Below are 56667 nucleotides of genomic sequence, written 5' to 3'. Positions count from 1 at the left end.
CTGCGACGCGGCCGGATCGCGGCCAGGCTTTCACGGAACTGCATGACCCGGACGAGGAGCTTCGGCCAGCTGGACGACGGCACTGCGGTGCAGGCATTGCGGCTGGGCGAGGGCGACGGCCTGTCGGCGGAGATCCTCGACCTCGGCGGCATCCTGGCGCGGCTGGAGTTCGATGGCGCGCGGGGGCGCACCGGCGTCGTGCTGGGCCTGGACGATGCGCAGGCCTATCTCGAGGACACCGCCTATCTGGGCATCCTGGTCGGCCGCTTCGGCAACCGCATCGGCGGCGCGGCGTTCGAGCTGGGCGGGCGGCGCCACGAGGTGACCGCCAACGAGGGGCGGCATCACCTGCATGGCGGTGCCCATGGTTTCGGCCGGCGCATGTGGACCGTGGAGGATCACGCCGCCGACCGGCTGGTGCTGCGCTACCGTTCGCCGGCCGGCGAGGAAGGCTATCCGGGCAACCTCGAGGTGCGCGCGACCTACCGGCTGCGCGGGGCGCGGTTGCGTCTGGACTTCGAGGCCACCTGCGACGCCCCCACGCCGTTCAACCCGACCCACCACCCGTACTTCAACCTCGCCGGCGATCGTTCGGTGCCGGCCGCGGCGCAGTGGCTGCAGGTGCCGGCCTCGCGCTACCTGCCGGTGCACGGCCGGCTGATCCCGTTCGGCACGCTGGCCGACGTTGCCGGTTCGCCATTCGATTTCCGCGAGGCGCGCACGCTGGACGTGGCTGCCGATCCAGCCGACCCGCAGCTGCGCATCGCCGGCGGCTACGACCACTGCCTGGTGCTGGATGGCGGTGCGGGTCCGGTGGCGCGCCTGTACTCGCCGCATAGCGGCATCGCGCTGCGCATCGACAGCGACGCACCGGCGTTGCAGCTGTATGGCGGCCATGCGCTCGACCACCAGCACCCGGGGCTGGGGCGTGGCGTCTGCCTGGAGCCGCAGGGCTTCCCGGACGCGCCGAACAAGCCGGCGTTCCCGGAGGCGGTGCTGCGTCCGGGCACGGTGTTCCGGCGGCGCATCGAGTACGGTTTCGCCATGCCGGGGCCGCGACGCAAGTGGGAGGAGGTCGCGGCAGCATTGGACGCCTGCGGCCCCGATCCTTCCGTCTTCGACTGAACCCACAATCGCGCACGGACCGCGTGTCCGTGCCGTCACTGGAGACCGTATCCGTGCCCATCAACCTCGCCATCGTCGGAGTCGGCAAGATCGTGCGCGACCAGCACCTGCCCGCGGTCGCCGGCAACGCCGGGTTCCGCCTGGTCGCGGCAGCGAGTCGCTACGGTCGCGTGGAGGGCATCGACAACTTCGGCTCGATCGAGGAGATGCTGGAGGCGATGCCGTCGATCGAGGCGGTGTCGTTGTGCATGCCGCCGCAGTACCGCCACGCCGCCGCGGTGAAGGCGCTGGCCGCCGGCAAGCACGTGTTCCTGGAGAAGCCGCCGGGCGCGACGCTGTCGGAAGTGGAAGACCTGGTTGCGCGGGCCGCGGCGGCCGGGGTGACGCTGTTCGCCAGCTGGCACTCGCGCCATGCGCCGGCGGTGGAGGCGGCGCGCGAGTTCCTGGCCGGCACCACGATCCGTTCGATGCGGGTGTACTGGAAGGAAGACGTGCGCCACTGGCATCCGGACCAGGAGTGGATCTGGCAGCCCGGTGGGCTGGGGGTGTTCGATCCGGGCATCAACGCGTTGTCGATCGTGACCCGGATCCTGCCGCGGCCGGTGTTCGCCACGGCGGCGACGCTGGAGTTCCCGGAGAACCGGGATGCGCCGATCGCCGCTTCGATCCGCTTCACCGATGCGGAAGGGCTGGACCTGGAAGCGGAGTTCGACTGGCGCCAGACCGGCCCGCAGAGCTGGGACATCGTTGCGCAGACGGATGCGGGCGGGATGCGGTTGTCGGAGGGCGGGGCGCGGCTGTCGGTGGACGGCCAGTTGCTGCACGCCGGGCCGGAGCAGGAATATCCGCAGCTGTACCGCAGGTTTGCCGAGCTGGTGCGCAGCGGCCAGTCGGACGTGGACCTGGCGCCGCTGCGGCACGTGGCGGATGTCTTCATGCTCGGCCGGCGCAAGGTGGTGGAAGCCTTTCACGACTGAGCCGGGTGGGCGCTGTCGGCAACGGCGAAGGCTACAGAACGCAAGAGCAACAGCAACGACAACGGCGTCGGGTTGCGTCGGCTTCGGACGGAGCCGCGGCAGCGCGGGGGTATGGCGCATCGCGCGGTTCGGCGTCCGCGCCGGGAATGCATCAGGGCGCTGGCGCCGTCCGGCGCGTCGCCACGCGCCAGCTTTCCAACCGCATCACCCGGCAAGACGCTTCCAGCTGCCCCCGTGCTACCGCGTCTTCGTGTGCGTTGAGGTCGTGGCTTCGCTCTTTGCTCCCATCTCCCGGCGGGAGAGGGGCCAGCCGTGCTGTTGTAGAGCGGGGCTTGCCCCGCTGCTTTTTCAGGCGGTTTGGATCACCTCACAGGGGCCGCAACGGCCCGCCCAGCCAGCTCGAAGCGCGATGCCTGGGGAACCTGGGCTTCCAGCGAAGCCGCGCCACCGCGCCCTTGGAGTACGACAACGACTGGGCCGCCGCCGCGGCCCTGCACTGTCAAAGCGTCAGGGCTTTCCTCAAACCTCCAGCGAAGCCAGGTCGCCCTTCTGCTCCAGCCACGCCTTGCGGTCGGAGGCGCGCTTCTTGGCCAGCAGCATGTCCATCAGCGCCCGGGTCTGCTCGCCGTCGTCGACGGTCAGCTGGACCAGGCGGCGGGTGTCGGGATGGATGGTGGACTCGCGCAGCTGCTGCGGGTTCATCTCGCCCAGACCCTTGAAGCGGGTGACGTTGACCTGGCCCTTGATCTTCTCGCGGGCGATCTTCTCCAGCAGCAGGCGTTTCTCTTCCTCATCGAGGGCATAGAACACCTGCTTGCCCACGTCGACGCGGAACAGCGGCGGCATCGCCACGAACACGTGGCCGGCGGCGACCAGCGCCGGGAAGTGGCGCAGGAACAGCGCCGACAGCAGGGTGGCGATATGCAGGCCGTCGGAGTCGGCGTCGGCGAGGATCACCACCTTGCCGTAGCGCAGGCCGGTGAGGTCGTCCTTGCCCGGGTCGCAGCCGATCGCCACGGCCAGGTCGTGCACTTCCTGCGAGGCCAGCACGCTGCCGGAGGCCACTTCCCAGGTGTTGAGGATCTTGCCGCGCAGCGGCAGGATCGCCTGGAAATCCTTGTCGCGGGCCTGCTTGGCGCTGCCGCCGGCCGAGTCGCCTTCCACCAGGAACAGCTCGGTGCGCGACAGGTCCTGGCTGATGCAGTCGGCGAGCTTGCCGGGCAGGGCCGGGCCCTGGGTGACCTTCTTGCGGACGACCTGCTTCTCGGTCTTCAGCCGCGCGCTGGCGCGCTCGATGGCGAGCTGGGCGATCTTCTCGCCGAAGTCCACGTGCTGGTTCAGCCACAGGCTGAAGGCGTCGTGCGCCGCGCTCTCGATGAAGCCGGCCGCCTGGCGCGAACTGAGGCGTTCCTTGGTCTGGCCGCTGAACTGCGGGTCGGTCATCTTCAGCGACAGCACGAACGACACGCGGTCCCACACGTCCTCCGGCGCCAGCTTGACGCCGCGCGGCAGCAGGTTGCGGAAATCGCAGAATTCGCGCAGCGCGTCGGTCAGGCCCGAGCGCAGGCCGTTGACGTGGGTGCCGTGCTGCGCGGTCGGGATGAGGTTGACGTAGCTCTCCTGCACCAGCTCGCCTTCCGGGATCCAGGCCACCGCCCAGTCCACCACCTCGGTGTCCTTCTTCAGGTTGCCGGTGAACAGCTCCGGCGGCAGCAGCTCGCGGCCGGCCAGCTCGCCCTTGAGGTAGTCGCGCAGGCCGTCCTCGAAGTACCAGCGGTCGCGTTCGCCGCTGGCCTCGTCGTGCAGGGTGACGGCCAGGCCCGGGCACAGCACGGCCTTGGCGCGCAGCAGGTGGCGCAGGGCCCGCAGGTTGAAGCGCGGGCTGTCGAAGTACTTCGGGTCCGGCCAGAAGCGCACGCGGGTGCCGGTGTTGCGCTTGCCGACGGTGCCGACCACTTCCAGCGGGGTGGCGCGGTCGCCGTCGCGGAAGGTGATGCGGTGTTCCTGGCCTTCGCGCTTGATGTGCACCTCGACCAGGGTCGACAGTGCGTTGACCACGCTCACGCCCACGCCGTGCAGACCGCCGGAGAAGGTGTAGTTCTTGTTGCTGAACTTGCCGCCGGCGTGCAGGCGGGTGAGGATCAGCTCGACGCCGGGGATCTTCTCCTCCGGGTGGATGTCCACCGGCATGCCGCGGCCGTCGTCGGAGACCTCGCAGCTTCCGTCGCGGTACAGGGTGACTTCGATCTCCCGCGCGTGCCCGGCCAGGGCCTCGTCCACCGCGTTGTCGATCACTTCCTGGGCCAGGTGGTTGGGCCGGGAGGTGTCGGTATACATGCCCGGGCGGCGCTTGACCGGGTCCAGGCCGGAGAGGACTTCGATGTCGGCGGCGTTGTAACGGCTGCTCATGGAACCTTGCGATGGCGCGATGCGACGCGGAAGTGTGCGGCCTGGCCCCGCTTTTTGCACCCCCTCGATGCCTGTTCAGGAGTGCGCAGGCCGCCACGGCGTATAAGGGCGCCAGGTTCGCGGGAAGCGGCCGGTACGGGCGCAAGCCTTGTTGCCGGGGCGTCCGCGGCCTGCAACCCGAAGGCGGGCACGAGGGGAGGCCCGCCGCGACAGGAGGTAAAGCATGAACCGACGTCTGTTCTGGAGTGCCGTTGCGGCCGTGGTGGCCGTAGCCGCGAGCGCCCCGCTGTGGGCGCAGGACCGGGGCAGGGCCGGCCAGTCCGGCGAGAAGGCCGCGCTGGCCGAGCACCAGGCCCAGGAGCAGCGCGAACAGGCCGCCGCGGCCGAGCGCGCCAAGCGCCGCGAGGCGGCCCGCAGCGGCAACGACCCGCGCGGCAAGGCCGACGCGCCGCGCAAGGAAGAGGAAGAAGAGGCCAAGCGCCCCCCGCGCTGAGGCCGGTTTGAACCCGCCCGCCGCCTTGCGCGGCGGGCTCCGGCCGGGCGCGGAACGCTGCATCCGCCCGTTCCCGGCTTGGGCCGCGGAAGCCGAGCCGGTAGACTATGGCTTTCCGGAGCCCCGCCAATGACTCCCCTAATTTTCGTTACCGGCGGCGTCGTGTCCTCGCTTGGCAAGGGCATCGCGGCCGCCTCGCTCGCGTCCATCCTCGAGACCCGTGGCCTGAAGGTCACGATGATGAAGCTGGACCCCTACATCAACGTGGACCCGGGCACGATGAGCCCGTTCCAGCACGGTGAGGTCTACGTCACCGACGACGGTGCCGAGACCGACCTGGACCTGGGCCACTACGAGCGCTTCGTCCGCACCCGCCTCAGCCGCAAGAACTCGATCACCACCGGCCGCATCTACGAGGCCGTGATCCGCAAGGAGCGCCGCGGCGACTACCTGGGCGCGACCGTGCAGGTGATCCCGCACATCACCGACGAGATCAAGCGCTGCATCGACGAGGCCACCGAGGGCTACGACGTGGCCCTGGTCGAGATCGGCGGCACGGTCGGCGACATCGAGTCGCTGCCGTTCCTGGAGGCGATCCGCCAGATCCGCGCCGAACGCGGCCCGGACAAGGCGCTGTTCATGCACCTGACCCTGGTGCCGTACATCGCCGCGGCCGGCGAGCTGAAGACCAAGCCGACCCAGCACTCGGTCAAGGAGCTGCGTTCGATCGGCATCCAGCCGGACGTGCTGCTGTGCCGCTCCGAGCAGCCGCTGCCGGACGGCGAGCGCCGCAAGATCGCCCTGTTCACCAACGTCCCCGAACGCGCGGTCATCTCCGTGCAGGACGTCGACGTGCTGTACAAGCTGCCGCTGGAGCTGCACGCCCAGGGTCTGGACGCGCTGGTCGCCGACCGGCTGCGCCTGCAGCCGCCGCGCCCGGCCGACCTGTCGGAGTGGGAAGCGGCGGTCGACGCGACCGTGCATCCGGTCGACGAGGTCACCATTGCCGTGGTCGGCAAGTACGTGGATCACAAGGACGCGTACAAGTCGGTCGGCGAGGCGCTCAAGCACGGCGGCCTGCGCCAGCGCACCCGGGTCAACCTGAAGTGGCTGGAGTCGCAGGACATCGAGTCCGGCACCGCCGGGCTGGAAGGCGTCGACGGCATCCTCGTGCCCGGCGGCTTCGGCGACCGCGGCTTCGAGGGCAAGGTGCTCACCTCCCGGTACGCCCGCGAGCACGGCATCCCGTACTTCGGCATCTGCTACGGCATGCAGGCGGCGGTGGTCGACTACGCGCGCAACGTCGCCGGCCTGGAAGGCGCCAACAGCACCGAGAACGACAAGCAGTGCCCGCATCCGGTGATCGGCCTGATCACCGAGTGGCGCACCAGCACCGGCGAGGTCGAGAAGCGCGACGAGAAATCCGACCTGGGCGGCACCATGCGCCTGGGCCTGCAGGAGCAGCGGCTCAAGCCCGGCACCCTGGCCCGCGAGCTCTACGGCAAGGACATCGTGGCCGAGCGCCATCGCCACCGCTACGAGTTCAACAACCGCTACCGCACCCAGCTGGAGGACGCCGGCCTGGTCATTTCGGCCAAGTCGCTGGACGACACCCTGGTGGAGATGATCGAGCTGCCGCGCAACGTGCACCCGTGGTTCCTGGCCTGCCAGGCGCACCCGGAGTTCCTGTCCACGCCGCGCGAGGGCCATCCGCTGTTCGTCGGCTTCATCCGCGCCGCGCGCGAGAAGAAGGCCGGCGGCAAGCTGCTGAAGGAAGCCCGGGCCTGAGGCCCGGCGACGCCGGGTTGGCGCGCTCTTCGCGCCGCCTGGGGTGCACTGTCACGTCCGGCCGCCGTCGGGCCGCGTCCCGCGTCGACGCCCGCCGCGGCCACCTGGAGGAATGAAGCGATGAAACTGTGCGGATTCGAGGTCGGCCTGGACCAGCCGTTGTTCCTGATCGCCGGTCCCTGCGTGATCGAGTCGATGCAGCTGCAGCTGGACGTGGCCGGGCAGCTGAAGGAAATCACCGGCAAGCTGGGCATCAACTTCATCTTCAAGTCGAGCTTCGACAAGGCCAACCGCACTTCCGGCACCAGCTTCCGCGGTCCGGGCATGGAGGAGGGCCTGAAGGTCCTGGCCGAGGTGAAGAAGCAGGTCGGCGTGCCGGTGCTCACCGACGTCCACGAGTACACGCCGATGAACGAGGTGGCGGCGGTGGTCGACGTGCTGCAGACGCCGGCGTTCCTGGTCCGGCAGACGGATTTCATCAGGAACGTGTGCTCGGCCGGCAAGCCGGTGAACATCAAGAAGGGCCAGTTCCTCTCGCCGTGGGACATGAAGCCGGTGGTGGACAAGGCCAGGTCGACCGGCAACGAACAGATCCTGGTCTGCGAGCGCGGGGCCAGCTTCGGTTACAACAACCTGGTCAGCGACATGCGCTCGCTGGCGGTGATGCGCGAGACCGGCTGCCCGGTGGTGTTCGACGCGACGCATTCGGTGCAGCTGCCGGGCGGGCAGGGCAGCAGTTCCGGCGGCCAGCGCGAGTTCGTGCCGGTGCTGGCCCGGGCGGCGGTGGCGGTGGGCGTGTCCGGCCTGTTCGCCGAGACCCACCCGGATCCGTCCAAGGCCCTGTCCGACGGCCCCAACGCCTGGCCGCTGGGCCGCATGGCCGAGCTTCTGGAAACGCTGCTGGAGCTGGACGCGGTCACCAAGAAACACGGGTTCGCGGAAGCGAGCCTGTAAGGCGATCCTTGCAGTCGCGCTGCGCGGCGCTTGGGCTCCCTCGGGGTCCAGTGTGGTGGCGCAGGGCGACAGCAACAGCAACAGCAACAGCGTGGGGACGGCTGGCTTCGGACGGAGCCGCGGCAATGCGGGGGTATGCCGCATCGCGCGGTTCCGCCGTCCATGGCTCCAACGCGCGAACGCAGGCCATCCATGGCCTGCTTGCGGCATTCCCCCGCATTGCCGCGTATTCCGGCGCTTCCGGGTCGTGGCTTCGTTCGTTGAGGGCGGTGCTGATGCTTCCGTAGAGCGGGGCTTGCCCCGCTGCTTTTCGCCGGCGCTGGGACATCGGGCGTGGGAGTCGGGCAAGCCCGACGCTACCGGGTGCGGCAGCCCGGTCGCTGCTGCGGTCGTCGGGATGGCGCGCTTTCGCGACGTCGTAGACCTCCTGGGGCGGCGGCCCGTCCGAAGCCGGCCACGCCCACGTCGTTGCCCTGGCCTCGCCGTTGCCTGGCCCGGCTTTCGCCCTTTGCCTGTGCCTTGCCCTCTGTCCAGGTCTCGCCGGGCCCCGCTCGGCTGGCAGGAGGGCGGCCGGCTTCGTCCCGTCGCTCGCAGGTCCGGCGGGGGCAATGCTTTCCGCGGCAACCGGCAAGTGCCCGGAAACAGTGGGAAATGGCGCCAGAAGCGGCCGCGCTCGGCTAAACTTCGCCACGACTCCACCCACTGGACGCATGCCCGACCCATGACCAGCATCGCCAAGATCCACGCCCGCGAGATCCTCGACAGCCGCGCCAATCCCACCCTCGAGGCCGAGGTCACCCTGGCCGACGGTTCCTTCGGCCGCGCGGCGGTGCCGTCCGGCGCCTCCACCGGCACCAAGGAGGCCGTGGAGCTGCGCGATGGCGACAAGACCCGCTACCTGGGCAAGGGCGTGAAGAACGCGGTGGCCAACGTCAACGGCGCCATCGCCGAGGCCCTGGCCGGCTTCGACGCCGCCGACCAGCAGGGCCTGGACCGCCGCCTGATCGACCTGGATGGCACCGAGAACAAGGGGCGCCTGGGCGCCAACGCGCTGCTGGGCGTGTCGATGGCTGCGGCGCACGCGGTGGCCGCGTCGAAGAAGCAGCCGCTGTGGCAGTACCTGTCGGGCCTGACCGATTCGGACGTGTCGCTGCCGGTGCCGATGATGAACATCATCAACGGCGGTGCGCACGCGGACAACAACGTCGACTTCCAGGAATTCATGATCCTGCCGGTCGGCGCTTCGTCGTTCTCCGAGGCGCTGCGCGCCGGCGCCGAGATCTTCCACTCGCTGAAGGCGGTGCTGAAGGGCCACGGCCTGAGCACGGCGGTCGGCGACGAGGGTGGCTTCGCCCCGGACTTCCGCAGCAATGTGGAAGCGCTGGACACCATCCTCGAGGCGATCGGCAAGGCCGGCTACAAGGCCGGCGAGGACGTGCTGCTGGGCCTGGACGTGGCCTCGAGCGAGTTCTTCGACAACGGCAAGTACCACCTGGTGGGCGAGAACAAGCGCCTGTCGTCGGAGCAGTTCGTCGACTTCCTGGCGGACTGGGTCGCGCAGTACCCGATCATCACCATCGAGGACGGCCTGGCCGAGGACGACTGGGCCGGCTGGAAGCTGCTGACCGACCGCATCGGCAACAAGGTGCAGCTGGTCGGCGACGACCTGTTCGTGACCAACCCGAAGATCCTCAAGCAGGGCATCGATTCGGGCACCGCCAACGCGATCCTGATCAAGGTCAACCAGATCGGCACCCTGACCGAGACCCTGGAAGCCATCGCCATGGCGCACAAGGCCCGCTACGCGGCGATCGTGTCGCACCGTTCGGGCGAGACCGAGGACACCACGATCTCGGACATCGCCGTGGCGACCACCGCGACCCAGATCAAGACCGGCTCGCTGTGCCGCAGCGACCGCGTGGCGAAGTACAACCAGCTGCTGCGCATCGAGGAGGCGCTGGGCGCCTCGGCCCGCTACGCCGGCCGCGACGCGTTCGTCTCGCTGAAGCGCTGACGGAACGCCGGTGCGCGCGATGCGCTGGGTGTTGCTCGGCCTGGTGCTGCTGCTGGGATGGCTGCAGTACCGGCTGTGGTTCGGGATCGGCAGCGCCGGCGAGGTCGCGGCGCTGCAGGCCCAGGTCGAGCACCAGCGCCGTGAGAACAGCGGCCTGAGGGAACGCAACGCCGCGCTGGCGGCGGAAGTGCGCGACCTGAAGGAAGGCGTGGCTGCTGCCGAGGAACGCGCGCGCAGCGAGCTGGGCATGATCCGCCCGGGCGAGGTGTTCTACCGGGTGGTGGAGGAGCCGGGGCAGCGACCTGCTCCGCCTCCCCGCGGCGAGGAGACCCAGGACTGATGGCCTCGATCTGGGCGGTGGTGCCCGCCGCCGGCCGCGGCACGCGCTTCGGCGGCGGGATTCCCAAGCAGTACCTGGACGTGGCCGGGCGGCCGCTGCTGGCGCACACGCTCGAGGCGCTGCTGTCGCATGCGGCGGTGGCCGGCGTGGTCGTGGCGGTGGGCGAGGGCGACGAATGGTGGCCGGGCTGGAGCGAGTTCGCCGGCAAGCCGGTGCTGACCTGCACCGGCGGCGACAGCCGCGCCGCGTCCGTGCTGGCTGCGCTGGAAACGCTGCCGGAGTCGGTGCGGGCGGATGACTTCGTGCTGGTCCACGATGCGGCGCGTCCGAACCTGGCCCAGGCCGACCTGGACCGCCTGCTCGAAAGCGGCCGTGCCGATCCGGTGGGCGCGATCCTCGCCGCGCCGGTGCGCGATACCCTCAAGCGTGCCGGCGACGACGGCGGCATCGACGGCACCGAGCCGCGCGAGCGCCTGTGGCGCGCGTTGACCCCGCAGCTGTTCCGCCGCCTCCAGCTGACCCGTGCCCTGCAGGTCGCCGCCGCGGCCGGTATCGAGGTCACCGACGAGGCCATGGCGCTGGAGCGCCAGGGCCTGCGCCCGCTGCTGGTGGAAGGGCGCGAGGACAACTTCAAGATCACCACACCGGCCGACCTGGCCCGCTTCGAGTTCGAGCTGGCGCGGCGCTGATTTCCGCTCCCTGCGGGACAAGGGGCAGGGGGCGTAGAGCGGGGCTTGCCCCGCTGCTCCTCACGCGCCCCGGCACATCCGGCGTGGGAGTCGGGCAAGCCCGACTCTACGGGCAGATCCCCGCTCCCTGCGGGGAAAGGTGGCAAGGGGGCTGGGTTTCGTAGAGCGGGGCTTGCCCCGTTGCTGCTCATGCGCCCCGGCACATCCGGCGTCGGAGTCGGGCAAGCCCGACTCTACGGGAAGAGCCTCTCGCTTCGTGGGAGAGGGGGCAGCGGTACGGCATGCGAGGCACAATAGCGGCCGACGTGCCGGGCTGTTCCGGCAACACCGGAAAACCTGCGACATGGCAACCGAACTTCCTCCCTTCCGCATCGGCCAGGGCTACGACGTGCACGTCTTCGGCGACGGCGACCACGTCATGCTTGGCGGCGTCCGCGTGCCGCACGAACGCGGCGTGGTCGCGCACAGCGACGGCGACGTGGCCCTGCACGCGCTGTGCGACGCGATCCTCGGCGCGCTGGCGCTGGGCGACATCGGCGTGCACTTCCCGCCCAGCGACGAGCGCTGGCGCGGGGCCGACAGTCTCGGCCTGTTGTGCCACTGCGTGGCCCTGGTGGCCGAGCGCGGCTGGAAGCTGGGCAACGCCGACATCACCATCGTCTGCGAGCGGCCGAAGGTCGGCCCGCATGCGCCGCTGATGCGCGAGCGCATCGCCGGGGCCTGCGGCGTCGATGTGGATGCGATCAGCGTCAAGGCCACCACCAGCGAGAAGCTGGGCTTCACCGGGCGCGGCGAGGGTATCGCCGCGCAGGCGGTGGCCCTGCTGGTGCGGGCGTGAGCGCCGGCGATCCGGCCGCGGGGGCGTTCGGGCCGGCGGTGCTGGCGGCCCGCATCCGGGTAAGCGCGGAGGATTTCCGGGTCGAGGAGCTGGACGGCTTCGAGGCCAGCGGCGACGGCGAGCACCTGCTGCTGACCATCGAGAAGCGCGGCATGAACACCGGCTACGTGGCCGGCGAGCTCGCGCGCTGGGCTGGCGTGCCCGAGGTGGCGGTCGGCTATGCCGGCCTGAAGGACCGCCACGCAGTCACCGTGCAGCGCTTCAGCGTGCAGCTGCCGGGACGGGAGGCGCCGGACCTGGCCCTGCTGGAGCGCGACGGGCTGCGCGTGCTGGCCCATGTCCGCCACCGCCGCAAGCTGCCGCGCGGGGCGCTGGCAGGTAACCGCTTCGTGCTCGTGTTGCGCGAAGTGGAAGGCGAACACGTGGCGATCGAGGCGCGCCTGCAGGAGATCGCGCGGCGCGGCGTGCCAAACGCCTTTGGTGAGCAGCGCTTCGGCCATGGCGGCGGCAACGTCGGCAAGGCGCTGGCGATGTTCGCGGGCAAGCGGGTCGGGCGCGAGCAGCGGTCGATGCTGCTGTCGGCGGCGCGTTCGGCGCTGTTCAACCAGGTGCTGGCCGCGCGCGTGGCCGACGGCAGCTGGGACAGCGGCATGGAAGGCGAGGTCTGGGCGCTGCAGGGCAGCCGCAGCGTGTTCGGGCCGGAGCCGATGTCGGACGACATCGCGCGGCGCCTGGCGGCGTTCGACGTCCATCCCACCGGCCCGCTGTGGGGCCGCGGCGAACTGCGCACGCAGGGGGCGTGCCGTGCGCTGGAACTGGCGGCACTGGAGGACGTCGGCGCCCTGAAGCTGCGCGAGGGCCTGGAACGCGCCGGGCTGGAGCAGGAGCGGCGCGCGCTGCGCGTGCGCGCGGACGGCTTCGCCTGGGAGTGGCTGGACGACACCAGCCTGCGGCTGTCGTTCTCGCTGCCGCCGGGCAGCTACGCGACGGCGGTGCTGGCGCAGCTGGGCACCATCGAGGACGCCACCCACCCGTAGAGCGGGGCTTGCCCCGCTACCGTTGCGTCATGTCGCCCCGTCGGGCGTGGCTTGCCGCCCTGCGGTTGCGTCATGTCGCCCCCTTCGGGCATGGGTAGCCGCCCTGCCGATGCCTCATGTCGCCCCATCGGGCGTGGGTAGCCGGACAAGCCCGGCTCTACGGGACGTGGGGGCCGGGACTGGCTGTTGTGCTTCCTCTCCCGGAGGGAGGGGCATCGACGGCGTGCGGCGCTTCCGTAGAGCGGGGCTTGCCCCGCTGCTTTCTCACGCGCGCCGGGATATCCGGCGGGGGAGTCGGGCAAGCCCGACTCTACGAGGGCGGAGGTGGAGAGGGAGTTCCGCTCTCGGAAAAAGCGACGGCCCGGTGAGGGGCCGTCGCTGTCTTGCGGATGGACGTGCGCTGCCGCCGGGTCAGAAGCCGCCGCCGAAGGTGAACTGCAGGCGCTCGATCTCGTCGCCTTCCTTCTTGCGTAGCGGGAAGGCGTAGCTGATCGAGATCGGGCCGACCGGCGCGCGCCACAGCAGGGCCACGCCCGCCGAGGCGCGCAGCTCGCCGGCGTCGAAGTCGTCGATGCCGTTGTAGACGTTGCCGAAGTCGACGAACGCCGAGACGCGCGCGGCCTTGCTGTCGAACAGGCGCGGGAAGACCATTTCGACCTGGCCGACGGTCTTCAGCGAGCCGCCCAGCGGCTGGCCGCGGTAGCCGCCGATGACTTCCGAGCGCGGGCCCAGGGTGTTGTCGCGGAAGCCGCGCACCGAACGGGTACCGCCGGCGTAGAAGTTCTCGAAGAACGGCAGGCCGGAGGCGGTGACCGTCTTCTGGAAGTCCGACGAATCCGGCAGGCAGGGTTCGCTCGGCGCCGGGCCGGGCTGCCAGGTGTCCACCTTGCCGTCGCCGTCGGTGTCGATGTACGAGCCGGGCGTGTAGCAGATGTTGCGGGTGGTGTCGTTGCCGTAGCTGTCGCCGTAGCCGATGTCCAGGCCGGTGCGCAGCACGAACGAGGGGCTCAGCGGCCAGTACTTGGAGAACTCGTAGTTGATCTTGTAGTACTCGACCGTCGAGCCCGGCAGGGTCGTTTCCAGGCCCACGCGCTGGTACGTGCCGTTGGTCGGCATGAAGAAGTCGTTGCGGGTGTCGCGCGCCCAGCCCAGCTCGGTGCGCCAGGAGTGGAACGTGCGCTGGCCGATCGCGTCGACGTAGTCGATGATCGCCTGGGGGGTGTAGCCGCCGTAGGTCTGGATCTGGTTGCTGTCGATGCCGAACAGCAGCGAGACCGAGCTGTGCTCGGTGATCGGCAGGCCCAGCATGACCTGCGCGGCGGCGTTGGTGCTGTTGTACTGCGCGGTGTTGAAGTCCGAGTAGTCCAGCTCGCGCCACCACAGGTTGTAGCCGAGCGAGAGGCCTTCGTCGGTGAAGAACGGATTGACGTAGGAGAACGCGTAGCGCTGCAGGTAGTCGCTGCGCTGCGCTTCCACCGACACCCGGTTGCCGCCGCCGAGGAAGTTGCTCTGGCTCAGCTGGATGGAGGTGGTCATGCCGGCCAGCTGCGAGTAGCCCAGACCGAACACGAAGCTGCCGGAGTTGGTCTCCTTGACGTTGAAGACCACGTCGACCTGGTCGTTGCTGCCGGCCACCGCCGGGGTCTCGACCTCGACGGTCTCGAAGTAGCCCAGGCGCTGCAGGCGGATCTTCGAACGGTCGATCGCCGCCTGCGAGAACCAGGCGTTCTCGAACTGGCGCATCTCGCGGCGCAGGACCTCGTCGGAGGTGCGGGTGTTGCCCTTGAACACGATGCGGCGCACGTTGACGCGCGGGCCGGGGACGACCTGCATGTTGATCGCGACGGTGCGGTCTTCGCGATTGGTCGTCGGGATCGGGTTCACCCGGGCGAAGGCGTAGCCGATGTTCGCCAGGGTGGCGGTGATGCGGTCGGCCGAGGCCTCCAGCAGCACGCGCGAGAACACCTGGCCGGCCTGCGGGATCAGCAGGCGCTCGATGTCTTCCTGCGGCAGGATGGTGTCGCCGGTGACCTTGATCTCCGAGATCGTGTAGATCTCGCCCTCGGTCACCGAGGCGGTCAGGTACATGTCGCGCTTGTCGGGGCTGATCGACACCTGGGTGGAGTCGATGCTGAAGTCGATGTAGCCGCGGTCCAGGTACCAGGAGTTGAGCTTCTCCATGTCGCCGGAGAGCTTCTCGCGCGAGTACTGGTCGTCGCGGCGGTACCAGGACAGCCAGTTGCTCTCGCGCGACTCCCAGGTATCGAGGATTTCCTCGTTCTCGAAGGTCTCGGTGCCGATCAGGTTGACGTGGCGGATCTTGGCCGCCTTGCCTTCCTTGACGTCGATGGTGACGTCGACGCGGTTGCGGTCCAGCGGCGACACCGTCGGGGTGATCTGGACGTTGTACTTGCCGCGGTTGTTGTACTGGCGGGTCAGCTCCTGGACCACGCGGTCCAGTGCCAGGCGGTCGAAGGTCTCGCCTTCGGACAGGCCGATGTCCTGCAGGCCGCGCAGCAGGTCTTCGGTCTTGATGTCCTTGTTGCCCTGCAGGGTCAGCTTGTTGATCGCCGGGCGCTCGACCACGGTGACCACCAGGATGTCGCCCTGGCGGTCCACGCGCACGTCCTCGAAGAAGCCGGTGCGGTACAGGGCGCGGATGACCTCGCCGGCGCTCGACTGGGTCATGGTCTCGCCGCGTTCCACCGGGAGGTAGGTGAACACGGTGCCGGCGGCGATACGCTGCAGGCCGTCGATGCGGATGTCGCTCACGGTGAACGGCTCGACCGTCTGCGCCATCGCCGGCAGGGCCAGGGAGGAGGCTAGGGCGAGGGCGAGCAGGCGGCGCACGGGGTATCGCGTCATGTCACATCCGGTGGAAAACGGGGTATCGGGGCGGGAACCGCGGTTGGGGCCGACGGTCGGTCATCGCGGCATCAGGCCCAGTATGTCGTTGTAGAAGGCCAGTCCCATCAACCCGGCCAGCAGGGCCAGGCCTACGTACTGCCCCGCAGCCATCGCGCGTTCGCTCAAGGGGCTGCCTTTGACCAACTCGATAAGGTAATACAGCAGGTGACCGCCGTCCAAGATCGGGATCGGCAGCAGGTTGATGATGGCCAGGCTCAGCGACAGCAGGGCGAGGAAGTACAGGAACCAGTCGGCGCCGCGCTTGGCCGAGGCGTTGGCGGCGCGGGCGATGGTGACCGGGCCGGACAGGTTCTTCACCGAGGCCTCGCCGGTGACCATCCGCCGCATCATCCCCAGCGAATCGCTGGCCAGGCGGCCGGTCTCGCGCAGGGCCATGGGCAGCGCGGCGATGGGGCCGTAACGCTGGACCGCGTCGTAGGCCGGGGCCTCGGGGCGGGCCAGGGCGATACCCAGCTCCCAGCGCCCGGCGCGCTCCGGGTCGGTGGAGCGGCGCGGCGCCAGCTCCAGCGCCAGGCGCTCGCCGTCGCGCTCGACTTCGACCATGCCCACGCCGCCGCGCTCGCCCAGCGCCTGCACGGCCGGGGAGACCTGGTCGGCCGCGTCGATGCGGGTGCCGTCGATGGCCAGGATCAGGTCGCCCGGCAGCAGGACGCCTTGGGCGGCGCTGCCTTCGGCGATCGTCTCGACCCGGGCGGGGGCCTGCAGGAAGCGCCAGGTGAGGCCGGCCTGCTCCGGGATGCGGTGTTCGTCCAGCGCGGCCGGCAGCTGCGACAGGCGCAGGGTGCGCACCAGCTCCTGGCCGGCCGCGTCCTCGACGCGGACCTCGATGTCGCGGCGGTCCAGCGCCGGGGTGGCCAAGGCCATGGCCGCCTCGGTCCAGGTGGCGATCCGGCGCCCGTCCACCTCCAGCAGGCGGTCGCCGGGCTGGAAGCCGGCCTGGGCGGCGACGCCGGTGGCCTGGCCGACGACCGGCGCGTAATCCTGGCGGCCGACCATGAACATCACCCACAGCAGCGCCACGCACAGCAGCAGGTTGGCGGCCGGGCCGGCGGCGACGATGGCGATGCGGCTCCACACGCCCTGGCGGTTGAAGGCGTAGGCCTGGCGATGGACCGGGACGTCGGCCTCGCGCTCGTCGAGCATCTTCACGTAGCCGCCCAGCGGGATGGCCGAGATGGCGAACTCGGTGCCGGCGCGGTTGCGCCGCGACCACAGCGGGCGGCCGAAGCCGACCGAAAAGCGCAGCACGTCGACGCCGCAGCGGCGGGCCACCCAGTAGTGGCCGAACTCGTGGAAGGTGACCAGCAGGCCGAGGCTGACCACCAGCCACCAGACGGAGCCCAGGAAGTCACCCATGGGCGGGATCCTGCGGGTCGATGACGCTCATGCGGCGGTTCCGGAGTCGATGCGCTGGCGGGTGAGTCGGCGTGCCGCCGCATCGGCTTCCAGCAGGGCATCCAGCGAACCGGCCGGTGCCGCGGGCAGTGCGGCGAGGGCTTCCTCGACCAGCGCGGGTATGCCTAGGAAACCGATCCGGCCCTGAAGAAAGGCTGAAACCGCCTCCTCGTTGGCGGCGTTGAGCACGGCCGGGGCGGTGCCGCCGGCTTCCATGGCCTCGCCGGCCAGGCGCAGGCAGGGGAAGGCCTCCAGGTCCGGGGCCTCGAACGCCAGCTGGCCCTGCGCCAGCAGGTCCAGGCCGCCCACGCCCGACTCGATCCGTTCGGGCCAGCCCAGGCCCACGGCCAGGGCGGTGCGCATGTCCGGCAGGCCGAGCTGGGCCAGGGTCGAGCCGTCGACGTATTCGACCAGGGCGTGGACCAGGCTCTGCGGATGCACCAGCACCCCGATCCGGCTGGCCGGCAGGCCGAACAGGTGGTGGGCCTCGATCACCTCCAGGCCCTTGTTCATCAGCGTGGCCGAGTCGACCGAGATCTTCGGGCCCATCGACCACTTCGGATGGGCCACCGCCTGGGCCGGGGTGACATCGGCCAGCGCGGCGCGGTCGCGGCCGCGGAACGGGCCGCCGGAGGCGGTGAGCACGATCCGGCGCACCTCCTCGGCGCGGCACGCGCACAGGCACTGGAACACCGCGCTGTGCTCGCTGTCGATCGGCACGATGTCGGCGCCGGAGGCGCGCGCGGCGGCCATGACCAGTTCACCGGCCAGCACCAGCGATTCCTTGTTGGCCAGCAGCAGGCGCTTGCCGGCGCGGGCCGCGGCGAGGGTGGAGCCGAGGCCGGCGGCGCCGACGATGGCCGCCACCACGGTGTCGCAGGCCGGTCCGGCGACCAGCGCTTCCAGCGCCCCGTCGCCGGCGTGGGCCTGGGTGTGCAGGCCGGCCGCGGCCAGGCCCTCGCGCAGCTGCACGTAGCCGGCCGGGTCGCCGATCACCGCATGGTCGGGGCGGTGGGTCACGCACAGCGCCAGCAGCGCCTCGACCCGGCTGCCGGCGGCCAGCACGCTGGCGCGCATGCGCCGCGGGTGCCGGGCGATCACGTCCAGCGCCGAGATGCCGATCGAGCCGGTGGCGCCGAGCACGGCGACCTGGCGCATGTCCGCAGCGGCTTGCATGTCCGGTCCGTCCAGCCTCAGAAACCGAAGATTTCCTTGCCGATGGCGAACACCGGCAGGGCCGCCAGCACGCTGTCGACGCGGTCGAGCACGCCGCCGTGGCCCGGGATCAGGTCGCCTGAATCCTTCACCCCGGCCTGGCGCTTGAGCAGGCTCTCGACCAGGTCGCCGACGATGGAGGCGGCCACGGTGACCGCGGCCACCAGCGCCAGCGCCGGCAGCTGCGCCGTGGTGGCGCCGGCGAACCAGCCGAAGGCCAGGGCGACGAGGGTGCCGGCGACCACGCCGCCGAGGGCGCCTTCGACGGTCTTGTTGGGGCTGATGACCGGGGCCAGCTTGTGGCGGCCGAACCGGCGGCCGGCGAAGTAGGCGCCCGAATCGGCGACCCAGACCAGGGCCAGTGCGGTCAGCAGCCAGCGATGGCCGTTGGCGTCGCCGGCGGCGTCGGCGGCCAGGCCGGCGAAGCCGGCCGAGTGGACCAGGCACAGCGCGCACCAGGCCGGGATCACCGCCATGGTGCCGGCGGCAAGCTTGAACACCCGCTTCCAGGGCTGCTCGCCGGCGCTGAAGCCGGAGCGCCACAGCCAGGCCAGCGCCAGCACCCAGCCGCCCGCGCCGGCCAGGGTGGCCAGCTGGAACAGCACCGGCGAGAACTCGCCGTCGGTCCGCGAGGCCCAGACCAGCAGCACCATCAGCAGCAGGTTCAGGCCGACCAGCACCGTGCGCGGGAGGGTGTCGTCGACGCCGGCCAGCTTCAGCCATTCCCACAGGGCGGCGAGCATGACCAGCGCGGCCACCGCCGCCAGCCAGGGCGTGGGCAGCAGCAGGATGGCCGCGATCGCGGCCGGGGCCATCACCAGTGCGGCGAGGACGCGGGTGCGGGTCATGCGGTGGCCTTGGCGCCGACCTGGGCGCTGGTGAGGCCGAAGCGGCGTTCGCGCCCGGCGTAGTCGTCAAGGGCCTGCTGCAGCACGCCGGCGTCCACGTCCGGCCACAGGGTTTCGGTGAACCACAGTTCGGTGTAGGCCAGCTGCCAGAGCAGGAAGTTGCTGACCCGGTGGTCGCCGCCGGTGCGGATGAACAGGTCCGGCGGCGGCAGGTCGGCCAGTGCCATGCGCGCGCCGACCGCGGCCTCGTCGATGTCCTCCGGGCGCAACCGGCCGGCGGCCACGTCCTCGGCCAGGGCGCGCGCGGCGGTGGCGATGTCCTGGCGGCCCCCGTAGCTGGCGGCGATGGACAGCTGCAGGCGCGTGTTGTGCGCGGTCTGCCGCTCGGCGGCGGCCATCCGCTCGCGGATCGCGTCGGGGAACAGCGAGCGCTCGCCGATGAAGCGCACCCGCACACCGCGGCGGTCGAGCTCGTCGACCTCGCGTTCGAGCGCGTTGAGGAACAGCTTCATCAGCGCGCCGACTTCCTCCTGCGGCCGCCCCCAGTTCTCGCTGGAGAAGGCGAACAGGGTCAGCGCGCCGATGCCGCGTTCGAGGCAGAAGTCGATGGCCAGGTTGACCGCGCGCGCGCCGGCGCGATGGCCGATGGCGCGCGGACGGCGCCGGCGCTGGGCCCAGCGGCCGTTGCCGTCCATGATGATCGCCAGGTGGCGGGGGACGGACGCGGCGGTGGCGGGAGTGGCAGTCATGCGGAGTGCAGACCGCTCAGACCGCCATCAGTTCCTGTTCCTTGCCCTTGACCACCTCGTCGACGTCCTTGATCGCCTTGTCGGTGATCTTCTGGATGTCCTCCTCGGCGCGGCGGACCTCGTCCTCGGTGACCTGCTTTTCCTTCAGCAGGTCCTTGACCTGCTGGTTGGCGTCGCGGCGGATGTTGCGGATCGCGACCTTGGCGTCCTCGCCTTCGCCGTGCACGACCTTGGCCAGCTCGCGGCGGCGCTCCTCGGTGAGGGCGGGCAGGTTGAGGCGGATGGTGGTGCCGGCGGTGTTCGGGGTCAGGCCCAGGTCCGAACCCAGGATGGCCTTCTCGATCGGGCCGACCATCGACTTGTCCCAGGGGGTGATCACCAGCGAGCGGGCGTCGGACACCGAGACCGCGGCGACCTGCGACAGCGGGACTTCGCTGCCGTAGGCGCTGACCCGGATGGTGTCGACCAGACCGGTGGAAGCGCGCCCGGTGCGGATCTTGACCAGGTTGTGGCGCAGGGCTTCGATGCTCTTCGCCATGCGGGCCTGCGCGTCTTGTTTGATCTCGTTGATCATCGCCATGTTCCGTCGGAAAACCGAATCGGCGGATTATAGGCGATGACCGCCCCCGGCGCGCCCCGGGGAAGCCCGCGGCCGCCGGCTCAGCGGCGGGCGCGGACCAGGGTGCCGACCGCCTCGCCGCGCAGGATCCGCATCAGGTTGCCCGGCACGGAGATGTCGTAGATGCGCAGCGGGATGCCGTGGTCGCGGCACAGGGCGAACGCGGCGGTGTCCATCACCTGCAGGTCGCGGGCGATGACCTCGTCGTGGTCCAGCTCCTCGAAGCGCACCGCGTCGGCGTGCTTCTTCGGGTCGCGGTCGTAGACGCCGTCGACCTTGGTGGCCTTCAGCAGCAGGTCGGCGTTGATCTCGATCGCGCGCAGGGCGGCGGCCGAGTCGGTGGTGAAGAACGGGTTGCCGGTGCCGGCGGCGAAGATCGCGATGCGGCCCTTCTCGAGGTGGCGCACGGCGCGGCGGCGGATGTAGTCCTCGCACACGTCGTTGATCTTGATCGCGCTCATCACCCGGACCTTGCCGCCGAGCTTCTCCAGCGCGTCCTGCATGGCCAGTGCGTTGATCACGGTGGCCAGCATGCCCATCTGGTCGCCGGTCACCCGGTCCATGCCGGCGGCGGCCAGGCCGGCGCCACGGAAGATGTTGCCGCCGCCGATCACCAGGCCGATCTCGGCGCCGGCTTCGCGGACCTCCATGATCTCGCGGGCGATGCGGCCGATGACGACCGGGTCGATGCCGTAGTCCTCAGCCCCCATCAGCGCCTCCCCCGAAAGTTTCAGCAGGACACGGTGGTAGGCGAGCTCGGACATGGCGGTCTCGTGGTCAGTGGAGGGGGTGCGGGAATTCTAGCGGAAAACCCGCGCCTCCTGATGCGCGCATCGCGCATTCGGCGCCGTTTCCGGTTCGGCGGGCGTGATGGTGCGCGCAAGCGGCATGGGCGCGCGCTGCCTGGGCGGCCCCGGGGAAGCCGGGGGGGCGACTGCCGCCGCGTCCGGCCGGAAAAGAAAAAGCCGCGGCAGGCCGCGGCTTTTTCCCGGTTCCGGGCTGGAGCGTGGATCAGGCCAGGCCGGCCTGCTTCATCACTTCGGCGGCGAAGTCGTCTTCCTTCTTCTCGATGCCTTCGCCCACGGCCAGGCGGTCGAAGCGCAGGACTTCGGCGCCGGCGGCCTTCAGCGCCTGCTCGACGGTCTGGTTGGTGTCCAGCACGTACGGCTGGCCGTACAGGGTCACCTCGTTGACGATCTTGGCGATCTTGCCGGAGATGATCTTCTCCAGGATCTCGGCCGGCTTGGCCTTGTCCTTCTCCGACATCTTGGCCAGCTCGATCTCCTTTTCCTTGGCGATGAACTCGGCCGGGACGTCCGAAGCCTTGATGTGCGGCGGGTTCATCGCCGCCACGTGCATGGCGATGCCGCGGGCCAGCTCCTCGTTGCCGCCCTTGACCTCGACCAGCACGCCGATGCGGCCGCCGTGCACGTACGCGGCGACATTGTTGGCGCTGTCGATGGCGACCAGGCGACGGACCTGCACGTTCTCGCCGACCTTGGCGATGACGGCGGCGCGGGCTTCCTCGACGGTCTCGCCGGAGGCCAGCCTGGCGGCCTTCAGGGCCTCGACGTCGGCGGCGCCGGAGGCCAGGGCGGCCTGGGCGACGGCATCGGCGAAGGCCAGGAAGTTGGAGTCCTTGGCGACGAAGTCGGTTTCGGAGTTGATCTCGACCAGCACGGCCTTGCCGCCGTCCTGGGCGAAGGCGATGCGACCGTCGGCGGCCACGCGGCCAGCCTTCTTGTCGGCCTTGGCCAGGCCCGACTTGCGCAGCCACTCGGCCGCCGCGTCGATGTCGCCGTTGTTCTCGGTGAGCGCCTTCTTGCACTCCATCATGCCGGCGCCGGTGCGCTCGCGCAGTTCCTTGACCAGGGAAGCAGTGATTTCCACGGGAATGACCTCGTTATGGGATGTAGTGGGCCCCGCGCGCCGGCGGGGCAGGGGCGTGGCCGTCGCGCACGCATGCGCGGAACGGCCCGGCCCGGCCGCAGGCAGCCCGTAGGGCCGCCCGCGGGACAGTGGCGGCCGCGCATGGCGGCCGCCCGGCGTGGCTTACTCGGCGGCGGCCGACTCGCCTTCCTCGGCCTTGCCCTTGCGCGGACCCTTCTTGGCCGGGGCGCGGCGGTTGCCCTTGCCCTCGTCGGCTTCGACGAAGTCGCTCTCGGTCACGGTGGCGGCATGCGGGGCGGCAGCCTTGCCTTCCAGCACCGCGTCGGCGGCGGCGCGGGCGTACAGCTGGACGGCGCGGATGGCGTCGTCATTGCCCGGGATGGGGTAGTCGACCAGGTTCGGGTCGTAGTTGGTGTCGACCACGGCGACCACCGGGATGCCGAGCTTCTTGGCTTCCTTGATGGCGATGTCCTCGTGGCCGATGTCGATCACGAACAGGGCGTCCGGCAGGCGGTTCATGTCCTTGATGCCGCCCAGCGAGGCTTCCAGCTTCTCGCGCTCGCGGCGCAGGCCCAGCACTTCGTGCTTGACCAGCTTGTCGAAGGTGCCGTCGGTCTCGGCCGCTTCCAGCTCCTTCAGGCGGGCGACCGACTGCTTGACGGTGCGGAAGTTGGTCAGGGTGCCGCCCAGCCAGCGCTGGGTCATGTACGGCATGCCGCAACGCTCGGCCTCTTCCTTCATCGCCTCGCGCGCGCTGCGCTTGGTGCCCAGGAACAGGATGGTGCCGCGCTTCTGGGCGATGCCCGAGATGAAGTTCATCGCGTCCTGGAACAGCGGGACGGTCTTCTCGAGGTTGATGATGTGGATCTTGCCGCGGGCGCCGAAGATGTACGGGGCCATCTTCGGGTTCCAGTAACGGGTCTGGTGGCCGAAGTGCACGCCGGCTTCCAGCATCTGGCGCATGGTGATCTGGGGCATTGCTTGGTAACTCCTGGCAGTGGAACCGCTGCGTCGCCCGGCGGTGCGTCATGGGTATGACCGCGCGGGGGTGCGGCCCTGGCGGGTCGCACGACGGTTCCGGGGTTGGGCCTCCCTGGCGCTTCCGTGTCCGAACCCGCTTCCTGGGAGGCGGGCACCCCGGCACGGTAGGTGGCGACAGGTGTGTATTCGCCGGGCCGGACGGAGCCGGCACATCCCCGCCCGGCGTGGGCGGCCCGAGACCGGGCGGAGGGACAGCCGCGGGAGTATAGCCGTCCGGCGGCCCCCCGGCAAACGCGCCCTTGGGGCGGGCTGTGTTTCCGGGGCGCGGAGGCCGGACGTCAGTAGGTCAGGGTGACGGTGACCGTATCCGAATAGTTGCCGGGCACCGCCTCCGGCTGGGCGGGCAGCAGGCCGTAGACGGTGACGGTGACGGTGCTTCCATTGGCCGCGGTGGTGTGGGTGTAGCTGTTGGCGACAGCGTTGCCCCATTGCTGGATGCGGCCCGGATCGCGGTACAGGTTGTAGCGCACGTAGCCCCCGCTGCCGGCCATGCGCCGCGAGCCGCCGCCGTGGTTCAGGCCGTCGTCCAGTCCCAGCCGCCACGAGGTCTGTGGCGGGCAGCTGACCGCGATCGTGGAGGTGGCGGCGATGGCGGTGCCGGGCGGGGGTGTCTGGCCGAAGTCCAGGTCGGCGGCGGTAACCCGGGCCACGCAGCTGTTGTCGTAGTCGCCAGGACGCCGGAGGAATTGAACGAGGTCTCGCCGCCGCCCAGGCCGCCGCTGCTGCAGTCCGGATTGGCGGTGAACGGCTGGTTGTCGTAGCGCCAGCGCAGGACGCCGCTGGTGCCCTGCTCCTGGTAGCTGCCGGCCGCCGCGCTCGTCTGTCCGGGATAGACCAGCCCGTAGATGGGCGCGTTGGCGGAGATCTGTTTGTTGCTCGCCACCGTCATCGGAACCGGTAGGGCGGCAGGGTGCCGGGCGGGCCGAGCGTGCTGGTATGCGAGCTGTCGGAGAACAGGTCGCACGACAGGTAGGTCTGCTTGCTGTAGTTGATCATCCGCCGCGTCGGCTGGCCGTTGCTGAACTGGCCCGGCCCCACGTAGAGGCACAACTCGAAATAAAGCACCGGCGCCGAGGTGTAGTTCTGGCAGACGTAGGTGATCGAAGAGGTGCCGCTCTTGCCGTTCGCGTTGACGCTTCCGAAGTCCAGGCCGAACGAGCCGGATATGTGGCAGGTCTGCGCCAGTGCGGCCAGCGGCATGCAGGCCAGCATCGCGGCGACCAGCCATGCGGACAGGCGCCGTGCCAGGCGCGGCCGGTCGGCCCCGCGGAGGGATGGATGATCGGTCAGTGGCACTGCAGTTCTCCCAGGTCGATCCAGCCACGCTCGGGCAGCGTGGCGGGCAACGGAATGGAACGGGCCCCCGTGACGGCCAGCAGGCGGCTTCCGGCGGGTGGATCCTCCAGGTAGACCAGCCCGTCATGGCCGACGATGGCCACGACGCTGCCGTCCTCCGCACGCAGCTGCGTGCCCGGCGCCAGCCACTGGCCCCGCGCGTCGCGCACGGCGAACTGAACCGCCACCACGGCCCGCATGGGGAAGCGCGCCAGCATGCCGCTGGCCGTCGCCGGGGCGGCGGTGAACCGGGTGCAGCCGACACTGATGTCCGCCGGCAGCAGCAGCGGGTCGATCGACAGGTCGTTCTTCTGCCAGGCGTTGAGCGGCGTCACCAGCAGCAGGCCGTGTTCGTCGGTGGTGCCGACGAGGCGGTTCTCGAGCTTCACCGGCACGTCCGGGATGCCGTCGGTGGAGAACGACGGCGAATGCGTCATGGGTCTGGCGCATCGGAAACAGGCGGCCCTGCATCAGCAGGACGCCGCCGGAGGCGTTGGCGTAGATGAGGGTGTTGCCGGTCCAGCGCTGTGCGCCCACGCGCCACTGGCCGTGGCGCGCGAGCCGGCTCAGCTCGGCCTGGCCGCCGGCCTGCTCGCCGCTGCTGGCCTGCATGCGCCATCCCCAGTCATCCTGGTCCATGCCCGCCGAGCGCGACGCGCCCACCGACGCGGTGCTGCCGCGCTCCTGCCTGCTGGCGCTGGCCCAGGCCTGGTGCTGCCGTCCGAGCGGTATCGACAGGTACAGGTTGCCGCTGGTGCCGGAGCCGCGTTCCAGGTCGTGGTTGAAGCTGAGGCTCAGGTGCGCGCCGGCCATGGCGCGTCCGAACGGCTGCGACCAGGTAAGGCCGGCATAACGCGACAGTGGCCGGTCGAACATTTCCTGGCGCACATAGCTGGCCGCCAGATGGCCATGGCCCAGGCTGGTGCCGGCGAACACGAGGTCGGTACGGGCCGGCAGGAGCGAGCCTTCCATGCTGGCGACGTCGCGGAACGCCCGGTCGCGGCGCAGGGGCGAGGCATTCACGTTGAAGCGTCGCCCCTGCCACTGGTATCCGAAGGCCTGCTGGGTGCCGCGTCCGGCCGCGGAATGGCTGGACGCGTACGAAGCGGACGCCACGCCCCCCCCCGATGTCCCAGCAGCACACCGCGCCGGCCCCGGCCATGTCCAGGCCGCGGGTGGTCTCCGCGTGCGCCTCGAGGGTGAGCCAGTCGCTGGCGCCGTGGCGGAAGCTGCCGCTGGCCATCGCGTCGTCGGCGCAGGCAAACGATTCGCGACCATACTCGCGGCGCACCTTGCCGGCCTCGAACGACCAGTCGCTCAACCCGCGCTGCAGCAGCTGGCGCGCGTTGTACAGGGTAAAGGAGAGGGTGCGGCTCTGGCCGTTGATGTCCGTCACCACCAGCTGTGCCTGGCCGGCGCCGCTGAGGATGGGGGGGCTGTCGATCCGGAACTGCCCCGGGCCCACTTGCTGCTGGGACTGGCGGATGCCGTCGACGAACAGGTCCACGGTCGAGGACAGGGCCGCTTCGCCGGCGAACGATGCCAGCGGCACCGTCACCCGGTAGGGCTGCAGGCTGAAGTCGCGCGAGACGCGGATGCCACCGAAGCGCGTGGAGCGGGTCCAGTCGAGCTGGCCGCCGATGCCGTCGCCGATGCGGACGCTGACCATCCGCTCCGGGAAGTCGAGCTGCCAGGAGGTGTCCAGGCGCACGTCGGTCGACGAGGTTTCCGGCCCGTCGCCGGAGCGCAGCACGCCGCTGCTGCGCCACACCCCGGGGCCGGCGCCGAACAGGCGCAGTTCGTACCAGTTGCTCAGCGTGCGGGTGTGGCGGTCGCCCTGGGCGAAGACGTCGTAGTTGAGCAGCAGGCCCGGCGCGCGCGTTCCGCGGACAGCGTCGGGGCGGGCGGCGGGACGTAGCCGAAGGTGGCGGTGGGCCCGGACAGCAGCGCGACCGGCACCATCAGGTGCAGGCGCTGGAGCGAGCCGTCGTAGGTGACCGCGACGCCGGGGATCTCTTCCAGCACCACCGGTGCGCCGGTAGCGTCGCCATCGGTCTCCGGCCATGCCAGGCCAAGCGCGCGCAGCGTGGCCGGGGCGGCGACGAGGCGGCCATCGACCAGGCCGATGGGGGCGAGCTGGCCGGTCGGCGCCTGGTTGATCACCACTTCCAGGAAGAGCTGCGTCGCCCCGTCCGGCAGGCTTTCGGCGCCGCCGTCGACCAGCTCGAGCATGCCCCCGCCGACGCTGCCGGTCGCCAGCGCTGCGGTGCGTACGTCGGCGACGGCATGCGGTGCGGCAAGGATCGCCGCGAGGCTAGTGACCAGGGTGGTCCAGCGGCAACGGCTGCGCTTGCAGGTCGTCATTGAATCTCGCCTTCAGGGACTGGCCCGGCTGCAGGGGAGAGGCGAGGGGCACTGGCCAGCCATGCTGCGACCGGCGAGCACGTATCCCAGCAGGCCCTGGTTCAGGGGGCGCTCGCTGCCGTCGGCCTCCACCAGCGACAGCTGGCTGAGCTTGAGCCGCGTAGCCCCGGCATTGCTGGCCAAGCAGGCGGCTGCCTCCGGCATCCGTTTCCAGGCTGAAGCGCACCGACGACAGGTCGGCCAGGGGTGCCTGTGCCGCGGCGGACGGGACCTGCTGAGCCAGACTGGCCGCCGGCGCGGTGAACACCGGGATCGAGTAGCGCAGGAGGAACTGCAGGCCCTTGCGCGCTTCGTCGGGTGCGGCGGGCAGTTCGTCGACGAGCAGGCGGTAGGTGCGCTCGCGCGGTTGCACGGACGGCGGCAGGCGGATGATGCGGACCATCTGCCTGCCGCCGGGCGCCACCTCGAGCGTGGCCGGGCTGGCGACCAGGTCGTGGCTGCTTTGGAGGACGTCCTCGCCGTCCGCCTGGTCCCAGGCCTGGATCCGTACCTGGGCACGGAGCGGCTGGGCGCCGGTGTTGCTCAGCCAGACGGCGGCCGCCTGCTGCCGCGCCCCGAACTCGACCGTGATCGGCGAGACCTGCAGGTCGGCGGCGCCGGCGGCGGCCGGCGCCATCGTCATGAGCGCCGCCAGAAGTGCCAGGCCCGCATGGCGCAAGCGCGCCATGCGGAAAGGAATCGCTGCCTTCATGGCCGTCTGCGACCTTCGGGGATCAGAAGGTCAGGGTGGCGGTCGCGACATCGCTGTAGTCGCCAGGCTCTTCGTTACCCACCAGGGGGGCGACGGCGTAGACGTCGTGCACGATCCGGTAGGCGCTGCCGAGACCTTCGCCCTCGCCGGTGACGTGCTTGTTGTCGGCGTCCGTGCCCCAGACGGGGGTACGGGCGCTGTCCTGGTACAGCTCGTAGGCGATCTCCTGCGAGCTGGGGCCGGCCATGTGGCGATTGCCCGAGGCGCCCTCGTTCAGGGACAGGGAATAGGCGGTGCCGTTGGTGCACTCGACGGCGATCTCGCCCTCCTGCTCGACGGTGCCTGGCTCCGGGATGGTGGCGTCGAAGACGATGTCGCTGGCGATCAGGACTTCGCAGGTCTCCTGGATCTCGATCCTGACCTCGAAGGTGTCGGTCAGCGGCGAGGCGGCCATCGCGGTGCCCGCGAACCCGGCGGCGGCTACGACGGTGGCGAGGAGGGTGGTCTTGAACAGGTTCATTCCGTACTCCGTTGGTTCCAAGGTGGGTTGCAGCCGACGACGGCAGCGCAGGAACCATGCCAAGTCGGCAAGCGCCTGCCGGATCGTTTAATTCGGGGTACGGGGGGAGGGCGGCCGATTCGGTTCAGCTTCACGAAATATTTGTAACCAAGTTGGTCATATTCTGGTCCAATTGATTCAAATACTTGACCCCCATCACGTTTTTGATCCTAATCAAGAGCGGTTTCCCCCCGAAGCGGGAACCGGGGCCCGGAAGCGGGCGGAGAGCGGCGGTCCCGGCCATGGAACGGCCCGTCGCGTTCAGGATCGGCGCGGATCGGCGATAATCCCCGCATGACCCTGCACCTCAAGACCCCAGAAGAAATCGAGAAGATGCGCGTCGCCGGCCGCCTGGCCGCCGAGGTGCTCGAGATGATCGCGCCCTACGTCAAGCCGGGCGTGACCACCGAGGAACTGGACCGCATCTGCCACGACCACATCGTCAACGTGCAGGGAGCCATCCCGGCCAACGTCGGCTACCGCGGCTATCCCAAGACCACCTGCACCTCGGTCAACAACGTGATCTGCCACGGCATCCCGAGCCCGCACAAGGTCCTCAAGGACGGCGACATCCTCAACATCGACGTCACCGTGATCAAGGACGGCTGGCACGGCGACACCAGCCGCATGTACTACGTCGGCACCCCGTCGGTGATGGCGCGGCGGCTGGTCGAGACCACCTTCCAGGCGATGTGGCGCGGCATCCGCGCGGTGAAGCCGGGCGCGACCCTGGGCGACATCGGCCACGCCATCCAGGAATACGCCGAATCCGAGCGCTTCTCGGTGGTGCGGGAGTACTGCGGCCACGGCATCGGCAAGGTCTACCACGACGAGCCGCAGGTGCTGCACTACGGCCGTCCGGGCCAGGGCCTGGTGCTCAAGCCGGGCATGACCTTCACCATCGAGCCGATGATCAACGAGGGCACCCGCCACACCAAGGTGCTGCCGGATGGCTGGACCGTGGTGACCAAGGACCGCAAGCTCTCGGCGCAGTGGGAGCACATGGTCGCGGTGACCGAGGACGGCGTGGACGTGCTGACGCTGGCGCCCGGCCAGCAGCCCCCGCCACTGTGAGCGGCGCGGACGTGGGTGCCGGCATGGAGCGGGTCCCGGCCCAGGCCGATGCAGGCACGTCCGCACGATGGGCGGCCCAGGCCCGCGAGCTGCTGGCCCAGGGCGACGCGCGCCTGCTCAAGCGCTACGGCCGCGAGGTCGACATCGACCGGCTGCTGGCGCTGCGCGCGCGCCTGGTCGACGACCTGCTGCGCCGCGCCTGGCACGAATGCGTTCCCGCCGAGGCGCCGCTGTCGCTGGTCGCGGTCGGCGGCTACGGCCGCGGCGAACTGTTCCCGCGCTCGGACATCGACCTGCTGGTGCTGGCCGAACCGGATGCCCAGCAGGCCTTCCAGGCGCAGCTGTGCGCCTTCTTCGCCCTGCTCTGGGATGTGGGCCTGCCGGTCGGCCACGCGGTGCGCTCGCTGGACGAATGCACCACCGCGGCCGCCGAGCAGACGGTGATGACCGCGCTGATCGAGGCGCGCCCGGTGGTCGCCAGCGCGGCGACCATGGCGGCGCTGGCCAGGGCGATCGGTCCTGAGCGGATCTGGCCGCCGCGCGACTTCTTCCTCGCCAAGCGCGAGGAACTGCAGCTGCGCCACCGTCGCCACGGCGACACCTCCGACAACCTCGAGCCGAACATCAAGGACGGCCCCGGCGGCCTGCGCGACCTGCACACGCTGGGCTGGATGGCGCTGCGCGCGTTCGGCGTGCGCGACATCGAGTCGCTGGTGAGCCTGGGCCAGCTCGGGCCGGACGAGGCCGCGGCGCTGGTCCGCGAGCGCCGTTCGCTGGCGCGCCTGCGCTTCGGCCTGCACCTGGTGGCGGGCCGGCCGGAGGAGCGACTGCGCTTCGACTACCAGAAGGCGCTGGCCGAGCGGCTGGGCTACCAGGACGACGAGCACAGCCTCGGCGTCGAGAAGATGATGCAGGGGTTCTACCGCAGCGCCGCGATCATCCGCCGGATCAGCGACCGGCTGCTGCAGCGCTTCGAGGAGACCTTCGACGGCGAGGCCACGCCGGAGCCGGTGAACCCGGACTTCGTCCTGCGCCGCGGTTACCTGGCCGCCGCCGCGCCGTACTGGCCCGAAGGCGACCTGCGCGAGGTGCTGGCGCTGTTCGCCACCTGGGCCGGGCTCGGCGAGGTGCGCGGCCTGCACTCGCAGACCGCGCGCGCGCTGGCCGAATCGCTCAAGCTGCTGCCGCCGTACACCGAGGCCGGCCCGGCCGCGCGCGAGCGTTTCATGGCCCTGCTGCGCGGCCCGCGACCGGTGGAGACGCTGACCCGCATGGCCCGCCTGGGCGTGCTCGGCGAATACCTGCCGGCGTTCGCGCAGGTGTCCGGGCGCATGCAGTTTGACCTGTTCCACACCTACACGGTCGACCAGCACACGCTGATGGTGCTGGCCAACCTGGCCGGCTTCGCCAGCGGCGTGCCCGACGAGCGCTTCTCGATCGCGCACGAAGTCTGGCCGCGCCTGCGCAAGCCGGAGCTGCTGCTGCTGGCCGGCCTGTTCCACGACATCGCCAAGGGCCGCGGCGGCGACCATTCCGAGCTGGGCGCGGTCGACGCGCGCGAGTTCTGCGCCGCGCACGGGCTCAGCGAGGCCGACACCGGCCTGGTGGCCTGGCTGGTGGAGCAGCACCTGCGCATGTCGGTGACCGCGCAGAAACAGGACATCTCCGATCCGGAGGTGGTGCGCCGCTTCGCCATCCTGGTCGGCGACCGCGAACGCCTGGACTACCTGTACCTGCTGACCTGCGCCGACATCGCCGGCACCAGCCCCAAGCTGTGGAACGCGTGGAAGGACCGGTTGCTGGCCGACCTGTACCTGTCGACCCGGCGCGTGCTGCGCGAAGGCCTGGAAGCGCCGGTGGACGCGGAAGCCCGCGTCGCCGAGGCGCGCGAGGCCACCCGCCAGCTGATGCGCGGACAGGGCTACGACGACGCCACCATCGACCGCCAGTTCGCGGAGATGCCGGAGGAAAGCTTCCTGCGCTTCCGCCCCGAGCAGCTGGCCTGGCAGGCCGCGGCGCTGGTCGAGGTGTATGCCGGCGACACCCAGGTGGCGGTGCGCCGGATCGGCAACCACGGCGCCGCACTGGAAGTGTTCGTGCACTCGCCCGACCGTGACGGCCTGTTCGCCGCGATCGTGGCCACGCTCGACCGCCACGGCTACGGCGTGCACCAGGCGCGGATCCTGATGGGCCCGCACGGCGCGGTGTTCGACACCTTCGAGGTGCTGCCCTCCGACAGCTTCGCCAGCGGCGATCCGCGGCAGCTGGAACAGGCCCTGCGCCAGGCCCTGGCCGGCGCCCTGGACCAGGTGCGCGCGCCGCGTCGCGCGGCGCCGCGCCAGCTGCGCCATTTCCGCTTCCCGCCGCAAGTGGAGTTCAACACCACCGCCGACGGCCGCCGCAGCCTGCTGGGCCTGGTCTGCCCTGACCGTCCCGGCCTGCTGGCCGACGTGGCCCAGGCCCTGCGCGCCTGCGGGCTTCGCGTGCACGACGCACGCATCGCCACGTTCGGCGAGCGCGTGGAAGACATCTTCCAGATCACCGACGAACACGACCGGCCGCTGGACGCCGCCACGCAGGAAAGGCTGCGTGGCGAGCTGCGCGCGCGGCTGGATGGCAATACGACGACAGGAGCCCCCGCCTGATGGCCGCACAGCCCCCGAAGAAGACCGCTGCGAAGAAGACCGCGCGCAAGCGCACCCTGCTCCCGGCCAGTACCGGCCCGGGACTGGAGGAGCTGAAGTTCTCGATCGACAGCGCCTTCGCGCGCCGCGCCGCGCTGACCCTGGACGAGATCGAAGGCTCGACCCGCCCGCTGGTCGAGCGCGTGATCGCCGGCCTGGAGAGCGGCGAGTTCCGCGTGGCCGAGCCGGACGGCAAGGGCGGCTGGACGGTCAACGAGTGGCTGAAGAAGGCCGTGCTGCTGTACTTCCGCGTCAACGACATGGTGGTGATGGACGGCCGCCCGGCGCCGTTCTGGGACAAGGTCCCGGCGCGCTTCGGCGACTACGGCGAGGCCGAGTTCCGCCGGCTGGGCGTGCGCGTGGTGCCGGGCACGATCGCCCGCCGCGGCTCGTACCTAGGCAAGGACGTGGTGCTGATGCCGAGTTTCATCAACATCGGCGCGCACGTCGGCGAAGGCACCATGGTCGATACCTGGGCCACGGTCGGTTCCTGCGCGCAGGTCGGCAAGCACTGCCACATCTCCGGCGGCGCCGGCATCGGCGGCGTGCTCGAGCCGCTGCAGGCCAGCCCGACCATCATCGAGGACCACTGCTTCATCGGCGCGCGCTCGGAAGTGGTGGAGGGCGTGGTCGTCGGCCACCACAGCGTGATCGGCATGGGCGTGTTCATCGGGCAGTCCACCCGCATCTACAACCGCGCTACCGGCGAGATCAGCTACGGCTACGTGCCGCCGGGCAGCGTGGTGGTGTCCGGCTCGCTGCCGGCCGCCGACGGTACGCATTCGCTGTACTGCGCGGTGATCGTCAAGCAGGTCGATGCGAAGACCCGCGCCAAGACCAGCATCAACGAGCTGCTGCGTGGGTGAGGGACGCATGACCACGCTCTACGGCCTCAAGAACTGCGACACCTGCAAGAAGGCGACGAAGTGGCTGGACCGCTTCGGCGTGCCGTATACCTTCGTCGACTACCGCGACAGCAAGCCTTCGCCCGAGACCCTGGTGGAGTGGGCCGGCAAGGCCGGCGGCTTCGACGCCCTGGTGAACAAGTCCTCGACCACCTGGCGGCAGCTGCCGGACAACCGCAAGTCGCCGGGCAGCGAGGCGGAGTGGAAGCTGCTGCTGCGCGAGCACCCGCAGCTGGTGCGCCGCCCGGTGGTGGTCAAGGACGACGGCAGCTTCAGCCAGGGCTTTTCCGACAACGGCTTCAAGAAGCTGTTCGGCATCGGCTGAGCCGATCGCGCGACCGCATGCGGTCGTATCCTTCCTGCGCCTGCAAACACGGATTGAGTGCATGAGCGAAGTGCTGGACCTGGCCTGCGAACTGATCGCGCGTCCCTCGGTGACCCCGGACGACGCCGGCTGCCAGGCGCTGCTGGCCGACCGCCTGCAGCGTGCCGGCTTCGCCTGCGAATCCCTGCGCTACGGCGAGGTCGACAACCTGTGGGCCACGCACGGCGGCGAAGGCCCGGTGCTGGTGCTGCTCGGCCATACCGACGTGGTGCCGCCCGGTCCGCGCGAGGCCTGGGCCAGCGATCCGTTCGTGCCGGAGATCCGCGACGGCGCGCTGTACGGTCGTGGCGCCGCCGACATGAAGGGCAGCGTCGCCGCCTTCGTGGTCGCCGCCGAACGCTTCGTCGCCGCGCATCCGGAGCATCCGGGCACGCTGGCGCTGCTGCTGACCTCGGACGAGGAGGGTGATGCGATCGACGGCGTGCGCCGCGTCGCCGAAACCTTCCGCCAGCGCGGCCAGCGCATCGACTGGTGCATCACCGGCGAGCCGTCGTCCACCGCGAAGCTGGGCGATCTGCTGCGCGTCGGCCGGCGCGGCAGCCTGTCGGGCACGCTCACGGTGAAGGGCGTGCAGGGCCACGTCGCCTATCCGCACAAGGCGCGCAACCCGATCCACCAGGCCGCGCCAGCCCTGGCCGAGCTCACCGCGCGGGTCTGGGACGAAGGCTACGAGAGCTTCCCCCCGACCAGCCTGCAGGTCAGCAACATCCACGCCGGCACCGGCGCCAGCAACGTCATCCCCGGCGAGCTGCGGGTGCTGTTCAACCTGCGCTACAACCCGCACTGGGACGCGCCGCGGCTGGAGGCGGAAATCGCTGCGCTGCTGGACCGCCATGGCCTCGACTACACGCTGCGCTGGCACCGCAGCGGCGAACCGTTCTACACGCCGGAAGGTCCCCTGCGCCGCGTGGCGCGCGAAGTCCTGGCGCAGTTCGCCGGCGCGCCGCCGGAGGAAAGCACCGGCGGCGGCACCTCCGACGCCCGTTTCATCGCTCCGCTCGGTGCCCAGTGCATCGAGGTCGGGCCGGTCAACGCCAGCATCCACCAGGTCGACGAGCACGTGTCCGTGGCCGACCTGGAAGCGCTGCCTGGCCTGTACCTGCGCCTGCTCGAACGCCTGCTGCTGCCGCCGGCGCGCTGAGCTCAGTTCGGGCCGCTGCGTTCGGGCGGCCGCGCGCGGCGGTCGAAGATCAGCGCGCTCAGCGCGATGGTGATGCCCAGGCCCGCACCGACCAGGAACAGCAGAACGGCCAGTACCGGGTAGCCGAACAGGGTGGCCTTGGTCTCGATCCGCATCAGCATCGCCGAGGACAGCAGCAGCGCCGCGGTCACCACCGAGGCGGCGATGCGGTTGGCGATCTTCTGCAGGTTCTCCATGATCCTGGAGTGGTCAAGGCCATCGAGGCGGACCTGCATCCTGTTCTCCGCCAGCAGCGACAGCGTGTCGGAGATCTTGCGCGGCGCGTCGCGCAGCAGCGCCTGCACCTCCAGCGCCTCGCTGGCCATGTTGGCGGTGGAGAACGAGCGCCGCAGCTGCTTGCGCATGATCGACTGCAGGTGGGCCTCGACCATCCGCCGCACGTCCATGTCCGGATCCAGCGCATCGGCCACCCGCTCCAGGTTGAGCAGGGTCTTGCCGAGCAGGCTGATCTCCGGCGGCACGCGCAGGCCGCGCTCGGCCGAACAGGCGACCAGGTCCAGCAGCAGCCGGCCCTCGGAGGTGCGCCGGCCGCCGGTGGCGTAGCGCGCCACCAGCTGCCCGGTGTCGCGGACGAAGGCGGCGTCGTCGAACTGTTCCAGGCGGGTGCCGATCGCCACCAGCTCGCGTGCCACGTCCTCGCCGCGCGCGTCGACCGCGGCGAACAGCAGCTTGAGCAGGCGCTCGCGCATGCGCGGGGCGACCTGCGCGACCATGCCCAGGTCGATCAGGGCCAGGCGGCCGTCGCGGCACAGCAGCACGTTGCCCGGGTGCGGGTCGGCGTGGATGTCGCCGTTGACGAACACCTGGTCCAGGTAGGCGCGCATCAGCTCGGAGGCCGGCGTACGCAGGTCCAGCTCGGTGCGCTGCAGGCCGGTGACCGAGGTGACCTTCTCGCCATGGACCAGTTCCATGGTCAGCACCTTGCAGGTGCTCAGGCCCCAGACCGGCGCCGGTACGTACAGGTGCGGGTACTCGGACAGGTGTTCGCGGAAGCGTTCGAGGTTCTCGGCTTCGCGGCGGTAGTCCAGCTCCAGCAGCAGGATCTTGCGGAACTCGGCGATCCAGTCGGCGAAGCGCAGGCGGCGTCCGGCCTGGGTGAGGGCGTCGGCGGTGCCGGCCAGGCCGGCCAGCACTTCCAGGTCCAGGCGGATGGCCGCGTCCATGCCCGGTCGCTGCACCTTGACCGCGACCTCGCGGCCGTCGCGCAAGGTGGCGCGGTGGACCTGCGCCAGCGAGGCGGCGGCCAGCGGCACCGGGTCGAAGCTGGCGAAGATGCGGCTGATCCTGGCGCCCAGTTCGTCCTCGATGATCTTCTCGATCACCGCGGTGTCCACTGGCGCGACTTCGTCCTGGATCCGGTCCAGGGCATCGATGTAGGCCGCCGGCACCAGGTCGGGACGGGTCGACAGCGACTGGCCGAGCTTGATGAAGGCCGGGCCCAGCGCCTCCAGGTCGGCAGCGAAGGCCTTGGCTTCGGCGACTTCGGACACGTGGGCGATGGTCGGCTCCGTCGCCGGCGCCGTACTCCAGTCCATCCCGGAGAGGATGCGGCGGTGGCGCGCGAGGCGGGTGACGACCTGCGTGGTGCGGGCAAGGCGTTGGGTGGTATCGGGCAAGGTGGCCTCCGGTGACGGCGGATGCACTGGGGCCTGAAGTATTCGGCCGGTGGCGTGAGCGGGGTGTCAGTTGCCGCAGCAACCGTTGCGCGGCCCCGGGAGGCCGGTTAACGTCGGCTCCATGCACTTCCGCGACCGCGCCAATCCGGGCAATTCCAACCGCAATAACAATGCGGCGAATAACCGTGCGCGACCGATGCGGGAGCGCAGCCTGGCCTAGAACGAAACCGGCCCCGGCTACCAGAGAACCCGCATCCGGCCGATGCGGGTTTTTTTTGTGCCCCGGGAAAGGGCGACCGCTGGCCTCGATGCAGGAAGGATTCCGTAACACCACCAGACCTCCCAGGAGTTTCCCATGTGTTCGATCTTCGGCATCTTCGGCCTGCAGGCAGGCGATGACCTCCAGGCCCTGCGGCGGCAGGCGCTGGACCTGTCCCAGCGGCAGCGCCACCGCGGCCCGGACTGGAGCGGCGTGTACCTGGACGAGGGCGCGATCCTGGTCCACGAGCGCCTGGCCATCGTCGACCCGGCCGGCGGATCGCAGCCGCTGCTGTCGGACGATGGCCAGCTGGCCCTGGCGGTCAACGGCGAGATCTACAACCACAAGCGGCTCAAGGGCGAACTGGAGCAGGCTTACGCGTTCCAGACCGAGTCCGACTGCGAGGTGATCAACGCGCTGTACCGCGAGGACGAACCGGCCTCGTTCCTCAACCGGCTCAACGGCATCTTCGCCTTCGCCCTTTGGGACAAGGCGAAGGCCCGCGCGATCATCGCCCGCGACCCGATCGGCGTGGTGCCGCTGTACTGGGGCCACGACCGCGCCGGCCGCCTGCGCGTGGCTTCGGAGATGAAGGCGCTGGTCGACGACTGCGCCGACGTGGCGCAGTTCCCGCCGGGCCACTGGTACGACACCGCCACCGGCGAGCTGGTGAAATACTACGAGCGGCCCTGGCGCGACTACGCGGCGGTGGAAGGCGTGGCGGTGTCGCCGCAGGACCTGCGCGAAGCCTTCGAGGCGGCCGTGCACCGCCAGCTGATGACCGACGTGCCCTACGGCGTGCTGTTGTCCGGCGGCCTGGATTCGTCGCTGGTGGCGGCGGTGGCCGCGCGCTATGCGCGGCATCGCATCGAGGACGGCGACCGCACCGAGGCCTGGTGGCCGCGCCTGCATTCGTTCGCGATCGGCCTGGAGGGCTCGCCGGACCTGGCCGCGGCAAAGATCGCCGCCGAGGCGCTGGGCACGGTGCACCACGGCTTCGAGTACACCTTCGAGGAAGGGCTGGATGCGTTGCCGGAGGTGATCCGCCATATCGAGACCTACGACGTCACCACCATCCGCGCGTCCACGCCGATGTTCCTGCTGGCGCGGCGGATCAAGGCGATGGGGGTGAAGATGGTGCTGTCGGGCGAGGGCAGCGACGAGGTATTCGGCGGTTACCTGTATTTCCACAAGGCGCCGGACGCGCGCGAGTTCCACGAGGAGCTGGTGCGGAAGCTCGATGCGCTGCACAACTACGATTGCCTGCGCGCGAACAAGTCGATGATGGCCTGGGGCGTGGAGCCGCGGGTGCCGTTCCTGGACCGCGAGTTCCTCGACGTGGCCATGCGCATGGACGCGGCGCACAAGATGGTGCGCAAGGGCGATGCCGGTCCGCAGCGGATGGAGAAGGGCGTGCTGCGCGCGGCCTTCGACGGCTACCTGCCGGCGGAAATCCTGTGGCGGCAGAAGGAGCAGTTCAGCGATGGCGTGGGCTACGGCTGGATCGACGGGTTGAAGGCGCACGCGGAGGCGCAGGTCAGCGACCGCGAACTCGCGGCGGCGGACAGGCGTTTCCCGGTGAACCCGCCGCAGACCAAGGAGGCCTACTTCTACCGTTCGATCTTCGAGCACTTCTATCCGACGCCGGCGGCTGCGGAGACGGTGCCAGGCGGCAAGTCGATCGCCTGTTCCTCGCCGGCAGCGATCGCCTGGGACGCCAGCTTCGCGAAGATGGCCGACCCTTCGGGGCGCGCGGTGGCCGGCGTGCACGAGCAGGCGCTGGGCGTATGAGCCCTTTCCCCTCTCCCCCCGGGAGAGGGGCAGGGGTGGGGGTCGGGTAGCCGCGTAGCCCGGATAAGCGAAGCGCATCCGGGAATCGGAAAGCGCCAGGTGGAAGACTGCTCATATGGGGGAGCAACGCAACATCAGCAGCGTTGGGATCGCCGGCTTCGGACGGAGCCGCGGCAGCGCGGGGGCATGCCGCATCGCGCGGTTCCGCCATCCCTGGCTCCAACGCGCGAACGCAGCACATCCATGTGCTGCTTGCGCCATACCCCCGCGCTACCGCGTCTTCCGGTGCGTTCCGGACGTCGCTTCGCTCTTGCTCCCTTCTCCCTCCGGGAGAGGGGCTCAATGGCGCGTAGCCCGGATAAGCGAAGCGCATCCGGGAATCGGAAAGCGCCAGGTGGAAAACCCGGATGCGGCCTGCGGTCTTGTCCGGGTCACGCGGACGCCTCATCGCGCCGCCAATCGAAGCCACAACCGGGACGCCACCCGAGGACGCCGTACCCCGGGTATCCGGGGCAAGTGGCACATGGATGTGCCACGGCCGTGAATAAGGACAAGGATGTCCTTCTGAGCGGTGACCCGGATACCCGGGGTGCGGCGTCCCCTTCCGGAGCCCGGGATCCTGGCGTTTGCTCTATTCCGGGCGCACACCCGTGCCGCAGGCCTCAGCCGCAGTCGACCGCGGTGATGATGTTGCTGCGGTCGATGTGCACGTTGAGGCGGTCGCGGCGGAAGTCGCGGGTCACCGCCTGACCGGGCCCGATCGGGCGGACCAGGCCAGCGCCGCTCTCGCGCCAGACCCGGCGCATGACTTCCTCGTTGGCCGGCTGGCCGACGGCCCAGGCCACCGGGTCGGCCTGGCAGGCGCCGGCTGCCGTGCCTGCGCGTCCGGGCGCGCCCGGATCGGGTTGGAGCGAGCTGCAGGCGGCGACCAGGCCCGTTGCCAGCAGCAGGGGCAGGACAAGGTGGATGCGCATGGCGGACTCCTCGTTGGGCCTGCGGCGATTGTGCCGCAGGCCGGAGTGGGGCGCCGCCCGGCCTGTTGTCCTCAGTGCCCCGCCGCCGGCGTAAGTACCAGGGTGTGCTGCGCCGGGCCGGGCAGGAACGGTGTCGGCCGCCCGTGCACCCAGTCGTCGTGGCCGGCGCCCCAGAACGGCGAGAGCGGATGGCCGCTCTGCCCGCCGGGCATGTGCACGATGCCTTCGGCTTCGTGTCCCGGGGCGACGACCATGCGCTCGGAGGCGCCGAACGCCGGGCCCTGCACGCGCGGCATCGCGCTGTCGCCGGGCAGCGGCTCGGCTGGCATGCACAGGTGGCGGGCGAGCAAGCCGGGCAGGGCGCCGGACAGCGGATGGCAGATCCGCGCGGTGTTGCGCTCGCCCCAGCTGCGCTGTTCGAGCGGGCCCTTCGCGGCGAGGTCGTCGCGGACTTCGCGCGCGGCGTCTTCCAGCAGCCTCTCCCAGCTGTCGTAACGGCGTGGCAGCAGGTGCGCCGGGCGTTCCTGCAGGAGTGGCCACACGACGCCCTCGAGCTGCGGGAAGTCCGGCATCGCGAAGTCCTTGCCCAACGCTGCCCGCGCCGGTGCGGTCAGGCCGCTGGCGATCCGCGCATGCACGGCCAGGCGCCAGGCGCGGACGAGGCGGTAGCTGGTCGAGTCGACCGTCGCACGGCCTTCCCAATGCGACGACGCGGCAGCCAGCGCGTGCAGCGCGGAACCGGACGTGGCACGCGCGCCCTCGTCACGAAGCAGCTCCCACCAGCGCTGCAGGAACACGGCTCGGTCGTCGAGCTGGATCGCCAGCAGGGTGCGTTCGTCGAAGCGTTCGCCGTCCAGCAACGCGTCGCGGATCTGCCGGGCGCGGGCGCCGAGCGCGTAGCCGCCGTCGCCGGCGATCGCCAGCGCGTCGCCATCGAGCACGCGCGCGTTGGCGGTCCAGACGCGATCCACGTCGGGCGAAAGCAGGCGCGGGGCGCCCCCGGCGCGGATGGTCCACGCGCAGTCCGGCGCCGGGGCGATCTCGCCCGCTGCGGGAGCGGGCAGCTCCGACGCATCGGCATCGCCTCCTGCCTTGCACGCCGTCCGCAGCGGGCGCATGCCGGTGAGCTGCCAGCCGATCCGTCCCCGGGCATCGGCCACGACCAGGTTCTGCGCGGGGATGCCGGCGCGGCTGGCCACTTCCAGTGCCTGGTCAAGGTCCGCGGCACGCGCCATGTCGGCGAAGCCGATGCCGACCGCGCCAGGCTGGTGCGCGACCCAGCGCAGCGCCAGCCGGCGGCCGTCGGGCAGGTCGTGCACGACCGGGCCCCAGGCTGTCTCGCGCACGCGCAGGACGACCGGATCGCCGCCCTTCACCCGCAGCGTTTCCTCGACCACCTGCTCGTCGTCCGCCTCCGGCGACGACGCCGGATACAGCGCCCAGTCGGCCGCGTCGATGTAGCTGTTGGTGAATCCCCAGGCCACATGCCCGTTGCTGCCGACGATCACCGCCGGCAGGCCCGGCAGGCTGAAGCCGGATACATCGACCTGGCCGCCCGGTGCCTGTGGATCCGGCCAGCGCAGGCGCACGCGGAACCAGATGTTGGGCGCGCGCAGGCCCAGGTGCATGTCGTCGGCGACGATGGCGCGGCCGTCGGCGGTCAGCGTGCCGGCCACCGCCCAGTTGTTGCTGCCCGGCGTGCCCTTGTCGGCCAGGCGCGGCGCGCCTTCCTCTTCGGGCACGGGCAGGGTGCGCAGGTCGACTTCGTCGGGGCCGGGCAGCGCCGCGTTGCCGCGCGCGGTGCCCTGCAGTGGCGCGTCCCACTCGTTGCCGTCGTGGACCAGCAGGGCGAACAGCGCCGGCGGCAGGTGCTGGCGCAGCTGCCACAGGCCCAGTTCGCGCGCGTTGCGCGAGTCCTGCAGGTCGAAGTACATCGCGTAGCCGGCCAGCGCCGAATCGGCGACCTCCCAGCGCCGCGGCCGCTCGCGCAGCAGCAGGTAGGGCCAGGGGCGCGTGCGCAGGCCGTCCAGCCCCGCGTTGACGCCATCGGTATAGGCCTGCAGCTCCGCGGCGCGGTCGCCGGTGAAAGCGTCGAGGTCGTGGACCACGCGCGCGCGGATCCGGTGCATGCGGCGTTCGCGGTCGGTGTCCAGCGCGATCGGGCCGAACAGCTCGGCCAGTTCGCCGGCGGCACTGCGCCGCATCAGGTCCATCTCGAAGTAGCGTTCCTGGGCGTGGACGTAACCGAGCGCGCGCATCGCGTCGGCCTCGTTGGCCGCGTCGATGGTGACCACGCCCAGCGCGTCGCGCCGCACCTCCACCGGCGCGGACAGGCCGGCCAGGGGCAGGCTGTCGCCGTCGAGGGTCGGCAGGCTGCCGCGCAGCAGCCACCAGGCCAGCAGGGCGAGGACCAGGACCAGCAACAGCAGCCACGCGAACAGGCGTCGGATCCAGCGGAGCATGCGTTCCCCTTGCGATGCGTGGCCGGCGGCCCGCTGCGGCCGATTATTCCACGGCGGCCGGGCCGGCCAATTGCGACTGATTCCGATTGAAACACCGGCGCCGGGCTTGCGGCAGACTTCGTCCCGCAACCCCCACGCGCACGGAGCCGCCACGATGAAGGGCCACCCCGAAGTAATCGACTGCCTCAAGGAACTGCTGCGGGGCGAACTGGCCGCGCGCGACCAGTATTTCCTGCATTCGCGCCGCTACGAGGACCTGGGCCTGAAGGCGCTGTACGAGCGCATCGACCACGAGATGCAGGAAGAGACCGGGCACGCGGACGCGATCCTGCGGCGGATCCTGTTCCTGGAGGGCGAGCCGGACATGCGTCCGCACCCGTTCACCCCGGGTAGCACCGTGGTCGGGATGCTCGAGGCCGACCTGAAAGTCGAGTACGAGGTCCGCGCCAACCTGGCGGCGGCGATGAAGCTGTGCGAGGAAAAGCAGGACTACGTCAGCCGCGACATGCTCCTGGCCCAGCTCAAGGACACCGAGGAAGACCATGCCTGGTGGCTGGAGCAGCAGCTGCGCCTGATCCACATGATCGGCCTGGAGAACTACCAGCTGTCCAAGCTCGACGGCGACGGCGCGCCGGCCCACGGCTGACGCGCCGCCGCGACGCCGGCGGATCGGCGCCGCCCGGAACGGCCGCGGAAACAGGGAAGGGGCGCCATGGGCGCCCCTTCGTCTTTCCGGATGCCGTTACCTGAGGTCAAATGCGCCGAGCGTCCGCCGCGCCCTCGCGCGACCGGCTTTGCGACGGCGCGTGGCGCGCCGCCGCAGTGAAGTGCGCCGCGTCACTCGACGTCGAGGGCGTCGACCTTCTGCCACCCCCTCGGCAGCAACCCGCCCCGCGTCGCCCGCGCCCCCAGGTACTCCTCCAGGTCCTTGAACGACAGCGACATGGTGCGCTGTCCGCTGCGTACCTGCAGGGTCTGTCCGGGCGACACCGCGGCGATGGCGACCACGCGTTCGGTGGCGAGCTTGGCCTTGGGGATGTCGATCAGCTTGTTGCCCTTGCCTTTGTCCAGCTCGGGCAGCTCGGCGGCCGGGATCGCCAGCAGGTGGCCGGCGCTGGTGACCGCGACGATGCGATCGGTCTCCGGGTTGGCCAGCGCCGCCGGCTGCAGCACGCGCGCGTTCGGGGTGAGGTTGAGCATGGCCTTGCCGGCCTTGTTGCGGCCGGTGAGGTTCTCGAAACGGGTGACGAAGCCGTAGCCGTGCGAAGACGCCAGCACGAAGCGGCTGTCGTTGTCGCCGCTGGCCAGCGCCTGGAACGAGGCGCCCGCCGCCGGCGAGAAGCGGCCGGTCAGCGGCTCGCCGTTGCCTCGCGCCGAGGGCAGGGTGTGCACCGCGGTCGAGTAGCTGCGGCCCTGCGAGTCGATGAAGGCCACCTGCCAGGTGCTGCGGCTGCGCACCGCGGCCAGCAGGCGGTCGCCCTCGCGGTAGGACAGGCCGGCCGCATCGATGTCGTGGCCCTTGGCCGCGCGGATCCAGCCCTTCTCCGACAGGACCACGGTCATCGGCTCGCTGGGCACCAGTTCGGTCTCGTCGATGGCGTGGGCGGCGTCGCGCTGGACCAGCGGCGACATGCGCGCGTCGCCGAACTTCCTGGCGTCGGCCAGCAGCTCGTCCTTGACCAGCTTCTTCAGCCTGGCCTTGCTGCCGAGGGTGGCGATGATCCGCTCCAGCTCCTTCGCCAGCTCGCCCTGCTCGCCGCGGATCTTCATTTCCTCCAGGCGGGCCAGCTGGCGCAGCCTGGTCTCGAGGATGTAGTCGGCCTGCTCCTCGGACAGGCCGAAGCGCGCGATCAGTGCCGGCTTCGGCTCGTCCTCGGTGCGGATGATGCGGATGACCTCGTCCAGGTTGAGGAACGCCACCAGCAGGCCTTCCAGCAGGTGCAGGCGGCGCTCGACCTTCTCCTGGCGGTGCTTGAGGCGCCGCGCGACGGTGTCGGTGCGGAAGACCAGCCACTCGTCCAGCAGCGTGCGCAGGTTCTTGACCGCCGGCTTGCCGTCCAGGCCGATGACGTTGAGGTTGACCCGGTAGCTCTTCTCCAGGTCGGTGGTGGCGAACAGGTGGCCCATCAGCTGTTCGGCGTCGACGCGGTTGGAGCGCGGCACCAGCACCACCCGCACCGGGTTGGCGTGGTCGGACTCGTCGCGGATGTCCTCCAGCCACGGCAGCTTCTTCGCGCGCATCTGTGCGGCGATCTGCTCGATCACCTTCGACGGCGAGACCTGGTAGGGCAGGGCGGTGACGACGAAGTTGCCGTTCTCCTTCTGCCAGGTAGCGCGGGCGCGGACCGAGCCGGTGCCTTGCTCGTACATCGCCCGCAGTTCGTCGGGGGCGGTGATGATCTCGGCGGTGGTCGGATAGTCCGGGCCGCGCACGTGCTCGCACAGGTCGGCGACGGTCGCGTCGGGGTCGTCGAGCAGGCGCACGCAGGCGCTGACGATCTCGTTGAGGTTGTGCGGCGGCACGTCGGTGGCCATGCCCACGGCAATGCCGGTGGTGCCGTTGAGCAGCAGGTGCGGCAGGCGCGCCGGCATCCAGCTCGGCTCCTCCAGGGTGCCATCGAAGTTCGGCACCCAGTCGACCGTGCCCTGGCCCAGCTCGCCCAGCAGGACCTCGGCGATCGGGGTCAGCTTGGACTCGGTATAGCGCATGGCCGCGAACGACTTCGGGTCGTCGCTGGAGCCGAAGTTGCCCTGGCCGTCGATCAGCGGATAGCGGTATGAAAACGGCTGGGCCATCAGCACCAGCGCCTCGTAGCAGGCCGAGTCGCCGTGCGGGTGGTATTTGCCGATCACGTCGCCGACGGTGCGCGCGGACTTCTTCGGCTTGGCCGCGGCGTTGAGCCCCAGCTCGCTCATCGAATAGATGATGCGCCGCTGCACCGGCTTGAGCCCGTCGCCCAGGAACGGCAGGGCGCGGTCCAGCACCACGTACATCGAATAGTCCAGGTAGGCGCGTTCGGCGTACTCGCGCAGCGGGATCTGTTCGAAGCCGTGGAACGTGGGGCGGATGGTTTCGGTCATGGGGGCGGCGACAGCCTGATGTTGCGGAAGCCTGCGATTCTACCCGCGTGCCGCGCCCCGGCGCCGTTCAGCCCGGCAGCGACGGCAGCAGTGGGCCGTCCAGCCACAGCGCCTGCGCCATCCATGCCGTGGCCAGGGCGATGGCCGTGGTCAGCGGCACGCCCACGCGCAGGAAGTCGCCGAAGGTGTAGCGGCCGGGGTTGAGGATCAGCAGGTTGCCGTGGTGCCCGATCGGGGTCAGGAACGAGGCCACCGCGCCCATCGCGGTGCAGACCACGAACGGCGTCGGCGGCAGGCCCAGCGACCCGGCCACTGCCAGCGCGATCGGCGCCAGCAGCACCGTGGTGGCCGCGTCGGACAGGATCTGGGTCAGCAGGGCGGCGGTGCCGAACATCACCAGCAGCAGGACGAACACGGGCCACTGTGCGGCGTGGGCCATCAGCAGGTCGGCCACGGCCTGCGCCGTCCCGGTCTGCTCCATGGCGATGCCCAGCGGGATCACGCCGGCGATCATCACGAAGATGCGCACGTCGATCCCGGCATAGGCCTGTTCGATCGCCACGCAGCGGCCCGCCACCATGGCCACGGCGCCGGCCAGGAAGGCGGTCTGCGGCGCAAGCAGGCCGGTGGCCGCCGCGACCACCGTGGCCACCATGATCGCCACCGCCAGCGGCGCGCGGCGCCGGGTCTGGCGGCGGCCCTGGAACGGCATCAGCATCATGAAGCCGCGGTGCGAGGCCAGCGGCTGGATGTCCGCCTGCCGGCCCCACAGCACCAGCAGGTCGCCTTCCTCCAGGCGCATCCCCGACAGCTCGCCGTGCAGCCAGCCCTCGCGGCGCCACAGCCCGACCACGACCACGCCCAGCGTGCGCAGGAAATCGATGTCGGCCACGCTGCGGCCGATGAACTCCGAGTGCGGGGCGACCACGGCCTGCACCAGCTGCTCCTCGCCCAGCAGCTCGGCCTGGCCGCCCTCGCGCGGGGTGTCGCCGTACTTGGCCACCGCATGCAGGGCCAGCCCGGGCTCGTCGCGGATCGAGGCGATCTCGTCCGGCGGCGCCCGCACCAGCAGCACGTCGCCGGCCGCCAGCGGGCTGTCGCCGGCCTGGCGGCGCCGGCGCATGCCATGGCGCAGCCAGTCCACCACCTGCAGGCGCTCGGCGAACGCCTGCTCGAACTCCTCGCGGGTGCGGCCGATCCACGGCGAGCCGTCCTCGACCAGCAGCTCGGTGTAGTAGCGTTCCAGGCGCAGCTCCGGCGCCTGGGCCTCGCCTTCGCGCCGGGGCAGCAGCCAGCGGCCCAGCAGCATGTAGGTGGTGCCCAGCATCACCAGCACCGCCCCGATCGGGGTGATGTCGAAGATGTCCAGGCCTTCGGCACCGCCGCGCTTGAGCAGGTCACTGGCCAGCAGGAAGGCCGGCGCGCTGAACAGCGTGAGGGTGGTGCCCAGCGAGGCGGCCAGCGACATCGGCATCAGCAGGCGCGAGACCGGCAATTTCCGCTCGCGCGCCAGGCGCATGAGGATGGGCAGCATCATCGCGGTGACCATGACGTGGTGCGAGAACGCTGCCAGCGCGGCGGTCGCGGGCATGACCACGGCGATCGTGCGCCACTCGCTGCCGCCTGCGGCGCGGCCTATCCCTGCGCCGATGCGGTCGGTGATGCCGGTGGCCGACAGCCCGGCCGAAAGCACGAATACCGAGGCAACGATGATCGCCGGCTCGCTGGAGAACCCGGCCAGCAGCTGCCGCGCATCGAGGATGCCGGTGAGGCCCAGCGCCAGCAGTGCCAGCATCGCCACCAGGTCCACCCGCATGCGCCCGCTGACGAACAGCGCCAGGGCGGCGCCGAGGATCAGCAGGAAGACGATCTGTTGTGGGTCCATGCCATGCATCCCCTGCGCTGGCCCGGATCGTGCCAGAACGGCGCCGGTGGCCTGGTGATGCCCACGTCCGCGGGCCCTGAAACGAAAAAACCTCACCGGGGGCGAGGTTCATCGGTGGCCGTGGGGCCGCTGCGCCGTTGGTGCCCAGGAGAGGACTCGAACCTCCACGGTTTTACCCGCTAGTACCTGAAACTAGTGCGTCTACCAATTCCGCCACCTGGGCGGCGCAGGGCGGCAATTCTGCGGGAGGCCCGGAAAGCTGTCAACAGCAGGCGGCGCGCGAACGCAGCAGCGGATCGCGGAAAGCAAAAAACCCGCCGGAGCGGGTTCTTCGTCGGGCCGTGAGGCCTGTGTCTTGGTGCCCAGGAGAGGACTCGAACCTCCACGGTTTTACCCGCTAGTACCTGAAACTAGTGCGTCTACCAATTCCGCCACCTGGGCAGGTGAGCCGCGCATTCTGCGTGCGTGCGCGGGCGATGTCAACGTTTCGTGCACGGCCGGGGGCGGACGCTCCCGTCGGCGGTACAGCGGGCTGGGTGTAGGATCGCGCCATGAACAAGACTGGAAGTCGCGGCAGCAGCCGCAAGGGAGCCGGTGGCGCCGGCGCAGGGAAGGGCGCAGGACACGGGACGGGAAGCAAGGGCGGCGGCAAGCGCCAGGCCGGCAAGTTGCCCCCATGGATGCCGGAACCTGCACCGGCAAGCCGCCAGGCGACCCGGTCCGGCAAGGGCGCCGCGCCCCCCGCGCCGGCGCGACCGCCGCGCCGGCATGCCGCCGGGCCCGCGGTCGCCGATCCGTTCGCCGCGCGCGAGGCGCAGCGCTACGACAATCCCATCGCCAGCCGCGAGGCCATCCTCGCCACCCTGGAAGCGGCCGACGGCCCGCAGACCGCCGAAGAGCTGGCACGCATCCTTGGCCTCATCGACCCGGAGCGCTTCGACGCGCTGGGCAAGCGCCTGGGCGCGATGGTCCGCGACGGCCAGCTGGTGCAGAACCGCCGCGGCGGTTTCGCCCCGGTGGAGCACACCAACCTGATCCCCGGCACGGTCATCGCCAACCCCGAAGGCTTCGGCTTCCTGCGTCCGGACGCGGGCGGCGGCGACGACCTGTTCCTGCCGCCCTATGAGATGCGCAAGGTCATGCATGGCGACCGCGCGCTGGCCAACGTCACCGGCATCGACCGCCGCGGCCGCCGCGAGGGCAGCATCGCCCGCGTGCTCGAGCGCGGCGTGCACCGCCTGATCGGCCGTTTCGGCACCGAGGCGGGCATCAGCTTCGTGGTCCCGGACGACCGCCGCATGCAGCGCAACGTGCAGGTGCCGCCGGACGCCACCGGCGGTGCGCGCGAGGGCCAGCTGGTGGTGTGCGAGCTGGTGCAGCCGCCGGATACGCGGCGCCCGCCGATCGGCAAGGTGGTGGCGGTGCTGGGCGACAGCCTGACCCCGTCGCTGGTGGTCGAGACTGCGATCCACGGCCACAACCTGCCGTACGAGTTCCCGCCGGAGGTGCTGGACGAGGCCACCGCGGTGCCGCTGACCGTGGAGCCGGCGATGATCGGCGACCGCGTCGACCTGCGCGCCCTCCCGCTGGTCACCATCGACGGCGAGGACGCCAAGGACTTCGACGACGCGGTCTACTGCGAGCCCAACCGCCAGGGCTTCCGCCTGGTGGTGGCGATCGCCGACGTGTCGCATTACGTCCGCCCCGGCACGCCGCTGGACGACGAGGCGCAGAAGCGCGCCACCTCGGTGTACTTCCCCGGCTTCGTCGTGCCGATGCTGCCGGAGACCCTGTCCAACGGCATCTGTTCGCTGATGCCGAAGGTCGACCGCATGTGCTTCGTCTGCGACATGCAGGTGGACCACGAGGGCGAGGTGGTCCGCTCGAAGTTCTACGAGGCGGTGATGAACTCGCACGCGCGCCTGACCTACACCCAGGTGTGGAAGGCGGTGGGCGAGGACGACGAGGAGGCCAAGGCCCAGATCGGTGCCCTGCTGCCGCAGGTGCAGCGCCTGCACCAGCTCTACCAGGTGCTGGCCAAGGCGCGGGCGCGGCGCGGCGCGATCGAGTTCGAGAGCTCGGAGGTGCGCTTCGTCCTCGACAACCGCGGCGAGGTCACCCAGGCCGGCATGCTGGTGCGCAACGACGCGCACAAGCTGATCGAGGAGTGCATGATCGCCGCCAACGTCGAGGCGGCGCGCTACCTGCTGAAGACCCGGATCCCGGCGCCGTTCCGCATCCATGAGAAGCCGCCGGAGTCCAAGTACGCCGACCTGCTGGAGTTCCTCAAGGAGTTCAAGCTGAGCCTGCCGGCGTGGAGCAAGGTGGAGCCGGGCGACTTCACCCGCCTGCTGAAGAAGGTGCGCGACCGCGCCGACGCGACCCTGCTCGAATCGGTGCTGCTGCGCAGCCAGAGCCTGGCGATCTACTCGCCGGACAACGCCGGCCACTTCGGCCTGGCGCTGGAGGCCTACGCCCACTTCACCTCGCCGATCCGGCGCTACCCCGACCTGCTGGTGCACCGGGCGATCAAGCATGCGCTGGCGCGGAAGAAGGCCGAGAGCTACCTGTATTCGGCGCGCGACATGGCCGCCCTGGCCCTGCAGTGCTCCGAGCGCGAGCGCCGCGCCGACGAGGCCGAGCGCGAGGTCGACGAGCGCTACCGCGCGGCGTGGATGGAGCAGCACGTCGGCGGCCAGTTCGACGGCGTGATCAGCGGCGTGACCAGCTTCGGCCTGTTCGTCGAGCTGGACCAGTCCAAGGTCAACGGCCTGGTCCACGTCACCCAGCTGCCGCACGACTACTACCACTTCGACCCGATGCGGAAGACGCTCACCGGCGAGCGCCGCGGCATGGAGTTCCGCCTCGGCGACCGGGTGCGCATCGTCGTGCTCAAGGCGAGCATGGAGGACCGCAAGATCGATTTCCGCCTGGTCGAGGCGGCGGAAGCCGACACCGGCCTGCCGCCGCTGCCGCCCCGCGGGCAGCCGGCCCGCCGCAAGAAGCAGAAGTACTGAGATGGGCAGCCCGCAGCCGACATACACCGGAGGCTGCCAGTGCGGCGCGGTGCGCTTCCGCGTCACCGGCAGGCTGTGGGATGCCTCGATCTGCCACTGCCGGATGTGCCAGAAGGCGTTCGGCGCCTACTACGCGCCGCTGGTGTCGACCCGCGGCCTGCAGCTGGAATGGACCCGCGGCGAGCCGAAGCGCTTCCAGTCCTCCAACCTGGTGCGGCGCGGCTTCTGCGTCGACTGCGGTACCCCACTGACCTATGAGGCGCCGGACGGCATCGCCCTGGCCGCCGGGGCGTTCGACGAACCGGCCCTGCTGCCGCCGTCGATCCAGTACGGGGTGGAGTCGCGGCTGGCGTTCATGGACACGCTGCCCGGACTGCCGGCACGGCGTACCGAGGAGGACGAGGCCGCGGCGGAGTTCCTGGCCCGCATCGTCTCCAGGCAGCACCCGGACCACGACACCGCCGACTGGCCGCCTCCGCGTGAGTGAGGCCGGCCGGCGGCCGGGCCGCAGGGGTGCGATAATGCCGGCCTCCTTACGGCGGTCGGCAGCATGAGCAGCAAGCAGAACCAGTGGGTCGTGGGCGTCAACGCGGTCGCTTCGGCCGTGGAGCACGACGCCGAGCACGTGCGCGAGGTGCTGGTCGAGTCGGGCACCCGCAATCCCCGCCTGGTCGAGATCCAGGAGCAGGCGCGGCGCCGCGGCATCGAGGTGCGCAAGGTCGCCACCCAGGCCCTGGACGGCATCGGCGGCAACGTCCGCCACCAGGGCGTTGCCGCGCGCTACGCCGCGGCGAAGACCTGGGACGAGCACGAGCTGGCCGGACTGGTCGAGGCCGCCGAAGGCCGCGCGCTGCTGCTGGTGCTGGACGGCGTACAGGACCCGCACAACCTCGGCGCCTGCCTGCGCAGCGCCGCGGCCGCCGGCGCCACCGCGGTGGTGATTCCCAAGGACAAGTCGGCGCCGGTCAATGCCACCGTGCGCAAGACCTCGGCCGGTGCCGCCGACCGCCTGCCGGTGGTCTCGGTGACCAACCTGTCGCGCACCCTTCGCGACCTGCAGAAGCTGGGCGTGTGGATCTACGGCCTGGCCGCCGAGGTCGACGCGCCGCTGTATTCGCTGGACCTCAAGGGCAACGTCGCCCTGGTCCTGGGCGGCGAGGCCGAAGGCCTGCGCCGGCTCACCCGCGAGCACTGCGATGCGCTGGTGCGCATCCCCATGCCGGGCGACATCGAGAGCCTCAATGTCTCGGTGGCGGCCGGCATCTGTCTGTTCGAGGCCGTCCGACAGCGCAGCTGAGCGGACCGGCACGCACAGGGGGAGCGTGGGGATGGCGGTACTGGAAGCGGCGGTGCGACGGGAGCGGTGGCGATGGCCACCCGCCATCGCCTGCGTGCTGGTCATCCTCCTGGCGGCGGCGCCCGCGGCCTTCGCCACCCCGGCGGCGACCGGCCCGGCCGATGCGGCTGTGCAGGTGCCGGCGCTGCGCGACTACGCCATCGATGCCTGGAGCACGCGCATCGGCCTGCCGCACAACTCGGTGCGCGACCTGGCGCAGACCCCGGACGGCTACCTGTGGATGGCGACCTGGGAAGGCGTGGCGCGCTACAACGGCGTCGGTTTCGCCCTGTTCGACCGGGGCAGCGATCCGGGCCTGCGCGACAACGGCGTCGGCGCGCTGTACGTCGATCCGGCCGGGCGGCTGTGGCTGAGCGACTCGCGCGGCAACGTCGGCCGCCTTGAACGCGACGGCAGCTGGCACTTCCTCGAACGCACCCCCGAGTGGCCGCAGGCGCTGGTCCACGACATGGCCATGGACGGGCAGGGCCGGCTGTGGCTGCTGTTCGAAGGCCACGGCGTGGGCTGCGTGCAGCCCGACGACAGCTTCGCCTACTTTCCGCCGCCCGACGGCGTGCCGTTGCGCGCCAGCTTCCCGCGCATGGCGATCGACGCGGACGACCGGCTCTGGATCGGGACCCTAGACGGCCTGCTGGTACGCAACGAGCACGGCGCCTGGCAGCGCTTCGGCGCCAGCGCCGGCGTGCCTGCCGGGCTGGCCTGGCCCTACCTGGCCCCGGACGGACAGCTGTGGGTGGTGGCCGAGGAGCGGGTGCTGCGCTTCGTCGACGGCCGCGTCGCCGAGGTGCGGCCCTTGCCCGGCGCCGGCCACATCACCGCGATGCTGGCCGACAGCACCGGCGCACTGTGGGTCGGTACCGAGAACCAGGGCCTGGCCCGCATCGGGCCGCATGGCACCGAATGGCTGCGTCCCGGCGAAGTGCTGCCGCGCGGCCGCGTCAGCTCCTTGCTGGAGGACGCCGAGGGCAGCATCTGGGTCGGCGCCAATGGCGGCCTGTTCCGCCTGCGCGAGACCCTGTTCACCGGCTACACCGGCCGCGACGGCCTGGCCAGCGACTACGTGCGCGCCGTGCTCGAGGACCGCGACGGCGTGCTCTGGGTCGGCACCGGCGGCGGCCTCGACCGCCAGGGCCGCGACGGCCGCTTCCGCCACGTGCCGCTGCCGGGCGGCGGCACCGACCAGCCATCGGTGCTGAGCCTGGCCGAGGACCACGGCGGCGACCTGTGGGTGGGCAGCTACGCCGACGGCGTCTACCGCCTGCGCGGCGGCCGCCTGCTGCGCCACTACGGCGCCGGCGACGGCGTGCCCAGCGGCCCCGTGCGGGCGATCGCGGTGACCGCCGATGGCGTGGTCTGGGTCAGCAGCCGCCGCGGGGTGATGCGCGTCGACGAGACCGGCGTGCACGCGCCGCCGCCGCTGCCGGGCATGCCGCAGGGGCTGGTCACCGCGCTGGCCGGGATCGGCAGCGACCTGTGGATCGGCTCGGTCGAAGGCGCCAGCGTGCTGCGCGGCGGGCGGGTGGAACGCATCGACCTGGACTCCGCCGGTGGCGGCGCGCGCACGGTGTTCGGCTTCCGCGAAGTGGATGACGCGGTGTGGATCTCCACCGACCGCGGGCTGTACCGCTACCGCGACGGCCAGGTCGCACGCGTCGGTTTCGAACACGGACTGCCGGTCGACGCCGTGTTCCAGCTGGTGCCGGACCGTCGTGGCGAAGCCTGGATCGCCAGCAACCGCGGCGTGATCCGGGTGGCGATGGCGGAACTGCAGGCGGTCGCGGACGGGCGGCGGCGGACGCTGGAACGCGTGCGCCGGCACACCGAGAGCGATGGCCTGCCCAACGCGCAGGGCAACGGCAGCTCGTCGCCGCCGGCGATCCTGCGCGGCGACGGCACGCTGTGGGTAGCCACCGCCGGTGGCGTGGCGATGGCCGATCCGGCACGGCTGCCGCGCTACCTCGACCGGCCGTCGCCGCCGGTGGTGATCGAGTCGGTGAAGCACGACGGCCAGCCGCTGGACTGGACCGCGGCGCAGGCGTTGGACGGCGGCGGCCGCATCAGCATCACCTACACCGGCCTGAGCTACCTGCTCCCGGAACGCATCCGGTACCGCACGCGGCTGCTCGGCCTCGACGAAGGCTGGATCCAGCGCGGCGACCAGCGCAGCGTGGAGTTCGTCGGCCTGCCGCCGGGCGAGTACACGCTGGAAGTCGCCGCCGCGCATCCGGACGGCGAGTGGACCGCGCAGCCGGCACGCTGGACTTTCAGCGTGCGTCCGCTGTGGTGGCAACGCACCGACCTGCGCGTGCTGGCCACGCTGCTGGTGCTCCTGGGCCTGTTCGCGCTCTACCGCCGGCGCATGAGCCGGTTCGAACGGCGCAACCTGCAGCTGGAGGCGCTGGTCGCCGAGCGCACTGCCGACCTGCAGGCCCAGGCCGAGCGGCTGGTGGCGGTGGACCACGAGCGCACCGAGCTGCTCGAGCGCCTCCGCCACCAGGCCGAGGCCTACAGCCGCCAGGCGCGCGAGGACGCGCTCACCGGACTGCCCAACCGGCGCCACTTCGACGAGGTGCTGGCCCGCGACCTGGCCCTGGTCCGTCGCGGCGGCCATGCGCTGTGCCTGGCGTTGCTGGACCTGGACCACTTCAAGCGGATCAACGACAACTGGTCGCACGCCGTCGGCGATGCGGTGCTGCGCGAGACCGCGCAGCTGCTGGAGACCGAGAGCCGGGCTTCCGACCTGGTCGCGCGACTGGGTGGCGAAGAGTTCGCCCTGGTGCTGCCGGACACCACGCTGGAGGAAGCGCTGGTGGTATGCACCCGCATCCAGGCCAGCTTCCGCGAGCGCGCCAGCTGGGCCGGGGTGAAGGGGCTGCAGGTGACCTTCAGCCTGGGCCTGGCCCAGTGCGAGCCGGGCGATACGCCGGCCACGCTGTTCGAGCGCACCGACGCGGCGCTCTACCAGGCCAAGAACTCCGGTCGCGACCGGCTGCGCGTGGGCTGATCCAGCAGCCGCGGCTCAGCCCGGCAGCGGCGAGGGCCAGGCGTTGGCGATGCGGCAGAACAGCTTCGCGGTCTGCTCGGCGTCGTACACCGCCGAGTGCGCGTCTTCGGCGCTCCACTCGAATCCGGCCGCCTGCATCGCCCGGGCCAGCACGGTCTGGCCGTAGGCGATCCCGGCCAGGGTCACCGTGTCGAACACGCTGAAGGGATGGAACGGGTTGCGCTTGTGCCCGCTGCGCGCCACCGCGGCGTTGACGAAGTTCAGGTCGAAATGGGCGTTGTGCCCGACCAGGATCGCGCGCTGGCAGCCGTGCCGGCGCACCGCGGCGCGTACCTGGTTGAACACGTGGCCGAGCGCGTCGCGCTCGGGCTTGGCCAGGCGGAACGGGTGGTCCAGGTCGATGCCGGTGACTTCCAGCGACTTCGGATCGATCTCGGTGCCCGGCGCGGGGATGAAGTGCGCGCTGACCGTCTGGCCCGGGACGAACAGGCCCTGTGCGTCCAGTTCGATCGGCACCGCGGCCATTTCCAGCAGGGCGTGCCGGTTCCAGTCGAAGCCGCCGGTCTCCACGTCCACCACCACCGGCAGGTAGCCGCGGAAGCGGCGCGCCATCGCCCCCGGCGGCGCAGCCGGAGGTTCGGTGTCGGGGAAGTTTTCCAGGTCGGCTTCGCTCATGCGGGGAAGCGTAGCAGAGCGGGCCCGCCGGGACGCCGGGATTCCCTTCTCAGGGGCGGAAAACGTGCGCTAGTGGACCGGGCGGGTGCCGAGGAGGGTGCCTTCCTCGCGCATGCGCTCGAGCATGGCGGCGCCTTCGGTGATGAAGCCCTCGTCGCCGGGCACGCCCGCCTCCGACGCCAGCGCGGCCAGGTGTTCGCGTCCGCTGCGCCCGCCTTCCCCCAGTTGTTCCAGCAGGCGGTGGACCAGCGGCGAGAGCGCCGCGAAGCGCGCCTGGCCATCGCTGGCGCGGAGCACCAGCACCAGGGTCGGCGTCGCCGGCGCTTCGGCGGGCTGGTGATCCGGGCCGATGGTGTGCACCGGCCAGCGGTAGGCCAGGGCGCGCACGTAGGGCGAGAGCACCGGCACGCCCGCGAGCAGGTCGCCGTCCGGATCGTGCGGGGGCAGGGGATGGTCGTCGATCCGAACCGCCAGCTCGACCCACTCGTAGTGGGCCAGTTCCGGCAGCCACGGCGGATCGCCGGCGCCGTCCCCGGCGCGGTCCTCGAGGAAGCGGATGAACTCGCGTGCGATCTCCGGGAACAGCGGCGTACGGCTGCGGTGCCCGGCATAGAAGCGGCGCACCAGCGCGGTCCAGCCTTCATCCCCGAGCGTGCGGCGGATCACCGGGAAGTTGTTCGCCAGCAGGCCGGAGATGTTGTTGAAGAACAGGTCGCGGTACACCGCCAGGCGTCGCGGTTCGATGCCGGCGGGCGCGGGGTTCGCCTCCGGGTCACGCAGATGCGCGGCGAAGGCCGACTGCAGTTGCAGGAAGTCAGGCATGGACGGCCCCCGCCGAGGCCTGCAGGGCCTCGCGCTGCACCTGGCGGATGCGTTCGACCTCGCCCAGCAGCACCTCCAGCGGCGGCAGGTTGAAGTCGCGCTCCAGCAGGGTCGGACGCACGCCGTGCAGGCGGTAGGCGTGGCCCAGCAGTGCCCATACGTCGTCCTTCACCGGCGCGCCGTGGGTGTCGATCTTCAGGTCCTCGGCCTCGTCGTAGTGGCCTGCGATATGGTACGAGGCGATCCGCCCGCCGGGCATGCGCGCGAGGAAGTCCTGCGGGTCGTAGCCGTGGTTGATCGCGTTGACGTAGACGTTGTTGACGTCCAGCAGCAGGTCGCAATCGGCTTCCTGCAGCACCGCATTGACGAAATCCGCCTCGTCCAGCGCCTGTTCCGGCGGCAGCGGGTGGGTGGCGTAGTAGGAGATGTTCTCCACCGCGATGCGCCGGCCCAGGGTGTCCTGCACCTGGCGGATGCGCGCGGCCACGTGGCGGACCGCCTCGGCGGTGAACGGGATCGGCATCAGGTCGTACAGGTGGCCGTCGTCGCTGCAGTAGCTCAGGTGCTCGCTGTACAGCTCCACGCCGTGGCGGTCGAGGAAGCGCCGGGTCCTGGCCAGGAAGGTCTCGTCCAGCGGCTCGCGGCCGCCCAGTGACAGCGACAGGCCGTGGCAGGTGAGCGGGTGGCGGGACGACAGCGCGTCCAGCGCCTCGCCCAGCGTGCCGCCCACGCCGATCCAGTTGTCCGGCGCGCATTCGAGGAAGTCGAAGGCGCCGGCCGGCGCGGCGCGCAGCTCGTCGAGCAGTGCGCGCCGCAGGCCCAGTCCGGCGCTGGCCTCGGGCAATGCCATGGCGTCAGTGGCGGATCAGCGGCTCAGGCCGCGCCGCCGCACTTGCCTTCGCCACACTTGCCCTCGCCGCACTTGCCTTCGCCGGCCTTCTTGTCGGCCTTCCCGCCGCAGTTGCCCTCGTCGCCCTTGGCGGCGTGGTGGGCCTTGTGCTCGGCCTCGTCGATGAACCCGTCCTGGTTGGTGTCCATCTTCGCGAAATGCTCGGCCTTGTCGGGATGCGCGGCGGCGAACTCGGCCTGCGAAATGCGGCCGTCACCGTCGGTGTCG

47 protein-coding genes and 2 tRNA genes (1 of these 49 only partly in view) are annotated in these 56667 nt (G+C 70.8%); 21 read left to right on the top strand and 28 right to left on the bottom strand.

The features are described from left to right. Positions 1–42 precede the first annotated feature (42 nt). Together PSEJ35_RS0101800 and PSEJ35_RS0101795 are read left to right on the top strand one after the other, a co-directional pair. Entirely contained in the window at positions 43–1125 is a 1083-nt protein-coding gene (locus PSEJ35_RS0101800) for an aldose epimerase family protein (protein WP_028916286.1), read from the top strand. 53 nt (positions 1126–1178) lie between these two features. After that, complete coding sequence (locus PSEJ35_RS0101795) at positions 1179–2102, top strand: Gfo/Idh/MocA family oxidoreductase (RefSeq protein ID WP_037082089.1); 924 nt, start codon at positions 1179–1181, stop codon at positions 2100–2102. A 519-nt stretch (positions 2103–2621) separates the two neighbouring features. Here PSEJ35_RS0101795 and parE read toward each other — a convergent pair. After that, complete coding sequence (gene parE / locus PSEJ35_RS0101790; protein WP_028916284.1) at positions 2622–4511, bottom strand: DNA topoisomerase IV subunit B; 1890 nt, start codon at positions 4509–4511, stop codon at positions 2622–2624. A gap of 223 nt (positions 4512–4734) precedes the next feature. Between parE and PSEJ35_RS0101785 the strand changes: the two genes are divergently transcribed. The 8 genes from PSEJ35_RS0101785 (at position 4735) to truD (ending at position 12664) form a co-directional block, all read left to right on the top strand. After that, positions 4735–5004 carry a hypothetical protein gene (locus PSEJ35_RS0101785; protein WP_028916283.1) on the top strand — a complete coding sequence of 90 codons (270 nt, stop codon included), beginning with the start codon at positions 4735–4737 and terminating at the stop codon, positions 5002–5004. Positions 5005–5133: 129 nt separating this feature from the next. After that, a complete protein-coding gene (locus PSEJ35_RS0101780; RefSeq protein ID WP_028916282.1) occupies positions 5134–6792 on the top strand; it encodes a CTP synthase in 1659 nt (552 codons plus the stop codon). Positions 6793–6912: 120 nt separating this feature from the next. Next, positions 6913–7746, top strand: coding sequence for a 3-deoxy-8-phosphooctulonate synthase (gene kdsA, locus PSEJ35_RS0101775; protein ID WP_028916281.1), 834 nt, complete (start codon positions 6913–6915; stop codon positions 7744–7746). A 721-nt stretch (positions 7747–8467) separates the two neighbouring features. Next, positions 8468–9760, top strand: a complete 1293-nt coding sequence (eno, locus tag PSEJ35_RS0101770; protein WP_028916280.1) for a phosphopyruvate hydratase — start codon at positions 8468–8470, stop codon at positions 9758–9760. 10 nt (positions 9761–9770) lie between these two features. Beyond that, positions 9771–10100 (top strand): cell division protein FtsB, encoded by a 330-nt coding sequence (gene ftsB / locus PSEJ35_RS0101765; protein ID WP_028916279.1) that lies wholly within the window; start codon positions 9771–9773, stop codon positions 10098–10100. Continuing rightward, positions 10097–10789, top strand: coding sequence for a 2-C-methyl-D-erythritol 4-phosphate cytidylyltransferase (ispD, locus tag PSEJ35_RS0101760; protein WP_028916278.1), 693 nt, complete (start codon positions 10097–10099; stop codon positions 10787–10789). The genes ftsB and ispD overlap by 4 nt, the downstream gene beginning before the upstream one ends. Before the next feature lie 343 nt (positions 10790–11132). After that, complete coding sequence (ispF, locus tag PSEJ35_RS0101755) at positions 11133–11627, top strand: 2-C-methyl-D-erythritol 2,4-cyclodiphosphate synthase (protein ID WP_028916277.1); 495 nt, start codon at positions 11133–11135, stop codon at positions 11625–11627. Further along, complete coding sequence (truD, locus tag PSEJ35_RS0101750; protein ID WP_037082017.1) at positions 11624–12664, top strand: tRNA pseudouridine(13) synthase TruD; 1041 nt, start codon at positions 11624–11626, stop codon at positions 12662–12664. Before ispF ends, truD begins: the two co-directional genes overlap by 4 nt. Before the next feature lie 411 nt (positions 12665–13075). Here the strand turns inward: truD and bamA are convergent, their stop codons facing one another. The 16 genes from bamA to PSEJ35_RS16505 all read right to left on the bottom strand — a co-directional run bounded on the left by bamA (position 13076) and on the right by PSEJ35_RS16505 (position 28319). Then, positions 13076–15529 carry an outer membrane protein assembly factor BamA gene (gene bamA, locus PSEJ35_RS0101745; protein ID WP_028916275.1) on the bottom strand — a complete coding sequence of 818 codons (2454 nt, stop codon included), beginning with the start codon at positions 15527–15529 and terminating at the stop codon, positions 13076–13078. 60 nt (positions 15530–15589) lie between these two features. Further along, entirely contained in the window at positions 15590–16948 is a 1359-nt protein-coding gene (rseP, locus tag PSEJ35_RS0101740; RefSeq protein WP_028916274.1) for an RIP metalloprotease RseP, read from the bottom strand. A 27-nt stretch (positions 16949–16975) separates the two neighbouring features. After that, a complete protein-coding gene (locus PSEJ35_RS0101735) occupies positions 16976–18163 on the bottom strand; it encodes a 1-deoxy-D-xylulose-5-phosphate reductoisomerase (RefSeq protein ID WP_028916273.1) in 1188 nt (395 codons plus the stop codon). A gap of 17 nt (positions 18164–18180) precedes the next feature. Continuing rightward, complete coding sequence (locus PSEJ35_RS0101730; RefSeq protein WP_028916272.1) at positions 18181–19050, bottom strand: phosphatidate cytidylyltransferase; 870 nt, start codon at positions 19048–19050, stop codon at positions 18181–18183. Then, positions 19047–19799: a polyprenyl diphosphate synthase gene (gene uppS, locus PSEJ35_RS0101725; protein ID WP_028916271.1), complete on the bottom strand. Its 753-nt coding sequence runs from the start codon at positions 19797–19799 to the stop codon at positions 19047–19049. The genes PSEJ35_RS0101730 and uppS overlap by 4 nt, the downstream gene beginning before the upstream one ends. Before the next feature lie 16 nt (positions 19800–19815). Then, a complete protein-coding gene (gene frr / locus PSEJ35_RS0101720) occupies positions 19816–20373 on the bottom strand; it encodes a ribosome recycling factor (RefSeq protein WP_028916270.1) in 558 nt (185 codons plus the stop codon). Between the two features lie 86 nt (positions 20374–20459). Continuing rightward, on the bottom strand, positions 20460–21182 hold the full coding sequence (gene pyrH, locus PSEJ35_RS0101715; RefSeq protein ID WP_028916269.1) for a UMP kinase: 723 nt from the start codon (positions 21180–21182) through the stop codon (positions 20460–20462). A 247-nt stretch (positions 21183–21429) separates the two neighbouring features. Next, entirely contained in the window at positions 21430–22308 is an 879-nt protein-coding gene (gene tsf, locus PSEJ35_RS0101710) for a translation elongation factor Ts (protein ID WP_024869749.1), read from the bottom strand. Positions 22309–22470: 162 nt separating this feature from the next. Then, the gene (gene rpsB / locus PSEJ35_RS0101705; protein ID WP_028916268.1) at positions 22471–23286 is read right to left on the bottom strand and encodes a 30S ribosomal protein S2; all 816 of its coding nucleotides are present in this window, start codon (positions 23284–23286) and stop codon (positions 22471–22473) included. A 341-nt stretch (positions 23287–23627) separates the two neighbouring features. Next, entirely contained in the window at positions 23628–23999 is a 372-nt protein-coding gene (locus tag PSEJ35_RS17385; protein WP_051412414.1) for a spore coat U domain-containing protein, read from the bottom strand. Positions 24000–24234: 235 nt separating this feature from the next. Beyond that, entirely contained in the window at positions 24235–24645 is a 411-nt protein-coding gene (locus PSEJ35_RS15115; RefSeq protein ID WP_028916267.1) for a spore coat protein U domain-containing protein, read from the bottom strand. Then, the gene (locus PSEJ35_RS16530; RefSeq protein ID WP_028916266.1) at positions 24636–25121 is read right to left on the bottom strand and encodes a FimD/PapC C-terminal domain-containing protein; all 486 of its coding nucleotides are present in this window, start codon (positions 25119–25121) and stop codon (positions 24636–24638) included. The genes PSEJ35_RS15115 and PSEJ35_RS16530 overlap by 10 nt, the downstream gene beginning before the upstream one ends. Positions 25122–25309: 188 nt before the next feature. Next, positions 25310–26437, bottom strand: coding sequence for a fimbria/pilus outer membrane usher protein (locus PSEJ35_RS17095; RefSeq protein WP_198014131.1), 1128 nt, complete (start codon positions 26435–26437; stop codon positions 25310–25312). Positions 26438–26496: 59 nt separating this feature from the next. Next, positions 26497–27048 carry a hypothetical protein gene (locus PSEJ35_RS17380; RefSeq protein ID WP_028916263.1) on the bottom strand — a complete coding sequence of 184 codons (552 nt, stop codon included), beginning with the start codon at positions 27046–27048 and terminating at the stop codon, positions 26497–26499. Continuing rightward, complete coding sequence (locus PSEJ35_RS16510) at positions 26999–27799, bottom strand: fimbria/pilus periplasmic chaperone (RefSeq protein WP_051412412.1); 801 nt, start codon at positions 27797–27799, stop codon at positions 26999–27001. The genes PSEJ35_RS17380 and PSEJ35_RS16510 overlap by 50 nt, the downstream gene beginning before the upstream one ends. 22 nt (positions 27800–27821) lie before the next feature. Next, the gene (locus tag PSEJ35_RS16505) at positions 27822–28319 is read right to left on the bottom strand and encodes a spore coat U domain-containing protein (RefSeq protein ID WP_051412411.1); all 498 of its coding nucleotides are present in this window, start codon (positions 28317–28319) and stop codon (positions 27822–27824) included. A 333-nt stretch (positions 28320–28652) separates the two neighbouring features. Between PSEJ35_RS16505 and map the strand changes: the two genes are divergently transcribed. From map to dapE, 5 genes are all read left to right on the top strand, one after another. Continuing rightward, complete coding sequence (gene map, locus PSEJ35_RS0101660; RefSeq protein WP_028916262.1) at positions 28653–29432, top strand: type I methionyl aminopeptidase; 780 nt, start codon at positions 28653–28655, stop codon at positions 29430–29432. A gap of 23 nt (positions 29433–29455) precedes the next feature. Continuing rightward, the gene (gene glnD / locus PSEJ35_RS0101655) at positions 29456–32077 is read left to right on the top strand and encodes a [protein-PII] uridylyltransferase (RefSeq protein WP_028916261.1); all 2622 of its coding nucleotides are present in this window, start codon (positions 29456–29458) and stop codon (positions 32075–32077) included. Next, positions 32077–32982 (top strand): 2,3,4,5-tetrahydropyridine-2,6-dicarboxylate N-succinyltransferase, encoded by a 906-nt coding sequence (gene dapD / locus PSEJ35_RS0101650; RefSeq protein WP_028916260.1) that lies wholly within the window; start codon positions 32077–32079, stop codon positions 32980–32982. Before glnD ends, dapD begins: the two co-directional genes overlap by 1 nt. Before the next feature lie 7 nt (positions 32983–32989). Then, the gene (locus tag PSEJ35_RS0101645; protein ID WP_028916259.1) at positions 32990–33346 is read left to right on the top strand and encodes an arsenate reductase; all 357 of its coding nucleotides are present in this window, start codon (positions 32990–32992) and stop codon (positions 33344–33346) included. Positions 33347–33407: 61 nt separating this feature from the next. Next, entirely contained in the window at positions 33408–34547 is a 1140-nt protein-coding gene (dapE, locus tag PSEJ35_RS0101640) for a succinyl-diaminopimelate desuccinylase (protein WP_028916258.1), read from the top strand. Positions 34548–34549: 2 nt separating this feature from the next. On the opposite strand, the gene PSEJ35_RS0101635 is transcribed toward dapE, so the two are convergent. Continuing rightward, positions 34550–36223 carry an AarF/UbiB family protein gene (locus PSEJ35_RS0101635; RefSeq protein ID WP_028916257.1) on the bottom strand — a complete coding sequence of 558 codons (1674 nt, stop codon included), beginning with the start codon at positions 36221–36223 and terminating at the stop codon, positions 34550–34552. Positions 36224–36578: 355 nt separating this feature from the next. On the opposite strand from PSEJ35_RS0101635, the gene asnB reads away from it, so the two are divergent. Beyond that, the gene (asnB, locus tag PSEJ35_RS0101630) at positions 36579–38273 is read left to right on the top strand and encodes an asparagine synthase B (protein WP_028916256.1); all 1695 of its coding nucleotides are present in this window, start codon (positions 36579–36581) and stop codon (positions 38271–38273) included. Between the two features lie 662 nt (positions 38274–38935). Here the strand turns inward: asnB and PSEJ35_RS0101625 are convergent. Beyond that, positions 38936–39247 carry an I78 family peptidase inhibitor gene (locus PSEJ35_RS0101625; protein WP_028916255.1) on the bottom strand — a complete coding sequence of 104 codons (312 nt, stop codon included), beginning with the start codon at positions 39245–39247 and terminating at the stop codon, positions 38936–38938. Between the two features lie 71 nt (positions 39248–39318). Further along, positions 39319–41709 (bottom strand): penicillin acylase family protein, encoded by a 2391-nt coding sequence (locus tag PSEJ35_RS0101620; RefSeq protein WP_156924695.1) that lies wholly within the window; start codon positions 41707–41709, stop codon positions 39319–39321. Between the two features lie 154 nt (positions 41710–41863). Here PSEJ35_RS0101620 and bfr point away from each other — a divergent pair, with 154 nt between their 5' ends. Continuing rightward, the gene (gene bfr / locus PSEJ35_RS0101615; RefSeq protein WP_028916253.1) at positions 41864–42355 is read left to right on the top strand and encodes a bacterioferritin; all 492 of its coding nucleotides are present in this window, start codon (positions 41864–41866) and stop codon (positions 42353–42355) included. A gap of 191 nt (positions 42356–42546) precedes the next feature. Here the strand turns inward: bfr and parC are convergent, their stop codons facing one another. The 4 genes from parC to PSEJ35_RS0101595 form a co-directional block, all read right to left on the bottom strand. Then, positions 42547–44790: a DNA topoisomerase IV subunit A gene (gene parC, locus PSEJ35_RS0101610; protein WP_028916252.1), complete on the bottom strand. Its 2244-nt coding sequence runs from the start codon at positions 44788–44790 to the stop codon at positions 42547–42549. Positions 44791–44857: 67 nt separating this feature from the next. Then, a complete protein-coding gene (locus PSEJ35_RS0101605) occupies positions 44858–46675 on the bottom strand; it encodes an SLC13 family permease (RefSeq protein ID WP_028916251.1) in 1818 nt (605 codons plus the stop codon). 138 nt (positions 46676–46813) lie between these two features. Then, a tRNA-Leu gene (locus PSEJ35_RS0101600) sits at positions 46814–46898 on the bottom strand. Between the two features lie 133 nt (positions 46899–47031). Continuing rightward, positions 47032–47116 (bottom strand) — tRNA-Leu (locus PSEJ35_RS0101595). Between the two features lie 239 nt (positions 47117–47355). Here PSEJ35_RS0101595 and rnr point away from each other — a divergent pair. The 4 genes from rnr (at position 47356) to PSEJ35_RS0101575 (ending at position 54053) form a co-directional block, all read left to right on the top strand. Beyond that, on the top strand, positions 47356–49692 hold the full coding sequence (gene rnr / locus PSEJ35_RS0101590; RefSeq protein WP_232207554.1) for a ribonuclease R: 2337 nt from the start codon (positions 47356–47358) through the stop codon (positions 49690–49692). 1 nt (position 49693) lies between these two features. Then, complete coding sequence (locus tag PSEJ35_RS0101585; RefSeq protein WP_028916249.1) at positions 49694–50179, top strand: GFA family protein; 486 nt, start codon at positions 49694–49696, stop codon at positions 50177–50179. Positions 50180–50242: 63 nt separating this feature from the next. Then, positions 50243–50989 (top strand): 23S rRNA (guanosine(2251)-2'-O)-methyltransferase RlmB, encoded by a 747-nt coding sequence (gene rlmB / locus PSEJ35_RS0101580; RefSeq protein ID WP_028916248.1) that lies wholly within the window; start codon positions 50243–50245, stop codon positions 50987–50989. 94 nt (positions 50990–51083) lie between these two features. Continuing rightward, a complete protein-coding gene (locus PSEJ35_RS0101575) occupies positions 51084–54053 on the top strand; it encodes a ligand-binding sensor domain-containing diguanylate cyclase (RefSeq protein ID WP_028916247.1) in 2970 nt (989 codons plus the stop codon). A gap of 15 nt (positions 54054–54068) precedes the next feature. Here PSEJ35_RS0101575 and rnt read toward each other — a convergent pair whose 3' ends face one another. The 4 genes from rnt to PSEJ35_RS0101555 form a co-directional block, all read right to left on the bottom strand. Beyond that, positions 54069–54665: a ribonuclease T gene (gene rnt, locus PSEJ35_RS0101570; protein ID WP_028916246.1), complete on the bottom strand. Its 597-nt coding sequence runs from the start codon at positions 54663–54665 to the stop codon at positions 54069–54071. A 132-nt stretch (positions 54666–54797) separates the two neighbouring features. Beyond that, complete coding sequence (locus PSEJ35_RS0101565; RefSeq protein WP_028916245.1) at positions 54798–55550, bottom strand: putative DNA-binding domain-containing protein; 753 nt, start codon at positions 55548–55550, stop codon at positions 54798–54800. Beyond that, positions 55543–56400 carry a DUF692 domain-containing protein gene (locus tag PSEJ35_RS0101560; protein ID WP_028916244.1) on the bottom strand — a complete coding sequence of 286 codons (858 nt, stop codon included), beginning with the start codon at positions 56398–56400 and terminating at the stop codon, positions 55543–55545. Before PSEJ35_RS0101560 ends, PSEJ35_RS0101565 begins: the two co-directional genes overlap by 8 nt. A gap of 23 nt (positions 56401–56423) precedes the next feature. Next, positions 56424–56667: the 3' portion of a hypothetical protein gene (locus tag PSEJ35_RS0101555; protein WP_028916243.1), read on the bottom strand. 176 nt of this gene lie beyond the right edge of the window; only the last 244 of its 420 coding nucleotides appear in the window; its start codon lies off the right edge, out of view — the gene reads right to left on this strand; the stop codon is at positions 56424–56426.

This window comes from Pseudoxanthomonas sp. J35, assembly GCF_000513995.1.
GTDB lineage: Bacteria > Pseudomonadota > Gammaproteobacteria > Xanthomonadales > Xanthomonadaceae > Pseudoxanthomonas.
The sequence above is the reverse complement of the archived record's forward strand: the minus strand, read 5'-3'. Positions and strand labels throughout refer to the sequence as shown.

What these genes read in the sequence shown, in the direction of transcription:
- rpsB (WP_028916268.1), bottom strand. Translation starts at nt 23,286, where the DNA reads ATGCCCCAGATCACCATGCGCCAGATGCTGGAAGCCGGCGTGCACTTC.
- PSEJ35_RS16505 (WP_051412411.1), bottom strand. Translation starts at nt 28,319, where the DNA reads ATGAACCTGTTCAAGACCACCCTCCTCGCCACCGTCGTAGCCGCCGCC.
- PSEJ35_RS0101565 (WP_028916245.1), bottom strand. Translation starts at nt 55,550, where the DNA reads ATGCCTGACTTCCTGCAACTGCAGTCGGCCTTCGCCGCGCATCTGCGT.
- dapD (WP_028916260.1), top strand. Translation starts at nt 32,077, where the DNA reads ATGGCCGCACAGCCCCCGAAGAAGACCGCTGCGAAGAAGACCGCGCGC.
- rnr (WP_232207554.1), top strand. Translation starts at nt 47,356, where the DNA reads ATGCCGGAACCTGCACCGGCAAGCCGCCAGGCGACCCGGTCCGGCAAG.
- rnt (WP_028916246.1), bottom strand. Translation starts at nt 54,665, where the DNA reads ATGGCGCGCCGCTTCCGCGGCTACCTGCCGGTGGTGGTGGACGTGGAG.
- parE (WP_028916284.1), bottom strand. Translation starts at nt 4,511, where the DNA reads ATGAGCAGCCGTTACAACGCCGCCGACATCGAAGTCCTCTCCGGCCTG.
- PSEJ35_RS16510 (WP_051412412.1), bottom strand. Translation starts at nt 27,799, where the DNA reads ATGAAGGCAGCGATTCCTTTCCGCATGGCGCGCTTGCGCCATGCGGGC.
- PSEJ35_RS0101785 (WP_028916283.1), top strand. Translation starts at nt 4,735, where the DNA reads ATGAACCGACGTCTGTTCTGGAGTGCCGTTGCGGCCGTGGTGGCCGTA.
- PSEJ35_RS0101735 (WP_028916273.1), bottom strand. Translation starts at nt 18,163, where the DNA reads ATGCAAGCCGCTGCGGACATGCGCCAGGTCGCCGTGCTCGGCGCCACC.
- glnD (WP_028916261.1), top strand. Translation starts at nt 29,456, where the DNA reads ATGGAGCGGGTCCCGGCCCAGGCCGATGCAGGCACGTCCGCACGATGG.
- map (WP_028916262.1), top strand. Translation starts at nt 28,653, where the DNA reads ATGACCCTGCACCTCAAGACCCCAGAAGAAATCGAGAAGATGCGCGTC.
- PSEJ35_RS0101625 (WP_028916255.1), bottom strand. Translation starts at nt 39,247, where the DNA reads ATGCGCATCCACCTTGTCCTGCCCCTGCTGCTGGCAACGGGCCTGGTC.
- bamA (WP_028916275.1), bottom strand. Translation starts at nt 15,529, where the DNA reads ATGACGCGATACCCCGTGCGCCGCCTGCTCGCCCTCGCCCTAGCCTCC.
- PSEJ35_RS0101645 (WP_028916259.1), top strand. Translation starts at nt 32,990, where the DNA reads ATGACCACGCTCTACGGCCTCAAGAACTGCGACACCTGCAAGAAGGCG.
- PSEJ35_RS17380 (WP_028916263.1), bottom strand. Translation starts at nt 27,048, where the DNA reads ATGACGACCTGCAAGCGCAGCCGTTGCCGCTGGACCACCCTGGTCACT.
- PSEJ35_RS0101800 (WP_028916286.1), top strand. Translation starts at nt 43, where the DNA reads ATGACCCGGACGAGGAGCTTCGGCCAGCTGGACGACGGCACTGCGGTG.
- ispF (WP_028916277.1), top strand. Translation starts at nt 11,133, where the DNA reads ATGGCAACCGAACTTCCTCCCTTCCGCATCGGCCAGGGCTACGACGTG.
- parC (WP_028916252.1), bottom strand. Translation starts at nt 44,790, where the DNA reads ATGACCGAAACCATCCGCCCCACGTTCCACGGCTTCGAACAGATCCCG.
- frr (WP_028916270.1), bottom strand. Translation starts at nt 20,373, where the DNA reads ATGATCAACGAGATCAAACAAGACGCGCAGGCCCGCATGGCGAAGAGC.
- PSEJ35_RS0101605 (WP_028916251.1), bottom strand. Translation starts at nt 46,675, where the DNA reads ATGGACCCACAACAGATCGTCTTCCTGCTGATCCTCGGCGCCGCCCTG.
- PSEJ35_RS0101585 (WP_028916249.1), top strand. Translation starts at nt 49,694, where the DNA reads ATGGGCAGCCCGCAGCCGACATACACCGGAGGCTGCCAGTGCGGCGCG.
- PSEJ35_RS0101620 (WP_156924695.1), bottom strand. Translation starts at nt 41,709, where the DNA reads ATGCTCCGCTGGATCCGACGCCTGTTCGCGTGGCTGCTGTTGCTGGTC.
- PSEJ35_RS0101780 (WP_028916282.1), top strand. Translation starts at nt 5,134, where the DNA reads ATGACTCCCCTAATTTTCGTTACCGGCGGCGTCGTGTCCTCGCTTGGC.
- rlmB (WP_028916248.1), top strand. Translation starts at nt 50,243, where the DNA reads ATGAGCAGCAAGCAGAACCAGTGGGTCGTGGGCGTCAACGCGGTCGCT.
- kdsA (WP_028916281.1), top strand. Translation starts at nt 6,913, where the DNA reads ATGAAACTGTGCGGATTCGAGGTCGGCCTGGACCAGCCGTTGTTCCTG.
- dapE (WP_028916258.1), top strand. Translation starts at nt 33,408, where the DNA reads ATGAGCGAAGTGCTGGACCTGGCCTGCGAACTGATCGCGCGTCCCTCG.
- bfr (WP_028916253.1), top strand. Translation starts at nt 41,864, where the DNA reads ATGAAGGGCCACCCCGAAGTAATCGACTGCCTCAAGGAACTGCTGCGG.
- PSEJ35_RS0101730 (WP_028916272.1), bottom strand. Translation starts at nt 19,050, where the DNA reads ATGACCCGCACCCGCGTCCTCGCCGCACTGGTGATGGCCCCGGCCGCG.
- pyrH (WP_028916269.1), bottom strand. Translation starts at nt 21,182, where the DNA reads ATGTCCGAGCTCGCCTACCACCGTGTCCTGCTGAAACTTTCGGGGGAG.
- uppS (WP_028916271.1), bottom strand. Translation starts at nt 19,799, where the DNA reads ATGACTGCCACTCCCGCCACCGCCGCGTCCGTCCCCCGCCACCTGGCG.
- PSEJ35_RS16530 (WP_028916266.1), bottom strand. Translation starts at nt 25,121, where the DNA reads ATGACGCATTCGCCGTCGTTCTCCACCGACGGCATCCCGGACGTGCCG.
- PSEJ35_RS0101560 (WP_028916244.1), bottom strand. Translation starts at nt 56,400, where the DNA reads ATGGCATTGCCCGAGGCCAGCGCCGGACTGGGCCTGCGGCGCGCACTG.
- rseP (WP_028916274.1), bottom strand. Translation starts at nt 16,948, where the DNA reads ATGGGTGACTTCCTGGGCTCCGTCTGGTGGCTGGTGGTCAGCCTCGGC.
- asnB (WP_028916256.1), top strand. Translation starts at nt 36,579, where the DNA reads ATGTGTTCGATCTTCGGCATCTTCGGCCTGCAGGCAGGCGATGACCTC.
- eno (WP_028916280.1), top strand. Translation starts at nt 8,468, where the DNA reads ATGACCAGCATCGCCAAGATCCACGCCCGCGAGATCCTCGACAGCCGC.